The following is a 57,671-nucleotide window of genomic DNA, read 5'->3' as shown; positions in this document are numbered from 1 at the left end:
AGATCGCCAGTCAACTGTTGCAGGGTAACCACATCGGGTGCCGGCAGGGCACGGCCGAAGCCACCGCCTATGGTGGCGGGCAGGCGACTGGCCTGGCCGCTGTTGACCAGCAAGACGTCGAGGCGCGCTTGTACCTGGGCGTGGCAAAAGAGGCTGCCCTGGCAGGGCCACACCGCCTTGATCCGCTCGGCCTGACGGGCGGTCAGGTCATCGGTGATCAGCAGCAGGCGGGCCTGTTGGCCGGCGGGGATCTGCTTGAGCGCCAGCGCCACCGCACGATCGGGCGCGCTGCCTTGCCTTGGCATGATGGCCGGGCGCAGGTCGGGCAGCAGCAGGGCGAGGGCCTGGTGATCCCGGGTCGGCGGCATGGCGAGGTAGGCATCCCCGGCAAACAGGATGAGGGCGATGGGATGGGCCGCTTCCTGCTGCGCTCGGTCAGCCAATAAATCCTGCAGCAGCACCCGCACCCGGGTGGCCCGGTCTGGCAGCAGATCGGTGGCCAGCATGGAGCGGGAGAGATCCAGCAGCCAGATGTCGAGGGCCGGGCTGGGAGTGCTCTGACTCTGCTGGCGCAGGGCCGGGCCGCTCAAGGCCAGGATCAGCGGCAGGCAGGCCAGCCAGAGCCAGGGAAAGTGGCGCCGCTGCCCCGGCAGCAGATAGGCCTGCATGGCGGGGGTCAGCAGCGGGGCCTGGCGACGACGGCGCCATCCCTGCCACAGCCACGGCAGCAGGGCCAGCAACCAGAGCGGGCGCAGCAGGGTGAGCTCCATCATGAGGCGCCTCGGGACGGGCTGTCAGGCACAGTGGCTTTGCGGCTCAGCCGCAGCGGCCAGCGCAACCGGGCGGGCCAGCTCAGCAGCAGCCAGGCCAGCGCCAGCGGCCAGGGGTAGAGCTCCTGATTGGGGCGATAGCGGGTCTGCGCGGTGGCGACGGGCTCCAGGGTATCCAGCGCCTGATTGATGGCCTCGAGATCCCCCTGGGTGCGCGCCCGGAAGTAACGGCCATGGCCCACCTCGGCCAGTTGTTGCAAGAGGGCTTCGTCCAGCTCGGCGCTGGGATCGCTCTGGGCCGGGGCCTGTGCGGGGGTCATCGCCTCGGCAAAGGTATCCGGATCGGCGCCCACCCCCAGGGTATAGAGGCGAATACCTGCGGCGGCGGCCTGCTTGGCCTCGCTCAGGGGATCGGCGCTGCCGGCGGTGTTGCGCCCGTCGGTGACCAGCAACAGGGCGGTAGAGCGTTTGGGGGCCTTGTGCTGGCGCGCAAGCAGGATGGCCTCGCCGAGGGCGGTGGTGCGTCCCACCAGCTCGAAATCGAGCTCGCGGGTGAGACCGAGCAGGGCGTCGGTCTCCTGGGTCAGGGGCGAGAGCAGGTAGGCGTGATCGGCGAACACGATGAGGGCGATACGATCGCCGGGGCGGGCGGCGATGAGCCTGTCTATCTGCTGGCGCACCGCGCTGAGCCGGTCTTTTTGCTCCCCTTCATCCAGCATGTCCTGGGTGCGCATGCTGTCGGAAAGATCCACCGCCAGGATGAGATCCCGGCTGCTCTGATAGCTTACCTGAGGCGGCTCTTGCCACTGGGGGCGGCAGAGCGCCAGCACCAGGGCGCACCAGCACAGCGCCATCCGCCACAGGGGCTGGCCGGCATGGGGGCGCAGCAGGGGAAAACCGGCATGGGTCAACACGCCAGGGTCATGTGCGCCGCGGGGGCGGGGTGGCAGACCAAAGCGCACTAGCAGCGGCAGCACCAGCGCCAGGGCAAACCAGGGCCAGGCGAGGATCATGGCCGTCTCCCGGCGTGCGCGTCGCTCAGGCGGGTTCGCCGCCAGCGAGAGCGCAGTGCAAGCAACCAGGCTGGTAGGCAGATGCAGCTGCGTCCCCAGGCGAGGTAGGCCCGGCGCAGCGCCTGGCGCTGCTGCGCATCCGGAATTTGACCGCCGTAGAGCCAGGCAGACCAGTGCGGGGCCAGCTCGCGAAAGCGGCTGCCCCCCAGAGAATCAAGAAAGACGAGCCAGGGCGCGCCCTGCAATGCGGCTGCCTCGGGCCAGCGGGGCAGTACGGCCTCGCGCAACACGGCTTGCAGTTGGGGCACCAGATCGGGGGCCTGCCAGTCGAGCTGTCGCCGCCAGCGGTGATAACGCAGCAGGCTCTGTACGCCGAGGATGATCATGGCGCCGACCAGCAGCGCGATCAGCAGCCACCACCAGCCCAGCAGACGGGGATCAGAGGCCAGCTGCAGCGGCGGGCCGGGGTGAATGTCGCGCAGCTGGGCCGCCAGCGGGGAAGTGGGGACGCTGCTGCCCGGCACGGCGCTGGCGAGCCAGTTCAGAATTGGCGGCATGCTCCCTCCTGCCACTGGCGTTGCAGCGGCTGGCCGTTGTCGAGCCGGTAGAGGCGCTGCACCAGCGGCAGCAGTTGCTGATGGCTCTGGCGGGCCAGCTGTTCGGCAGCTTCTTGATAGCGCCAGGCGAACCCCGCTTCACCGGCCTCGAGCCAGCCGCTCTGCTGGCCGGCGCGCACCGCCAGGCGCCCCTGGGCGGGCAGGGCTGCCTCCAGCGGATCCCGAATTTGCCAGCAATGCAGGTCGTGGCGCCGGCCGAGCAGTTGCAACTGGCGGCAGAGCGCCTCGTCGAGAGGGCTGTGATCGGTGATCAGGGTCAGTCTGGCACCGTGGGGCAGGTTGAGCCGGGCCAGGGTATGGGCTAGGGCGTAGGGGGGCGGCGTGCGTGCCAGTCCCAGCCGGTAGTGGTGGCAGAGGGCCTCCAGCAAGGGCACCAGGGGACCGCGCTGGTGTTGCAGGTGCGGCTCCACGCCGTGGCAGATCAGGGTGTTGGCCTGCTTTTCCCCTTGCCAGAGCAGGGCGGCGGCCAGCTCGCAGCCCAGGCGCGCCTTGAGCTGGTGGCAAGAGCCAAAGTACATGGCCGGAGAGAGATCGAGCAGCAGCCAGTGGGCCTGATCCTGCTCCTCGCTGTAGAGCCGGGTATAGGGGCGACCAAGGCGGGCGGTCACCCGCCAGTCGATATGACGCACCTCGTCGCCGGCCTGATAGGCGCGCAGCTCGCGAAAGGTGAGCCCCGGCGTGCGGCCAAGCCGCCCCTGCGCCACCGGTTGAATACGGGAGCGCGGTCCCTGCCGGGCCCACAGCCTGATCGCCAGCAGTCTGGCGAGCGGCAGGGCGATATCGGGATGGGCGAGGGGATCGACGGCGCTCGTCATGGCAGCAGGGCCCGCACAGAGGAAACGAGCGGACTCAGGGACATGGGATCGCATCCAGCAGCAGGGTGATGAGCGCCTCGTTGTCGAGGTTGTCCGCTAGCGCCTGATAACTGGGGATGAGGCGATGGCGCAACACGGCCGGCGCCAGCTGTTGAATGTCTTCGGGCAGCACGAAATCCCGTCCGGCCAGCCAGGCCCTGGCGCGAGCCGCTCTGGCCAGACCTATGCTGGCCCTGGGGCTGGCACCCACCGCGACCAGGGGTTCGAGTTCCGGACACAGGCCGCTGCCCGGCCGGGTGGCACAGACCAGCTGCACCAGATAGTGCTCGAGGCGCCCCTGCATCTGCACCGCCTGCACCGCGCTGCGGGCCGCCAGCAGATCGGCCTGGCTCAGGGTGAGCGGTGGCGTCGGCAGGGTGTCGCCACGGGCGTTGAGCTGGAGGATGGCCAGCTCCATGGCGGGGCTCGGGTAGTCCACCAGCAGCTTGAGCAAGAAGCGATCGAGCTGGGCTTCCGGCAGGGGATAGGTCCCCTCCTGTTCTATCGGGTTTTGCGTGGCGGCCACCATAAAGAGCGGCGGCAGGCGCCAGCTCTTCTTGCCCACGGTGATCTGATGCTCGGCCATCGCCTCCAAGAGGGCGGACTGTACCTTGGCCGGCGCCCGGTTGATCTCGTCCGCCAGCACCAGGTGGTTGAAGAGGGGACCGGGCTGAAACACGAAGCTGGCATCCTGGGGATGAAACACCTCGCTGCCGGTGAGATCGGCAGGCAGCAGGTCGGGGGTGAACTGGATGCGGGCAAAGCGCCCCTCCACCGCGCCGGCCAGCGCCTTGACGGCCCGGGTCTTGGCAAGACCGGGGGCGCCTTCGATCAACACATGTCCTTCACATAACAGGGCGATCAGCAGCCCCTCGATGAGGGGGCCCTGTCCCAGAATTTGACTACCCAGATAGTCCGCAAGCTGTCTGAACTCGGCCGCTGCCATGCAATAAACCCGTTGTTTTCATAGAAGTTGATCTTTTTATACTCCAGTTGGCGCACAAGGGCGAGGGAGGGGGCCAAGATGGCGGCAATTTAGTTTCAATCAGCCGTATGAAATTTGTGAGTGGATTGTTAAGATGTGGCGCAATGAGGTCAGACCTCTCCCTTTAGTCTTCTCGTTTAACCAAGGAGCCAGGATGAAAGAGCCATTGAAACTGACGACTCGCCAGGGCGAACGGATTGCCGTCGTGGCGGGTTTGCGCACTCCCTTTGCCAAGCAGGCCACCGCTTTTCACGGCGTGCCTGCGGTGGATCTGGGCAAACTGGTGGTGAGCGAGATGCTCGCTCGCACCGATCTCGATCCCAAGCTCATCGACCAGCTGGTGTTCGGCCAGGTGGTACAGATGCCGGAAGCCCCCAACATCGCCCGCGAGATCGTGCTCGGCACCGGCATGAGTGTCAGCACCGATGCCTATAGCGTGTCGCGCGCCTGCGCCACCAGTTTCCAGGCCGTTGCCAACGTCACCGAATCCATCATGGCCGGCACGGTGGACATCGCCATCGCCGGCGGCGCCGACTCCTCCTCCGTGCTACCCATCGGGGTGAGCAAGAAGCTGGCTCGCGCCCTGGTTGATCTCAACAAGGCGCGCAATCTGCAGCAGCGTTTCAATATTCTGCGCCAGTTGCGGGTCAAGGATCTGCTGCCGGTGCCGCCCGCCGTGGCCGAGTACTCCACCGGTCTCTCCATGGGGCAGACCGCCGAGCAGATGGCCAAGAGCCACCAGATCAGCCGCGAGGCGCAAGATGCGCTGGCGCACCGCTCCCACACCCTGGCCGCGCAGGCCTGGGCCGATGGCAAGTTGAGTGGCGAGGTGTTTACCGCCCACGTGCCGCCCTACAAGGCACCGCTGGAGCGAGACAACAATATCCGCGAAAGCTCCGATCTGGCGAGCTACGCCAAGCTCAAGCCGGTGTTTGACCGGGTGCACGGCTCCGTCACCGCCGCCAACGCCACCCCGCTCACCGACGGCGCCGCCGCCGTGTTGCTGATGCGCGAAGGGCGGGCCCGCGAGCTTGGCCTTGAGCCGCTCGGTTATATCCGCAGTTTCGCATTTTCTGCCATCGACGTGTGGCAGGACATGCTGATGGGCCCCTCCTACGCCACCCCGCTGGCGCTGGATCGCGCCGGCATCACGCTGGCCGATCTCACCCTGATCGACATGCACGAGGCTTTTGCCGCCCAGACCCTGGCCAACCTCAAGATGTTTGCCAGCAAAGAGTTTGCCCAGAGCAAGCTGGGTCGCGATCAGGCCATCGGCGAGGTGGACATGGACAAATTCAACGTCCTCGGTGGCTCGCTGGCCTTTGGTCACCCCTTTGCCGCGACCGGTGCGCGGATGATCACCCAAACTTTGCACGAGCTGCGGCGCCGGGGTGGGGGATTGGGGCTTAACACCGCCTGTGCGGCGGGTGGTCTCGGCGTGGCCATGGTGTTGGAGGTAGAGTGATGAGCGAGAAGACTTTTTCCCTGGCGGTGCGCCAGGATGGCATCGGCATTCTCACCATGGATGTGCCGGGCGAGAGCATGAATACCCTCAAGGCCGCCTTCGTGGAAGAGATCCGCGCGGTGCTGGCCGAGGTGAAAGCCAATAAAGAGCTGATCGGCCTGGTGGTGGTCTCCGGCAAGAAGGACTCCTTCATCGCCGGCGCCGACATCAGCATGCTGGCGGCCTGTAGCAGCGCCAAGGATGCCGAGACGCTGTCGCGGGAAGGGCAGGTGATCTTCGCCGAGATCGAGTCGCTGCCGATCCCGGTGATCGCCGCCATTCACGGCCCCTGCCTCGGCGGCGGGCTGGAGCTGGCGCTGGCCTGTCATGGCCGGGTGGTCACCGATCACGGCAAGACGGTGCTCGGCCTGCCCGAGGTGCAACTGGGCTTGCTGCCGGGCTCCGGCGGGACCCAGCGTCTGCCGCGTCTCATCGGGGTGGCCAAGGCACTCGATCTGATGCTGACCGGCAAGCAGGTGCGGGCCAAGCAGGCCAAGAAACTGGGGCTGGTGGACGACGTGGTGCCGCCCTCCATCCTGCTGGAGGCCGCCATCAAGTTGGCCAAGAAGGGCAAGCCCCGTCACGAGCTCAAGCGGGATCTGCAGGGCAAGCTGCTGGAGACCAATGCGCTTGGCCGCAAGGTGCTGTTCGATCAGGCCCGCAAGGGGGTGAAGGCGAAGACCCGCGGCAACTACCCGGCCCCGGATCTGATCCTGGAAGTGGTGCGCATCGGGGTGGAAGAGGGGATGCAGGCCGGCCTTGCCGCCGAATCCCGCCACTTTGGCGAGCTGGTGATGACTGCTGAGTCCGCTGCCCTGCGCTCCATCTTCTTTGCCACCACCGAGATGAAGAAGGAGGTCACCTATCAGGGGGCCGAACCGCGCAAGGTGGGTCACGCCGCCGTGCTGGGCGGCGGTCTGATGGGGGGCGGCATCGCCTTCGTCACCGCCACCAAGGCGGGCGTGCCGGTACGGATCAAGGACGTGGCCAGCAGCGGCATCGGCAATGCCATGCGCTACAGCTATGACATCCTGGCCAAGAAGCTCAAGCGTCGCCAACTGCTGCGCAGCGAGCTTGAGAAGCAGATGAGCCTGCTCACCGGCACCCTCGACTACTCCGGTTTCCACCGGGTCGACATGGTGGTGGAAGCGGTGTTTGAAGATCTTTCCCTCAAGCACCAGATGGTGAAGGACGTGGAGCGTGAATGTGGCGAGCACACCGTGTTTGCCTCCAACACCTCCTCTCTGCCGATCCAGCAGATCGCCTCGGCGGCGGCGCACCCGGAGCGGGTGGTGGGGCTGCACTACTTCAGCCCGGTGGACAAGATGCCGCTGGCGGAAATCATCCCCCACGCCGGCACCAGTGCCGAAACGGTCGCCACCACCCTGGCGTTCGCTCGCGCTCAGGGCAAGACCCCCATCGTGGTCAAGGACGAGGCGGGCTTCTACGTCAACCGCATCCTGGCCCCTTACATGAACGAGGCGGCGCGCCTGGTGCTGGAAGGGGAGCCGGTGGAGGTGCTGGACGGCGCCCTGCTCGATTTCGGCTTCCCGGTCGGCCCCATCACCCTGCTGGACGAGGTGGGGATCGACGTGGGTGCCAAGATCTCCCCGATCCTCGAAAAAGAGCTGGGGGGCGAGCAGTTCCAGGCCCCGGCGGCCTTTGACAAGCTGCTGCAAAACGATCGCAAGGGGCGCAAGAACGGCAAGGGCTTCTACCTCTACGGCAAGGCGGCCCCGCGCAGCAAGCTCACCGGCAAAGAGGGCAAGAAGACGGTGGACGAGAGCGTCTACGGTGTGCTCGGCATCTCGCCCCAGGCCAAGCTGGCCAAGGCGGAGCTGGCCGAGCGCTGCGTGTTGATGATGCTCAACGAAGCGGCCATGGCGCTGGACAGCGGCGTGGTGGCCTCGGCTCGCGATGGCGACATCGGCGCCATCTTCGGCATCGGCTTCCCACCGTTCCTGGGCGGCCCGTTCCGCTACATGGACAGCCTCGGCATCGAGCACCTGGTGGGGCGCCTTGAGCACTACCAGAAGCGCTACGGTGACCGCTTCGCCCCCTGCGATCGCCTCAAGGCGATGGCCGCCGAGCAGCAGCGCTTCTATTGAGGGGGCGCCGCTCGCGGCAACAGGCCAACCGACAAGGAGGCGACCCCGGGGTCGCCTCCTTCTTTTTGGCGCCGAGATGGAAAATGCGGGGGCAGCAGGCTGACAACTGGTTGAATCCCGTCCATATTTTTCCTCGGCAAGGGATAAATTGTTGATCCAACTCAAACTAGCCCCCTATTTATTACTTTGGTGGCATAGGACTCAGGCGCTGGTTGGGGTCAAATAGCATCATCAGGAACGGGGGGATAACCCCGTCACGAAAGGGACACCCATTTCACTGGATGAAGGACACATAATGAGTCTGCTTGAACAAACCATCTGGACTGTATTGGGATACGGGGCCATGCCCTTTATCTTCCTGAGCGGGTTTGTGGCGGTGGCAGTGACCTGCTGCCTGCTGCTCAATGCCTTCGGGGTCAAGTCCGCCGAGAAGTGATCCGCTTCTTTCGTTCATACCGCCAAATGCCAGTCTTCGGACTGGCATTTGTTTTTTGAGCCTTGGCAGGCAGTTATCTGCGCTCCAGGGGCTAAATGTGTGCTGCTTGAGGTCGAACCGGCCGCCGATTTTGATTACACTGGCGCGCAGTTTTTCGTTTCGGCCCGCTTCCCAAGGTATTCAAGGTTTTCTATGGCTCTCAAGGCAACCGTATTCAAGGCTCAGCTCAGCCTGTCCGACATGGATCGCAATCTGTATCAGGACTTCTCTCTCACCCTGGCCCGTCACCCCTCCGAGACCGACGAGCGGATGATGATCCGGCTGGCCGCCTTCGCCTGGCATGCCGCCGAGCGGCTGGAGTTCACCAAGGGCCTCTCCGCCGATGACGAGCCGGAACTCTGGCGCAAGAACTATTCCGACGAGATTGAACTCTGGATCGAACTCGGCCAGCCTGACGAGCGCCGTCTCAAGAAGGCGTGCAACCGCTCCCGTCATGTGGTGCTCTACCTCTACGGCGGCCGTGGTACCAGCGTCTGGTGGAAGCAGAACCAGGGCAAACTCGGCCTGCACGACAACCTCACCGTGATTGAGCTCTCCGACAGCCAGACCCTGCCGCTGACCGAGATGGTGGAGCGCACCATGCAGCTCACCTGCACCATCTCCGATGGCCAGCTCTGGGTGAGCAACGGCCGCCAGGAAGTGACCCTGGATCCCGTGCTGCTGATGGGAATCCCCGCCCGCGAACTGTAAAGGACCTGCCCATGTTCAGCGCGCTGCTCAATATCGTCATTCCGGTGTTTGCGGTGGTGGGGCTTGGCGCCCTCTACGGCAGGTTGCGTCCGGGCGGCACGCTGGGTTACGTCAACCGGGCCAATATCGAGCTGTTTACCCCGGCGCTGGTGTTCTCGGCGCTGGTCAAATACCCGCTGGATCTGATGGCCCACCTCTCGCTCATCGCGGCGGGAGCCCTGGTGATCCTGCTGCCGGGGCTGCTGCTCTCCCTGCTCAGGCTTCGCAGCATCAGCCGACCGGCCCTGATCCTGCCCGCCATGTTTCGCAACACCGGCAACTTGGGCATTCCGCTGATGGTGCTGGCCTTTGGCGAGCAGCAGCTGGGCGCCATCATCATACTGTTCGTGCTCTCCAACCTGCTCCACTTCTCGGTGGGCATGTTCATCCTCTCGGCCAACACCTCCCGCTGGCTCTGGTTACGCAGCCCTGTGCTGTGGGCCGCCCTGGCCGGCCTGCTGGTGGCCAATCTGCACATCCCGCTGCCCGAATACCTGGTGACCAGCGCCTCCCTGCTCGGCCAGATCTCGGTACCGCTGATGCTGTTTGCCCTCGGCATCCGGTTGATGGAAGGGGAGCTGGATCACCTGGGGCTCGCCCTCAAGTGCAACCTGCTCTATCTGCTGGCCGGTGGCATCTCCCTGGGTCTGGCGGTCTGGCTGTTGCCGCTGCAACCAGCCTGGATCCCGCTGCTGATGCTGTCGGTGGCACTGCCGCCGGCGGTGCTCAACTACATGCTGTGCGAGCAGTACCAGTGCCAGCCCGAGAAGGTGGCCAGTATCGTGCTCGGCGGCAATGCGCTCTCGGTCCTGGTGATCCCGCTGGCGGTCTGGCTGGCCCTGCATCTGGGCAGTTGATCCGGCCCTTCTCACCGTTTTTGCGCACCCCAGATGATGTGGGTGGCCTGCTCCTTGGCTTTTCTCTTCCCCAGTCTGCGCCAGCTCTCACTCCGGGGAGTGGGGTGGGTGCAAGTTCCCTTTTCGTGATCCTCGGCGAAGTCGCTGCCATCGAATTGGCATAGTATCTGGCCAGCATGAATCCCACCCGGGGTGGGAGCCAGGGGATTTACAACATGATGTCCGTCAGTAACCAATGTTTGTTGATGCAGATCCAGCCCACCATTTTGCGCTTTGCCAAGATGCTGGCCAGCGTGCTGCAACTGGAAGTGGAAATCGTGGACGCCAACATGGTGCGGGTGGCGGGAACCGGCCCTTACGGCAAGTTCTTCGGTCGCCAGCTGGAGGGGGACTCCCGCCTGTTGCGCTACGTCATCGAGCATCAGCGCGAGAAGATCGTCACCCACACCAGCGAGGATCCGGTCTGCGAGGGGTGCAGCTGCAAGGAGAGCTGCCGGGAGCGGGCCTTTCTCGGGGTGCCCATCATGGTGGAGGAGAACTGCATCGGGGTGATCAGCCTGGTGGCCTTCAACCCGGAGCAGCAGGCCCGTCTCAACAACAATCTGCAGGAGGTGTGCGACTATGTGCAGCACATCTCCAGCATCTTCGTGGCCAAGCTGCTCGACTCGCGTGGCCTGTCGGACGGGGTCAACAAGGTCTTTCTGAGCCTGATGAACCACATGGATCAGGGCTGCCTGCTGCTCGATGAGAAGAGCCAGGTGCTCTACGCCAACGAGGTCGCGCTCAAGCAGCTCAACTGCCAGCAGGAGGCGCTGCTGGGCTGCGAGATAGGGCTGCGCCCGCTCACCTTTGCCCAGCAGGGGTTGACCGGCCACCTGCAACACATCGTCACCCTGGGGGATCGCCAGGAGCTGATCATCGGCCAGTTGCACCACGTGCAGGGCCAGCAGCTGTTTCTGATGGCGTTTCACCAGTCCCACGGCACGCCGAGTCAGCCGCTGGAGCCCGATGAGGGAGTCAGCATGCTGATCGGGGAGAGCAAGCCGATGCGGGCCTTGAAAAAGCTGCTCCATCGCATCGCTCTGAGCCCCTCCAGCGTGCTGGTGTGCGGCGAAAGCGGCACAGGCAAGGAGGTGGTGGCCCGCGCCATCCACCGACTCAGCCCGCGCCGCGACAAGCCCTTCATCGCCATCAACTGCGCCGCCATCCCCGAGCAGCTGCTTGAGAGCGAGCTGTTCGGCTACGTGAAGGGGGCCTTCACCGGGGCCTCCAGCACCGGCAAGCAGGGGCTGATCCAGGCCGCCCAGCAGGGCACCCTGTTTCTCGACGAGATAGGGGACATGCCGCTCACCATGCAGGCCAAGCTACTGCGGGTGCTGGAGCTGCGAGAGGTGACCCCCATCGGCGCCAGCCGGCCGGTGCCGGTGGACATTCGCATCATAGCCGCGACCCATCAGCATCTGGAGCAGTACATCGCCGAGGGCAAGTTTCGCGAGGATCTCTTCTATCGTCTCAACGTCATTCCCATCCACCTGCCGCCCCTGCGCGAGCGGGAGGGGGACGTGGCGCTGCTGACCCACTACTTCCTCAACCTGCACACCAGCCGCATCGGCCTGCTGTATCCGGGGCTCAGCCCGGAGGTGATGGCACTGCTCGAAGGCTACCGCTGGCCCGGCAACGTGCGCGAGCTCAGCAACCTCATCGAGTACCTGGTGAACGTAGTGCAGGCGGGGGAGGTGATCGAGAGCATACTGCTGCCCCCCAACATCCTGCGCAACCAGCGCAGTGGGGCGGACGAGCCGCCACGCAGCACGGCGCAAATCGCGCGCATGCCGCTCTCGCCCGACCCTTATTCCCATGGCGTGCTGGCCGACCCTGCGCTCAGCCCTGCCGCTGGCAACCCGGCATCGGTTACCGGGACGCCCTGGTCATCGCCAGAGGCAAGCCTGCCAGAGCCGGCTGCCGGCCAGGTCGAGCGCGGGTTGGCGCTGCCACTTGGCGAAAACGGGCTGGAGAACATGGAAAAGCAGATGATAGAGGAAACCCTGCTGCGCCTTGGCAACAAGAAGCTGGCCGCCCAGGCACTCGGGATCGGCATCGCCACCCTGTATCGCAAGATAAAGAAGTACGAGATAGCCGTGCAGGCCTGATCCCACTTCGGGTCGCCTGGCGGCCCCGCTTGACCGCGCCGCGACCGACAATCGCGGCGTTATCATTATGAGAATGTCGCCCCGCTTTCTATCAATTGGCAGGCTCTGGTGATAGCCGGACTGATAATTATCAAGGTCGGCTTGGCCTCCTCTCACCCTATTCTCGCGCTATTTCAGTAGTGCGCAGCCATCAGCTGGAAAATAAGCCGGCTCACCTGCCTTGGCGGGGCGCCATATAGCCTAAGGCTGTGCGCCGGCTCACATTCAAGACGCCTTTTCTGGTTATTCCCCGCTTATTTATGCGTTGGCACGCTTATTGATTGCCCTTATTTGACGCTGACCGATGAACTCACCCAATGGCCCTTGTTTCGGTGACCTGTGAGTGGAAGGGGAGCAATGCATTTCTCATCAACAGATTGGGGCTAACGATGAAAGCAGTGAACCAGTTAATCAAAGAGATCAATGAACTCAAGTCCAACCTGCATGAAAAAGACTTCCTGCTGACCTGGGAGCAGACCCCTCAGGAGCTGGCGCTGGTGCTCAAACTGGCCGAGGCCCTCAAGGGACTGCGCGCCGAAAATATCGCCACCAAGCTGTTCAATACCGGTCTTGGCATCTCGGTGTTTCGTGACAACTCCACCCGTACCCGTTTCTCCTACGCCTCCGCCCTCAACCTGCTCGGCCTGACCCAGCAGGATCTGGATGAAGGCAAGTCCCAGATTGCCCACGGCGAGACCGTCCGTGAAACCGCCAACATGATCTCCTTCTGCGCCGATGCCATCGGCATTCGCGACGACATGTACCTGGGGGCCGGCAACGCCTACATGCGTGAAGTGGGCGCCGCGCTTGACGAAGGGTTCGAGAAGGGAGTGCTGCCCCAGCGCCCGGCGCTGGTCAACCTGCAGTGCGACATTGATCACCCGACCCAGTCCATGGCTGATCTCGCCTGGTTGCAGGAGCACTTCGGCAGCCTGGAGAACCTCAAGGGCAAGAAGATTGCCATGACCTGGGCTTACTCGCCGAGCTACGGCAAACCGCTCTCCGTGCCGCAGGGCATCATCGGTCTGATGACCCGCTTTGGCATGGACGTGACCCTGGCCCACCCGGAAGGGTATGACCTGATCCCGGACGTGATCGAGGTGGCAAAGGAGAATGCCAAGGCCTCCGGTGGCAGCTTCCGTCAGGTTACTTCCATGGAAGAGGCGTTCAAGGATGCCGACATCGTCTATCCCAAGTCCTGGGCGCCCTATCAGGTGATGGAGCAGCGCACCGAGCTGCTGCGGGCCAACGATCACGCTGGCCTGAAAGAGCTGGAGCAGCATTGCCTGGCGCAGAACGCCAAGCACAAGGATTGGCACTGCACCGAAGAGATGATGGCCCTCACCAAGGGGGGCGAGGCGCTCTATATGCACTGCCTGCCGGCGGATATTTCCGGTGTCTCCTGCAAGGAAGGGGAAGTAACCGAAGGAGTATTCGAGAAATACCGGATCGCCACTTATAAAGAGGCGAGCTGGAAGCCCTATATTATTGCCGCCATGATTGTCGCCCGTAAATTCTCGGCACCGGGCGCCGCCCTCGAAGGCTTGATAAAAGAGGCGCAAAAACGCGTCAAATAATGGCCTGGCCGGGCGGGAAATAAGTCCCGCCCGGCCGTCGTCATCACGCAATTATTGTCACGGGTTCTCTCCCCGGGGCGCTTTTCACTCGATGATCCCCGGCGAGATGACTCTTTGCGAGGTATTCATGTCCCAATTTTCCCTGAAGATGGAGATTGCCGATAACCGTTTCTTTACCGGTGAGTCGCTGCCCCTGTTTTCCCGTGCAGAGGCGCAAAAGGCCCGCGCCTTTCATAAAAAACTGGCCGGTTATGAGCCCACCCCCCTGTGCGATCTGAAGGCGCTCGCTGGCTATATCGGGGTGAAGAACATCCTGGTGAAGGATGAGTCCAAACGTTTTGGCCTCAACGCCTTCAAGATGCTGGGGGGCGTCTACGCCATCGCCAACCTGCTCTGTGAAAAATACGGGGTGGCGGTAGAGGATTTCACCTTCGATCTCATCAAGCGCACCATCAAGGAGCCGATGACCTTCGCCACCACCACCGACGGCAACCACGGTCGCGGCGTCGCCTGGGCCGCCAAGCAGGTGGGCCAGCATGCGGTGGTCTACATGCCCAAGGGCTCTGCGCAAGAGCGGGTGGACCACATTCTGGCGCTGGGGGCCGAGTGCATCGTCACCGACATGAACTACGACGACACCGTGCGCCTGACCATGAAGATGGCCGAGGAGCGCGGCTGGTACATCGTGCAGGACACCGCCTGGGAGGGCTATACCAAGATCCCGACCTGGATCATGCAGGGCTACGCCACCCTGGCCGACGAAGCGGTCGAGCAGATGCAGGCCATGGGCATCAAGCAGCCCACCCACGTGCTGCTGCAGGCCGGGGTCGGGGCGCTGGCGGGCGGCGTGCTCGGTTATCTGGTGGACTGCTTCGGGGCGAAGAACCTGCACAGTATCGTGGTCGAGCCGGATCAGGCCGACTGCATCTACCGCTCCGGCGTGGCGGGGGAGATGGTCAACGTGGGGGGCGACATGCGTACCATCATGGCCGGTCTCGCCTGCGGCGAACCCAATCCCCTCGGCTGGCCGGTGCTTCGCGGCTGCACCACCCAGTTCATCTCCTGTCACGACAAGGTATCGGCGCTCGGCATGCGCGTGCTCGGCAACCCCCTTGGCGATGATCCCCGCATCATCTCCGGCGAATCCGGTTCGGTCGGCACCGGCGTGCTGGCGGCGGTGCGCCACCACCCGGATCGCGCGGCGCTGATGGCCCGGCTGGGGCTGGATGAGCAGTCGGTGGTGCTGGTGATCAACACCGAAGGAGACACCGACGTGGCCCATTACCGGGAAGTGGTGTGGGAAGGCAAGCACCCTGCCTGCGACTAGGCACGAATTGAAACAGGATGGTGCCCGGCGGGTGCCATGACGAGTAGCGGGCGGGAGGCGTACTCCCGCACCCCAGGTTGGTTATGGAGAGACACAATGAGCAAGCAAATTCCGTTTGAAATGGTGTTGGAGAAGGCCTACCAGTACAAGGCCGAGATGACTCAGTTCCTGCGCGACATGATCGCCATCCCGAGTGAGAGCTGCGATGAAGAGCGCGTCGTGCTGCGCATCAAGCAGGAAATGGAAAAAGTCGGCTTTGACAAGGTCGAGATCGACCCCATGGGCAACGTGCTGGGCTATATTGGCCACGGCCCGCACCTGATCGCCATGGATGCCCACATCGATACCGTGGGGGTCGGCAACATGGCCAACTGGACCTTCGACCCCTATGAGGGGATGGAAGATCACGAGATCATCGGCGGTCGCGGTGCCTCCGATCAGGAAGGGGGCATGGCCTCCATGGTCTACGCCGGCAAGATCATCAAGGATCTGGGACTGGAAGACGAGTACACCCTGCTGGTGACCGGCACCGTGCAGGAGGAGGATTGCGACGGCCTCTGCTGGCAGTACATCATCGAGCAGAGCAAGATCCGCCCCGAGTTCGTGGTCAGTACCGAACCGACCGACTGCCAGATCTACCGTGGCCAGCGTGGCCGCATGGAGATCCGCGTCGAGGTGCAGGGGGTCAGCTGCCACGGCTCCGCGCCGGAGCGCGGTGACAACGCCATCTTCAAGATGGGCCCGATCCTCGGCGAATTGCAGGAACTCAGCCACAACCTCGGCAACGACGACTTCCTCGGCAAGGGCACCCTGACCGTCTCCGAGATCTTCTTCACTTCGCCAAGCCGCTGCGCCGTGGCGGACAGCTGCGCCGTCTCCATCGACCGTCGTCTCACCTGGGGCGAGACCTGGCAAGGGGCGCTCGACGAGATCCGCGCCCTGCCTGCGGTGCAAGCCGCCGGCGCCGAGGTCTCCATGTACCAGTACGATCGTCCGGCCTACACCGGTCTGGTCTACCCGACCGAGTGCTACTTCCCGACCTGGAAGGTGGAAGAGGATCACATCACGGTCAAAACCCTCTCCAAGGCGTACACCCAGTTGTTCAACAAGGCGCCGGTGGTGGACAAGTGGACCTTCTCGACCAATGGGGTCTCCATCATGGGTCGTCACGGGATCCCGGTCATCGGCTTTGGCCCGGGCAAAGAGCCGGAAGCCCACGCGCCGAACGAGAAAACCTGGAAGGAGCATCTGGTCAAGTGTGCCGCCATGTACGCGGTGATCCCCATGCTCTATCTGGCCGAGCTGGACAAGTAAGGGGGCTGCCGAGCGGTGACTACCATCACCGCTCGGCTGTTGCATGTGAGGCAAGTGCCCCGTCTTTCGCAGGCGGGGCCTTGCTGTTTGACGCGATCGGATGTGCGAGGTGGTGGGGATGAAACGGCTGATCAAACACGGTGTGCTGGTCGATGCGCAGGGTGAATATCGTCAGGATCTGCTGATCGAGAACGGGGTGATCCTTGAGCGCGCCGCCGCTATCGAGCCCGATAGCGAGACCGAGCTGATCGATGCCAGCGGCTGCTACGTGATGCCGGGTGGCATCGACGTCCACACCCACTTCAACATCGATGTCGGGATTGCCCGCAGTTGCGATGATTTTTTCAGCGGAACCCGTGCCGCCGCCTGTGGTGGCACCACCACCATCGTCGATCACATGGGATTTGGCCCGGCGGGCTGCAACCTGCATCACCAGCTGACCCGCTATCACGACTACGCCGCCGATCAGGCCGTGGTCGATTACAGCTTTCACGGCGTTGTTCAGCATGTGGATGACGCCATCCTCCACGAAATGACCGCCATGGTGCAGGAGGAGGGGATCAGCAGCTTCAAGCTCTATCTCACCTACCAGTACAAGCTGGGTGATCACGACGTGCTGCGAGCCCTGGCTCGCCTCAAGGAGGTGGGGGCGCTTGCCACCGTCCACCCCGAGAACGACGCCGCCATCGCGGCGCGCCGGGCGGCTCTGCTCGCCGCCGGCCACTGTGAGCCCTGGTATCACCCGCAAAGCCGCCCATTGGAGTGCGAGGCCGAGGCGGTGGCCCGGATGATCAATCTGGCGGGGCTGGCTGGGAATGCGCCGCTCTATATCGTCCATCTCTCCAACGGCTTGGGGCTGGAGTATCTGAAACTGGCGCGCCGCCAGGGCCAGCCGGTCTGGGTAGAGACCTGTCCGCAATATCTGCTGCTCGATGAGCAGTGTTATTACAAGGAGAACGGGGTCGACTATCTGCTCAGTCCGCCGCTGCGTGGGCGTAGCGAGCAGGACAAGCTGTGGGTCGGCATCGCTGCGGGCGACATCGACACGGTGGCGACCGATCACTGCAACTTCTCCCACGCCCAGCGCATGACCCTGTCAGGCGGCGATTTCAGCCGCTGCCCCAACGGCTTGCCCGGGGTCGAAAACCGGATGCTGCTGCTGTTTGCGCACGGGGTGCTGGGGGGGCGCATCTCGCCGTCGCGCTTGGTGGCGCTCACCAGCGCCAACCCGGCGCGCCTGTTTGGCCTCTGGCCGCGCAAGGGCAACCTGCAACTTGGGTCTGACGCCGATCTGGTGCTGATGGATCCCCGTGGCGAGACCCTGATCCGTCACGCCGCGCTTCACGACAACGGCGACTACAGCCCCTACGAGGGGATGCATTGCCCCGGCCGGATCAGGATGACCCTGAGTCGCGGTGAGACAGTGGCCCGCGACGGCGAGTTTCTGGGGCGCCGTGGCTATGGCCGCTTTCTGGCCAGAGCGCCCTTTGACCCGGCGTTGGCGCCGGATCTGCACTCGCCTTGCCCCGTGGTGGCAGGCTGACAATCCGTTCGAAACAGGCTGACCCGCAAGCTTATGTGCACAACTAAAGGTGGGCCGGTATCGCGCCGGCTTGTCCCCTCACTGGAGATAACAAGATGAAACAGCGAATCGTACTGGCCCTTGGCGGCAATGCACTGGGCAACAACCTGCCCGAGCAGATGAAGGCGGTGCAGAGCACGGCGGGCACCATTGCTGACCTGATCGCCCAGGGACACGAGGTGGTGGTGACCCACGGCAACGGCCCGCAGGTGGGGATGATCCAGCAGGCGTTCGAGGTGGCGGCCCGCCACGACCCCAAGGCGCCTCATCTGCCCATGTCGGTCTGCGTGGCTCTGAGTCAGGGCTACATCGGCTATGACCTGCAAAACGCCCTGCGCGAGGCCCTGCTTGAGCGCGGCATTCACAAGCCGGTGGCTACCCTGGTGACCCAGGTTGAGGTGGATAAAAACGATCCCGCCTTCCTTGACCCGAGCAAGCCCATCGGCGGCTTCTTGAGCAAGGAGGAGGCCGAGGCGTTGATGGCCAAGGGCGAGCGGCTCAAAGAGGACGCCGGCCGCGGCTATCGCCGGGTGGTGGCATCCCCCAAACCCGTCGATATCATCGAGAAAGAGACCGTCTCTGCCATGCTGGCCGCCGGCCAGGTGGTGATCACCGTCGGGGGTGGCGGCATTCCGGTGCTGCGGGAGGGCAACCACCTGCGTGGTGCCAGCGCGGTGATCGACAAGGATTGGGCCAGTGCCAGGCTGGCGGAGCTCATCGATGCCGACATGCTGATCATCCTCACCGCGGTAGAGAAGGTTGCCATCAACTTCGGCAAGCCCGATGTGCAGTGGCTGGATCAGCTGAGCGTGGCCGATGCCAACAGCTTTATTGCACAGGGGCAGTTTGCCAAGGGTTCTATGCTGCCCAAGGTGGAGGCTGCGCTCTCGTTCGCGACGTCCATGGCGGGGCGCAAATCCCTGATCACCCTGCTGGAGAAGGCGGCTGACGGCATTGCCGGCAAGACCGGCACACTGATCAGCCTGTAGCCTCGCCTTTGATGGTTGCAAACAGGGGGGCCCAAGGCCCCCTTTTTGTTTGTCGGAGTCAGGGATTGGCAGAGGGAAAGCATGGGCCGGCCAGCTCTATCCGCGGTGGGCAGGGGAACGGCAGAGGAGTAAGATGGCGCCCCGAATGGCGGACGCACCGGCCGCCGCAGCAACAAGGCAGCACAATGAATAGCAAGTTGAACATGGCGGCGTTGGGGGGATTGGTCCTGCTCACCGCCATCTGGAGTTACAGCTGGATCGTGATGAAGCAGGTGATGCTCTACGCGGGGGCGTTCGAGTTTACCGCCCTGCGCTGCCTGTGCGGATCCCTGGTGTTGCTGCTGGTGCAGTGCCTGCGCGGACGCCAATACCTTACACCCACCCCGTTTCGCTATACCCTCGCCATCGCCCTGTTCCAGACCTGCGGCATGGTGGGGTTGGCCCAGTGGGCGCTGATCAGCGGCGGGGCGGGCAAGGTGGCCATTCTGAGCTATACCATGCCGTTCTGGGTGGTGATCTTCGCGGCGCTCTTTTTGGGTGAGCGGATGCGCAAGCTGCACTATCTGGCGGTCGGGGTGGCCGCCTGCGGCCTGCTGTTGGTGATCGAGCCCTGGCAACTGCACCTGGATTCCATGAAGAGCGCGCTGCTGGGCATTGCCTCCGGCATCTGCTGGGGGATCAGCGCCATCATCGCCAAGCGGATGTATGCCCGCCACCCCGGGGTGGATCTGATGTCCCTCACCACCTGGCAGATGATCTACGCCACCCTGGTGATGGCACTGGTGGCGGCGCTGGTGCCGGAGCGACCCATCGACTGGCAGCCCTATGTGTTTGGTGCGCTCGCCTACAGCGCCATCTTCGCCACGGCGCTGGCCTGGAGCCTCTGGCTGTTCGTGCTGAAAAAGCTGCCGGCGGGGATCGCCGGGCTCAGCACCCTGGCGGTGCCGGTGAGCGGCGTGCTGCTCTCCTGGTGGCTGCTCGGTGAAAACCCGGGGCCGGTGGAGGGCAGCGGCATCGGCCTGATCGTATTGGCGCTTATCGTCATCAGCCGCAAGGGCAAGCGTTCCGTGGTGTCGGTGGCGGGGGAGACCCGGGTCAAGCAGGGCTAAGCCGATTGCCGGCAAAGAGATAAAAAGGGCCCGCCATCAAGGCGGGCCCTTCTTGCTTCTGTGCTGGCTTATCTGCGCTGGGCCAGATGCATCATGGCCTCTAGCACGGCGCCGCCGATCGCCCGCGCCTTGTCAGAGACGGTAGTGGGATCGGCCCGCTCGCCTCTGGGGTCGATATCACCGATCTTGAAGCCGACGGTGACCTCGATGCCATCGCTGAGCAGCCCCCGCACCATGCCGGAGAGCGGCGCTATGATGGGGGCGTCCCCCACGTGGGCGATGACATCCCCCTCCTGCACCAGATCGCCGAGCTTGATCAGGCTCTTCATCACCCCGGCGACGGGGGCGCGCACCACCCGGCGGGCGGAGTGCCCCTCGATCACCCCGGGAATGCCGGTATTGGGCTGGGCAGGGCCCTGATAGATGACCCGCCCCAGATGGTGGCCACGATTGGTCTCAATGACCGCATCGCAGTCGCGCCCTGCCTCGAAACCCGGGCCAAGGGCCACCGTGATGGGGGCCATCTCCCTGTGAGTGCCGAGATTCTGCTTGGCGAGGATGGCATCCACCAGATAGCGGGGCTTAAGCTCGGCGAGGGTGGCGCACTCGGGGTCAACCAGTAGCGGTATGACGCCCCGATCCAGCTGCTCGAACGCCTGCTCGACGCTCTCGACCCGCTTGGCTCGCACTCCTTCGACGCTGGTCTCGTCGTCGAACATCCCCTGGGCGAAGGCGACGGTGCGGCGGATCACAGTGGGCTTGTCGAGATCCAGCATCACCACCTTGAAGCCGGCATGGTAGAGGCGCAGCGCCACCCCGGTGGCGATATCGCCGGAGCCGCGCATCACCACCAGCTGATCCCGCTTAAGGCGTACGTCATCCTGCATCAGGCCCCCCGCTTTACCGTTTTTCACCTGCAGCAGCTCGGCGAGGATGCTGATGGCGATCTCCTCGGGGGTTTCGGCACCTATGTTGTAGCCGATGGGGGCGTGCAGCCGCTGCAGTTGGGCCTGACTCACCCCTTGCTGGCGCAGGGCCTGGGTGAAGGTCTGTACCTTGCGCTTGCTGGCAAGCAGCCCCAGGTAGGCGAGGGGACGGTTGATGAGCCTCTCCAGCGCCTCCTTGTCCTGATGGTTGGTGGCGATGATGACGAAGTTGGCGGGCTCGATGGCAAGCGCCTCGATCACCGCGCTGATGGTGTCGGCCTGCTGCAGATGGGTGCCGGCCGGGAAGCGATCGGGGCTGAGGCTCCCCTCGAAGCAATCCCCTACATGGATATCAAAGCCGAGCGGCGCCGCAGCATGGGCCAGTGCCCGGTTGACGTGGCCGGCGCCGATCAATACCAGGCGGGGGCGCAGGCCGTACACGTCGATATAGACCGACATGGCACCGCCGCAATCCGAGCCCACCGCATGCTCACCGTTGCGGGCCATCCGGCCGTGGAAGATGCGCGGCTTGCGCTCGGCAATGGCGGCCACGGCTTCTTCGATCACCAGCCGCTCTATCATGCCGCCGCCTATGGTGCCGAGGATCCGGCCATCGGCCATCACCAGCATCTGGGCTTGATGGCGCGGGGTTGAGCCCCGACTCTCGATGATCTGGGCCATGGCAAAGGGGGTGTTCTCCTGCTCCAGTCGGGCAGCGTGTGCAAACAGATTCATAAGGTACCTCGTATCATCCTTAACGGGTCAGCGACTGCGCGGCTTCGGGGGCAGGCCGACAGCAAACATGGTGAATGGCGCCGGGTTCACGCACGGCCCCCTGCCAGATGGCGTGGAGCTCGGGGTGGCGTTGCAGCAGGTTTATCAGGGCGGGCAGCCACTGCTGCTCATTTTGATAATCGCCATTGATAAACCAGATCCGTCGCGCCCCGGGCGGGGTACCCTTGAACGCCCCCTCGGGGTGGGCGATGAGCCGGTCAAACAGGGCCCAGTCGAGCCGTTCACCGGCCGCAATCCCGCACAGGGCCTGGAACTCGGCCCAGCGGTGGATCTGCGCCGGGTCGGCGCTGGCTCCCACCATGGCGCCGCCCATCAGGGCGATCACCCAATCACTATGCTGAGGAATGCAAGGTTCGTGCAAAGCGGGCGCTTTCAATAACTTGTGATGGGCGCCGTCCGCCTCCACCAGGATGATGTCGAAGCGTTGCTGCCCCTTGAGCAGATCGATCTGCTGAGGGCTCGGCCCCACCGCCTTGCCGCTGGCCCGATCGAGGTAGCTGAACAGCACCAGCTGCATCGGCTCATCGGGCAGCGCCTGGCAGCGGGTCAGCTGCCGGATGGGGTCGGCCTCGATCAGCAGGGTACGCCGAGGGGAGGGGGCGGGCAGAAACATCCGGGTGCTGGTGGTGAGCAGCACCTTCTTGCCCTGTTGATGGAAATAGTCGGCCAGCCAGAAGAGGGTGCTGGTTTTCCCCCCGGCGCCGCAAAGACTAATTAAAGTGGTACGCCCATCAATATTTTCGGTGAGCGGGTTTAATACACTCTCGATATTTGGCGAGGTGAGCAGAATGGGAGATGAAATAGCCATGGCAACGACCGATGAAAATAGAGGCGCGGTCAGTGAGAAGCACTGGCATTCGCTCGAGCGGTGCGACTGCCTAATTACGGCGGCCGGGCTCTCATCACGAATGGGCGCGTGGAAATTGATGCTACCGTATCGCCAGAGCACGATTCTTGATGAGAGTCTCAAAAATGCCCTGGTGCTGTGTGACCGGGTCATTCTGGTGGTGGGGCATCGCGCCGATGAGCTGATCAGTCGCTACGCTAATCACCCCCGTATCCGGCTGGTGCACAACCATGATTATGCACAGGGGCTTGGCAGCTCCATCCGTGCGGGGCTCGCCGCCTGTAGCAGCGAACACCTCTTCGTGAGCCACGGCGATCTGCCCTGCATCCCCCCCGAGGTGTACCGCTCGCTCTGGCAGGCGCGGGGGGACGAGACCCTCTTTCCCTCTCATCAGGGGGAGGTGGGCCACCCCGTGCTGTTGCCCAGAACCCTTGCCACCGCGCTGGCGGCGGCACCGGCACAGGGTTCGGTGCGCCGTTGGCTGCTGGCGCACCCCCACCGATTCATCGAGGTGCAAAGCGCCGCCATCCTGCAGGATGTGGACACCCCGGAGCGCTATCAGGCGCTGCTGGCAAACGAAGCATTCGAGCGCTGAACGGGTCGGCTGGCAGGGGCTTGCCCGGCCTTGCTTTGCATATTTATCCCCTTGTCTAACCCGTTATCAGGGGCTGACAGCGGCCGTTATCATCCTGGCCGGCCTGATAATGGCGCTGGCCTCGCTCTTTATCAAACTGATAGCGCGCCGCGCCAAAGTGAGATCATTTTCAGCAACGAGGGCGGTGTTTCCATTATTTAAATTCGGTGTTGATAGCCACTCTCATTGTCGAAACTGGTATCGGCTTTCGATGTTTTATTAATTGGAGGTGCCTCACGTTTTTATGGCTGAAAAATAAAAAGATCCGGCGCTGGCCTGATTGTTGCTCTTGTCAGTTTCAAGGGGCTTTTTATGCGTGGTTGTGGATGGGCCCCATTTATTCACCCTGTCAATGAGCAGTGCCGCTGCAAGGAGATCAACATGGGCGATATTATGCGACCCGTTCCCTTCAAGAACCTTCTGGTCCGTATCTTCTCGGAATATAAAGCGAGTCAATCCATCTTCGGCATTCCCGCCGCGCAATTCTATCGCAAGCAGGACGAGCGCAAGATCAAGGTGTTCGGTGAAACCTGCGAGACTCCCATCGGCCCGGCAGCCGGCCCCCATACCCAGCTGGCCCAGAACATCGTCACCTCCTGGCTGACCGGCGGGCGCTTTATCGAGCTCAAGACGGTGCAGATCCTGGACCGTCTCGAACTGGAAAAGCCCTGCATCGATGCCGAAGACGAGTGCTTCAACACCGAGTGGTCCACCGAGTTCACCCTGCCCAAGGCGTTTGACGAGTACCTGAAAGCCTGGTTTGCCCTCTATCTGCTGGAGGAGGTGTTCGACCCGCGCCTCGACGGGGAGGCCAAGTCCTTCATCTTCAACATGAGCGTGGGGTACAACCTTGACGGCATCAAACAGCCGCCGATGCAGCAGTTCATCCACAGCCTGATGGATGCAAGTAGCAGTCCGAAATTTGCCGAATACCAGCAGGTGGTACGTGACCTCGTGGCCGACGAGCAGTTTATCGCCGAGTTGGGACTGGGGGCGCGCCGCGATCGCCTGCAACAGCTGGTGGAGCGCATTCCGGCCAATCTGGTGCACGGCGTCACCCTCTCCACCATGCACGGCTGCCCGCCCAACGAAATCGAGGCCATCTGCCGCTACATGCTGGAAGAGAAGGGACTCAACACCTTCGTCAAATTGAACCCGACCCTGCTGGGTTACCCGCGGGTGCGCGAGATCCTCGACACCTGTGGCTTTGATTACATTGGTCTGAGCGAAGCGTCGTTCGATCACGACCTCAAGCTGGATCAGGCCAAGGCGATGCTGACCCGCTTGATGGCGCTGGGGGCCGAGAAGGGGCTCACCTTTGGGGTGAAACTCACCAATACCCTCGGCACCATCAACCGCAAAGGGGCGCTGCCGGGGGATGAGATGTACATGTCCGGCCGGGCGCTGTTCCCGCTCTCCATCAACGTGGCGGCCGTGCTGTCCCGAGCCTTCGATGGCAAGCTGCCCATCTCCTACTCGGGCGGTGCCAGCAAGTTCAACATCAGCGATATCTTCGAGACCGGCATTCGTCCCATCACCATGGCCACCGACCTGCTCAAACCGGGCGGCTACCTGCGCCAGATCGAGTGCCTCAAGGAGATCGACGCTTCCGACAGTTGGGGCATGAGTCAGGTCGATGTCGAGAAGCTGGAGGCCCTGGCCGCCAAGGCGCTCACCATGGATTACACCCAGAAGGAGTGGAAGTCCGAGGATCGCATCGAAGTGGGGGGCGGCCTGCCGCTGACCGACTGCTACGTGGCGCCCTGCGTCACCGCCTGCGCCGTGCATCAGGATATTCCCGAGTATATTCGCCTGATGGGCGAGGGGGAGTATGTGGCAGCCCTTGAGCTGATTTATCAGCGCAACGCCTTGCCCGCCATCACCGGCCATATCTGTGATCACCAGTGTCAGTACAACTGTACCCGTCTCGACTACGACAGCCCGCTCAATATCCGTGAGCTCAAGAAGGTCGCACTGGAGCGTGGCTGGGAAGGGTACAAGGCACGCTGGCACAAGCCGGCAGGCAGCGGTGACAAGCATCCGGTGGCGGTGATTGGCGCCGGCCCGGCCGGTCTCTCCGCCGGTTACTTCCTGGCCCGCGCCGGCCACCCGGTCACCGTGTTCGAGCGCGAAGCGGATGCCGGTGGGGTGGTCAAACACATCATTCCCGAGTTCCGCATTCCGGCCGAGCTGATCCAGCACGACATCGACTTTGTCGCCGCTCACGGGGTCAAGTTCGAGTTCGGTTGCGATCCGGCGCTCACCGTCGACAAGCTGCATGCCCAGGGATTTACCTATGTCTTCGTCGGCATCGGCGCTGACAAGAATGGCGGTATGCGCCTCGAGGGGGGACACGAGCGGATTTACAAGTCTTTTAACTTCCTGCGCAGCTTCAATCAAGGCAAGCCGCTGCCGTTGGGCCGCCATGTGGCTGTGGTTGGTGCCGGCAACACCGCCATGGACTGCGCCCGCGCCGCCCTCAAGGTGCCCGGTGTCAGCGATGTGACCGTGATCTACCGTCGCAGCGAAAAAGAGATGCCCGCCTATCGCGAGGAGTATCTGGAAGCGGTGGAGGATGGGGTGCGTTTTTGCTTCCTCACCAATCCGGAGCGTTTTGACAAAGATGGCAAGCTTGTCGTGCGGATGATGGCGCTGGGGGATCCTGACGAGCAGGGCCGCCGTCGTCCGGTACCCACCGAGCAGACCGAAGTGATGCAGATGGATGCGCTGATCACCGCCATTGGCGAACAGCCTGATTGCGAGGTATTGAAAGCCATGGGCATTCCCCTTGGCAGCGATGGCTGGCCCGAGGTGGATGGCCAGACCGGCGAAACCAGCCGTCGCAACGTCTTCCTCATCGGTGACGTGCAAAGCGGCCCATCTTCCATCGTCGGTGCCATCGGTGGTGCCCGCCGCGCCGCGGATCTGGTGCTCTCTCGCGAGCATATCGCCAGCCAGCAGCGTGACGTGGCCACCCAACCGTCGGGCAAGGATGAGATCTACCGCCGCAAGGGAAACATCGCCGTCACCCTGGTCGACAAGGGCGAGCGGGAGGCCTTCGTGGCGCAAGAGGCGCACCGTTGCCTCGAGTGCAACTACCTCTGCAGCAAGTGCGTGGATGTCTGCCCCAACCGGGCCAACGTCGCCATCGCTGTGCCGGGCTTTAAAGACCAGTTCCAGACCCTGCACCTGGATGCCTACTGCAACGAATGTGGCAACTGCGCCCAGTTCTGCCCGTGGCAGGGCAAGCCCTATCAGGACAAGGTCACCATCTTCAGCCTGCCAGAGGACTTCGACAACAGCCGCAACCCCGGTTTCTATCTGGCTGACGGTGGCGAACTGCGGGTGCGTCAGGGTGGCGAGACCTATCGCCTGACCATAGACGCCCAGAGCCGGATCAAGGATGCGCCAGCAGCCCTTGGCGACATGTGCCGCATCATCAGCCATGTCCATGCCCATCACCACTACCTGCTGGGGGCCGTCGAGGCCTGAGCGAACCACGAATAAGCGAAGGAGCCAACCATGTTTATTCTGAAAAACGTCACCGCCGTCCAGCTGGAGCCAACGCTGGTGCTGGAGGGGGTGGATATCGCCATCGAAGGATCGCTTATCAAAGCGGTGGGGCCCAATCTGCGGGCCCTCTACCCGCAGGCCAACTATCGGGAGATGGGCGGCAAGCTGGTGATGCCGGGTATCGTCTGTGCCCACAACCACTTCTACTCCGGCCTGTCGCGGGGGATCATGGCCAACATCGCCCCCTGTCCGGACTTTATCTCCACCCTGAAAAACCTCTGGTGGCGGCTCGATCGGGCGCTTGATGAGGAGTCCCTCTACTACAGCGGCCTTATCTGCTCGCTGGAAGCGATCAAGAGCGGCTGCAGCGCGGTGATCGACCACCACGCCTCGCCCAACTTCATCAAGGGCTCGTTGAACGTGCTGCGCAAAGGGTTTATGGAGGCGGGGCTGCGCGGCATGACCTGCTTCGAGACCACGGATCGCAACGGCGGCCTCGCCGAGCTGCAGGCCGGGGTGGAGGAGAACATCCTGTTCGCCCAACAGATCGATGCGGCCAAAGCCAAGGGGAACGAACCCTATCTGATGGAGGCTCATATCGGCGCCCACGCCCCCTTCACCGTGCCCGACGAGGGGCTCGCCATGCTGCGCGAAGCGGTGCAGGTCACCGGTCGCGGGCTGCATATCCATGTGGCGGAAGACCGCTACGACATGGCCCACGGCCACCACCATCATGGCAAGGAGCCCATCGCCCGGCTGGACGAGTTTGGCATTGTCGACAGCAAGACTCTGATCGCCCACGGTATCTACCTGAGCCCGGCCGACATCGAGCTGCTCAACAGCCGCGATGCCTTCCTGGTGCACAACGCCCGCTCCAACATGAACAACCACGTGGGCTACAACCTGCACCTGCCGGAATACCGCAACCTGGCGCTCGGCACCGACGGTATCGGCTCCGACATGTTCGAAGAGCTCAAGTTCGCCTACTTCAAGCACAAGGATGCCGGCGGGGCGCTCTGGCCAGACAGCTTTGCCCGCTTCCTCTGGAACGGCAACCGTCTGCTGGAGCGCAACTTCGGCGCCAAATTTGGCCGCCTGGAGCCAGGTTACAAGGCCGATCTCACCATTTGCGACTACGCCGCACCGACCCCGCTGGCGCCGCGCAACCTCGGCGGCCATCTCGCCTTTGGCATGGGCTCATCCTCTGTCAACAGCGTGATGGTGGAGGGGCGCATGGTCTATCAGGATCGCGAGTTCGCCTTTGACGTCGAGCCCCTTTATGAGCAGGCCAGCAAGGTGGCGAGCCGCCTGTGGCAACGGATGGATCAGCTGGCCTGAGGCCACCCTCCGCACGTTTGGACTGGATTGCCCGCCCTGTGGACCTTCCCGGCGGCGGGCAGCAAGAGTAAGGACGACACATGATTGAGCAATTCTTCCGACCCGAGCAACTGGGTCAGGCGCTGGCCCTCAAGGCCCAGTTTGGCAACGACGCTGTCTACATGGGGGGCGGCAGCAAGCTCAACGCCGCCCCGACCCGCACCGACAAGAAGGTCGCCATCTCGCTGGCCAAGCTCGGACTTGGCCAGATTGAGCAGCAGCACGGTCAGCTCCACATCGGCGCCACCGTTACCCTGCAAGCCCTGAAAGATGACCCCCGTACCCCGGCCGCCCTGTGCGAGGCGCTGGGGTTTGTCTACTCCCGCCATCTGCGCAATCAGGCCACCATTGGCGGCGAAATTGCCTGCCAGCAGCAGGACTCCCCCCTGCTGCCGGTATTGCTGGTGCTCGAAGCGGTGGTGGTGCTGGAGAACAACCAGCTGCAACCCATCGATGCCTATCTGGCCGGCCAGCGCAAGGAGCTGGTGCTGGGGGTGGTGCTGCCGGAGCCCGAGCTGCGCTGCGCCACTCGCCGCATCAGCCGCAACGCCGACGGCCTGGCGGTGATGACGGCCGCCGTGGCCCTCGACGCCCTTGGCGAGATGCGGGTCGCCCTGGCGGGTGTCACGCCGCAACCGATGCGCCTGCGGGACGTGGAGCGTCATGAGCTGCGGGATGCGGCGCTGGAGGCGGCGGTGAGCGCGCTGATTGCGCCGCGCGCGGATCTCGGTGGCAGCGTGGCCTACAAGCGCTATATCAGCGGCGTGGTGGTGGCGGATCTGCTGGTGGAGTGCCAGCAGCAGGAGGTACAGGCATGATGGAACTCAACTTTACCCTGAACGGTGCCCTGCGCACCGTCATCGCCCCGGCGGGCGAAAATGCCCAGCGGGTGCTGTTCAACCAGTGCCGGATGCACTCGGTGCGCAACAGCGACGACGGCTTCGGCTTTGCCGGCTCCGACGCCATCCTGTTCAACGGCAAGGTGATCAACGCCTCCCTGCTGATCGCCGCCCAGCTGGATGGGGCACAGGTGCGCACCGCCGAGTCGCTCGGCAGCTGGAACCAGCTCAGTCTGGTGCAGCAGGCCATGGTGGATGTGGGCGTGGTGCAGTCCGGCTACAACGATCCGGCCGCGGCGCTCATCGTCACCGACCTGCTTGATCGCCATCCCGAGCCCAGCCGTGATCAAATCGACGATGCCCTCTCGGGTCTCTTCCACCGCGATGGCGGTTATCAGCAGTTCTATCAGGCCATCGAGCTTGCCAGCTCGCGCCTCAAGGATCCCGATTACCTGTGCCAGATTGCCCCCGAGTTTCGTGACGACTTGCGCCACATCGGCAAGAGCTGCCCCAAGGTTGACGCCGCCAAGATGGTACAGGCCAAGCCCTGCTACGTGGAGGATCGGGTCAGCGAGGATGCGCTGGTCATCAAGATGCTGCGAAGCCCCCATCCCCATGCGGTGATCACCAAACTCGACGTGAGCCGCGCCGAAGCCATGCCGGGGGTGGTGCACGTCATCACTCACCTCAACTGCCCGGATGTCTACTACACCCCGGGTGGTCAGAGCGCCCCCGAGCCGTCACCGCTCGATCGCCGCATGTTTGGCCGCAAGCTGCGCCACGTGGGGGATCGGGTGGCCGCCGTGGTGGCCGAGAGCGAAGCAGTCGCCTTGGCGGCGCTCAAACTCATCGAGGTCGAGTATCAGGTGCTGCCCGCAGTCATGAACATAGACGAGGCGATGGCCCCCAATGCGCCGCTGGTGCATGACGAGCCCATCGTCTACATGGCCGGTGCACCGGCGGATCTCGAGCAGCAGAACGCCTGCTCGGTGCGCCGTGGTGACGAGCACATGATCATCAACTTTCCCATCGGTTCCCGTCCGCACGAGAACCTGGCTGCCAGCGTCCATGGCCAGATCGGTGACGTGGCCAAAGGCTTTGCCGAGGCGGACGAGATTGTCGAGCGTACCTACGAATCGACCCAGGCCCAGCAGTGCCCGACCGAGCCGCACATCTGCTTCACCTACATGGATGGCGAGCGGCTGGTCATTCACGCCTCCACCCAGGTGCCGTGGCATGTGCGCCGTCAGGTGGCGCGCATCGTCGGCATGAAGCAGCACCAGGTGCATGTGATCAAGGAGCGGGTAGGGGGCGGCTTTGGCTCCAAGCAGGATATCCTGCTGGAAGAGGTGTGCGCCTGGGCGACCAGGGTCACCGGCCGTCCGGTCACCTTCCGCTACACCCGGGAAGAGGAGTTCATCAGCAACACCTCCCGCCATGTGGCCAAGGTGAAGGTGAAAGTGGGGGCCAAGAAAGATGGCACCATCACCGCCATCGAGATGGATTTTCGAGCCAACACCGGTCCTTACGGCAACCACTCTCTGACGGTGCCGAGCAACGGCCCGGCGCTCTCCCTGCCGCTCTATCCGTGCGACAACGTGCGCTTTACCGTCAACACCTACTACAGCAACATCTGTCCGACTGGCGCCTATCAGGGTTATGGCGCGCCCAAGGGCAACTTCGCGCTGACCATGGCCATTGCGGAGCTTGCCGAGAAACTGGGCATCGATCAGCTCGACATGGTGGAGCACAACCGGGTGCACGAGGGAGACATCCTCAAGGTGCTGGGGGCCATCGGCGAGGGCAAGATGCCGACTTCTGTGCCCCATGCGGCCAGCTGTGCCCTCGAACCCATCCTCAAGCAGGGCCGCGAGCTTATTGAGTGGGATAGCCCCAAAGCCGCCGACGGGGATTGGCGCAGCGGCCGTGGCGTCGCCATCATCATGCAAAAATCGGGGATCCCGGACATCGATCAGGCCAACTGCATGGTCAAGCTGGAATCGGACGGCACCTTTATCGTCCACTCCGGTGGTGCCGATATCGGTACCGGTCTCGATACCGTGGTGGCCAAGCTGACTGCCGAAGTGCTGCACTGTCCGCTCGGGGATGTGCACGTCATCTCCGGTGACACCGACCACGCCCTGTTTGACAAGGGGGCCTACGCCTCGTCAGGTACCTGCTTCTCCGGCAACGCGGCCAAGAAGGCGGCCGAGAACCTCAAGGAGAAGATCCTGTTTCACGGCGCCGCCATGCTGGGCGAGCCGGTAGCCGATGTTGAGCTGGCGTTTCCGGGTGTTGTGCGCGGCAAGCTGGGGGAGGTGAGCCTCGCCAAGCTGGCCCACAAGGCCGAGACCGGTACCGGCTTCGGTATCCTGGTGGGCACCGCCAGCTACATCACCTCTGAGCTTGCCTTCCCGTACGGCGCCAACTTCGCCGAGGTGGCGGTCAACGTCAGAACCGGCCAGATCCGGCTCGACAAGTTCTACGCCCTGCTCGACTGCGGCACCCCCATCAACCCGGAACTGGCGCTCGGCCAGATCTACGGGGCGACCATGCGGGCCATCGGCCACTCATTGACCGAGGAGATCTGCTACGACGGCAAAGGCATTCCGCTCACCCGGGATCTGAAGAGCTATGGCGCGCCCAAGATTGGCGACATTCCGCGCGATTTTCGGGCCTTCCTGGTACCGAGTGACGACAAGGTCGGCCCTTACGGCGCCAAGTCCATCTCGGAGATAGGGGTCAACGGCGCCGCACCTGCCATCGCCACCGCCATCCACGACGCCTGCGGTGTCTGGTTGCGCAAGTGGCACTTCACGCCGGAGCAGATCCTGCGCGAACTGGGCAAGCTGGAGCAACAAGCGTCGGCATAACAAAAGAAAAGGTGAGGGGCGGGCGCAGGCTTGCCCCCAGCACCTGACAGCGGAATGAGTACTCCGCCCATATTCTGTGTGATGGGACAATCAAGATGTCTAAAACAACACGCAAGCACTCGGACCTGATTTACGCGCTCGAAGACAAACCTCCCTTTTACCAAACCCTGATGGGGGCCGTGACCCACCTGCTGGCCATCTTCGTGCCCATGGTGACCCCGGCTCTGATCGTGGGCGGGGCTCTTGGCCTCTCCACCGAGACCACCGCCTACCTGGTCTCCATGGCGATGATCGCCTCCGGCATCGGCACCTGGCTGCAGGTGAACCGCTACGGCCCCATCGGTTCGGGGCTGCTCTCCATCCAGTCGGTCAATTTCTCCTTCGTCACCGTGATGATCGCGCTGGGCAGCGCCATGAAAAAAGATGGCCTGCACGAGGAGCTGATCGTCTCGACCCTGCTCGGGGTCTCCTTCGTCGGGGCCTTCCTGGTAATGGGCTCCTCCTTCGTGCTGCCCTATCTCAAGCGGGTGATCACCCCGACCGTGAGCGGGGTGGTGGTGCTGATGATTGGCCTGAGCCTCATCAAGGTGGGGATCATCGACTTTGGCGGCGGCTTCTCCGCCATGAGCAGCGGCACCTTCGGCAAATACGAGAACATCGGCCTGGGGCTTTTGGTGCTCTGCGTCATCGTCGCCTTCAACTGCAGCAAGAGCCCCTTGCTTCGCATGAGCGGCATCGCCATCGGCCTGCTGGTGGGTTATGCGGTGGCCCTGATGCTCGGCATGGTGGATTTCTCCGCCCTTGAGAACCTGCCGCTCATCACTGTGCCCATCCCGTTCAAGTACGGTTTTTCCTTCGATCTGCACGCCTTTGTGCTGGCCGGCACCATCTATCTGTTGAGCGTGCTGGAGGCGGTGGGGGACATCACCGCCACCGCCATGGTCTCCCACCGGCAGATCCAGGGGCCCGAGTTTCAAAAACGGCTCTCCGGCGGCGTGCTGGCGGACGGCCTGGTGTCGGTGATCGCCTCGGCGCTCGGCTCCCTGCCGCTCACCACCTTCGCCCAGAACAACGGCGTCATCCAGATGACCGGGGTGGCCTCGCGCCACGTGGGCAAGTTCATCGCCGTCATCCTGGTGCTGCTCGGCCTCTTCCCGGTGGTGGGGCGCTTCTTCACCACCATACCGTCGCCGGTGATGGGGGGCGCCATGGTCATCATGTTCTCCATGATCGCCATCGCTGGCGGGCGCATCATCATCAGCCACGGCTTCGATCGGCGCGAGACCCTGATCGTCGCCACCTCGCTCGGGCTGGGGCTCGGGGTCTCCTACGACCCGAACGTCTTCAAGGTGCTGCCGGCGGGGATCTACATGCTGGTGGAGAACCCCATCTGCGCCGGCGGCATCACCGCCATCATCATGAATCTGGTGCTGCCGCAAAGCCGCAGACGCCAGGCGGCCGCCAATGCCGCCGAGGCGGTGGAGCTGATCCAGCTGAGCGACAAACCCGACACCCGCTTTGCCACCCGGCCCGCTCCGTCGGCCACTGCCCGCCAACAGGGGCTGGCGACGGACGAGGCACAGGTGCGCGCCCCGCAAGTGGATCGCGGCTAACGAACAACAAGAGGGAATTGAGAGATGAAAAACGACAACTCCGTCAAGGCGGTGCGCGGCAGCTTCTTCGACATCACCCGGGTGGTGAGCCAGCCCGAGGAGATCGAGCCCAATGCCCGCCTCATCGAAGACGGCCTGCTGATCATCCGCAACGGCTGCATCGACTGGTTCGGCCAGTGGGAGGAAGGCAAGGATCGCATTCCGGCCCAGGTGCGGGTGCGCGACTATCGCGGCAAGATGATAGTGCCCGGCTTCGTCGACACCCACATCCACTACCCGCAAAGCGAGATGGTGGGGGCCTATGGTGAGCAGCTGCTGGAGTGGCTCAATCGCCACACCTTCCCGGCCGAGCGGCGCTACAACGATCTCGAGTACGCTCGCGAGATGTCCACCTTCTTCATCAAGCAGCTGCTGCGAAACGGCACCACCACGGCGCTGGTGTTCGGCACTGTCCACCCCGAGTCGGTGGATGCCCTGTTCGAGGCGGCCAGCCGCATCAACATGCGGATGATCGCCGGCAAGGTGATGATGGATCGCAACGCGCCAGATTATCTACTCGATACCGCCGAGAGCAGTTATGAACAGAGCAAGGCGCTCATCGAGCGCTGGCACGGCAATGGCCGCTTGCTCTACGCCATCACGCCGCGCTTTGCCCCCACCTCGACCCCGGCGCAGCTGGCGATGGCGAGACGACTGCGCGAAGAGTATCCGACCACCTATCTGCACACCCACCTGTGCGAGAACAAGGACGAAATAGCCTGGGTGAAATCCCTCTTCCCGGCGCATCAGGGCTATCTCGACGTCTATCACCAGCACGGCCTCACCGGCCACAACTGCGTGTTTGCCCACTGCGTCCATCTGGAAGAGCAGGAGTGGGATTGCCTGAAAGAGACCGGCTCCACCATCGCGTTTTGTCCCACCTCCAACCTCTATCTCGGCAGTGGGCTGTTCAAGCTGCACAAGGCGTGGCACAAGCAGGTGAAGGTGGGGATGGGCACCGACATCGGCGCCGGCACCACCTTCAACATGTTGCAGACCCTCAACGAGGCCTACAAGGTGATGCAGTTGCAGGGCGAGCGCCTCTCGGCCTATCAGGCCTTCTATCTAGCCACCCTGGGCGGCGCCCATGCGCTGGGGCTGGACGAGCAGATCGGCAGCTTCGCGGTGGGCAAGGAGGCGGACTTCGTGGTGCTCGACCCGGTCGCCACCCCGCTGCAGCAGCTGCGCTACGACAACTCCACCACCCTGCGCGACAAGCTGTTCGTGCTGCTGACCTTGGGGGATGACAGATCCATCTACCGCACCTACGTGGATGGTCAGCTGGTACACGAGCGGGGCTGATCCGGTTTTCAAAGCAGAGGGGCGGGCATGCTCGCCCCGGGAACACGGCAGCAGGGGCCAGCGTGGCGCCTGCGCCGCACGACAGGCGGGGCGTTTGCCCCGCCACAGCAGGTGAAATGGCCCGGTTTTTTTAGATGGCAAGTCAAACGTTTGCCTTGCCTGCCAACCCCATGATGCCGGCGACCGTGGCAGCAGAGATCCGCGGCACCGACCGCCATTTCGTCACGACACATTCAGGGATGCAGGAAGGAGTCGGCCATGAGCCAGACAAACAGGATAAACGAGATGGACGGGGCAGTTGCGGACAAGGGGGCGGCGGCGGGACGACAGCCCGCCGGCGGCGCGCTCGATCGCTACTTCATGATCAGCGAGCGGGGCAGCAACGTGCGCCAGGAGGTGCTGGCGGGGCTCACCACCTTCCTCGCCATGGTCTATTCGGTGATCGTGGTGCCCAGCATGCTCGGCAAGGCGGGCTTTCCCCCCGGCGCCGTGTTCGTGGCTACCTGTCTGGTGGCGGGCTTTGGTTCGCTGCTGATGGGGCTCTGGGCCAAGCTGCCGATGGCCATCGGCTGCGCCATCTCGCTCACCGCCTTTACCGCCTTCAGCCTGGTGCTGGGGCAGCAGATCTCCATCCCGGTGGCGCTCGGCGCCGTCTTTCTGATGGGGGTGCTGTTTACCGCCATCTCGGTGACCGGGGTGCGCAGCTGGATCCTCGACAACCTGCCGATGGGGATAGCCCACGGCACCGGCATCGGCATCGGGCTCTTCCTGCTGCTGATCGCCGCCAACGGGGTGGGGCTGGTGATCAAGAACCCGCTGGAGGGGCTGCCGGTGGCGCTGGGGGCCTTTACCTCCATGCCGGTCATCATGTCCCTCATCGGGCTGGCGGTCATCGTCGGGCTGGAGAAGCTTAAAGTTCCGGGCGGGATCTTGCTGGTGATCGTTGCCATCTCCATTTTCGGCCTCATCTTCGATCCGGCGGTCAAGTACCAGGGACTGTTCGCCATGCCGAGCCTCGCCGACGAGCAGGGCAAGTCCCTCATCTTCAGCCTGGACGTTGTGGGGGCGCTCTCGCCGCTGGTGCTGCCAAGCGTGCTGGCGCTGGTGATGACGGCGGTGTTTGATGCCACCGGTACCATTCGCGCCGTGGCGGGGCAGGCCAATCTGCTGGACAAGGATGGCCACATCATCAATAGCGGCAAGGCGCTCAGCGCCGACTCCATCAGCAGCATCTTCTCCGGTCTGGTGGGGGCCGCGCCGGCCGCCGTCTACATCGAATCGGCGGCGGGCACGGCGGCAGGGGGCAAGACCGGCCTTACCGCCACTGTGGTGGGGGTCTTGTTCTTGCTGATGTTGTTCCTCTCGCCGCTCTCCTACCTGGTGCCGGCCTATGCCACGGCGCCGGCCCTGATGTACGTGGGACTCTTGATGCTGAGCAACGTCGCCCGGCTCGACTTCGATGACTTCGTCGGGGCCATGTCCGGCCTGCTGTGCGCCGTCTTCATCGTGCTCACCTGCAACATCGTCACCGGCATCATGCTGGGCTTCAGCGCCCTGGTGATCGGCCGCATCTGCTCGAAGGAGTGGCGCAAGCTCAACGTCGGCACCGTCATCATTGCCCTGGCGCTGGTGCTCTTCTATGCCGGCGGCTGGGCCATCTAGTCCGCATCGCATTCTTCTTTATCGCGGGGCCAGCCTCTCTTGGCCGGCCCCGCCCTTCAAACCGCACTCATACCATTTTGATAACGGGGCTTACCAGATTGATAACGCCGCCCGATCACTGGCACCGCCGAGTCCTCCATGGGCTGCAGCTGCGGGGCTGGCCACGGCCATGACGGAGAGCCTGATGGGCGCCGGATGGGATCTTCTTCACACTTCTTCCCTTTGCTCGCCGCCTTTGCCCCCCGGTTGGCCCGACGTGCCGGAAACGGGCGCATATCTTGCTGTTTTTTATACCGGTTCTGATTTTTCTGCCTGACAAAGGACTTGCATATGTCCATAGGATTACCGCTCAAGCGGGTGGATGCCGAGGCCAAGGTGACCGGCAGCGCCCGCTACACCGACGACAACATCATGCTTGGCATGCGCCACGCCAAATACGTGCGAAGCTCCATCGCCCACGGCAAGGTGCTCACCATCGATGCCAGCGAAGCGCTGGCCCTGCACGGGGTCGAAGCCGTGTTCACCCATGAAGATGTGCCCACCACCTGCTTTCGCACCGCCGGTCACGCCTGGTCCCTTGATGAGACCAAACGGGACGTGAAAGACCGCCGTCTGCTCACCGACCATGTGCGTCACTTCGGCGATGGGGTCGCCATCGTGGTGGCGCGCGATCCCCTGGTTGCCGAGAAGGCCGCCGCCCTGGTCAAGGTGACCTACGAGCCGCTGCCGGTGATGACGGATGCGGCCAGCGCCCTGGCCGAGGGGGCCTGTCCCATCCACCCAACCGGCAACCTGCTGCGCCAGAGCCAGATCCGGGCGGGAGAGCCGGAGCAGGCCATCGCCGCGGCCGATTTGCAGTTCAAGGGGCACTACCAGACGCCGGTGGTGCAGCACTGCCATCTGGAGACGGTGACCTGCTACGCCTACATGGATCAGCCGGACCACATCATCGTGGTCACCAGCACCCAGATCCCCCAGATTGTGCGCAGCCGGGTGGCCAAATCCCTCGGCCTGCCCTGGTCCAGCGTGAGGGTGATCAAGCCCTACATGGGCGGCGGTTTTGGCAACAAGCAGGATGTGCTGGAAGAGCCGATGGCGGCGTTTCTGAGTTACCAGCTCGGCGGCGTGCCGGTCAAGGTGACCCTGAGCCGGGAGGAGTGCTTCTTTGCCTCCCGCACCCGCCACGGCTTTGCCATCGATGGCACCCTCGGCATCAACCGGGATGGCACCCTCAAGGGCTATCAGCTGGACGTGCTCTCCAACACCGGCGGCTATGCCTCCCACGGCCACTCCATCGCCAGTGCCGGCGCCAACAAGATAAGCTACCTCTATCCGCGCAGCGCCTTCGGTTATGACGCCAAAACCTTCTACAGCAACCTGCCCACCGCCGGTGCCATGCGCGGCTACGGCGCGCCGCAGGTGGTGTTTGCCCTCGAATGCATGCTGGACGATGCCTGCGCCGAGCTGGGACTCGACCCGCTTGCGGTGCGCATCGCCAACGTGGCCCGCGAAGGGGACGTCAATCAGGTCAACCAGAAAACCATCTACAGCGCAGGGCTCCCTGAGTGTCTGCGCCGGGGCGGCGAGCAGTTTGAGTGGGAGCGGCTCAAGGCCGAGTGTCTGGCACAGGATCCTACGAGCCGGGTACGACGCGGCATCGGGGTGGCCTGCTTTAGCTACGGCTCCAACACCTATCCGGTAGGGGTGGAGATCGCCGGCGCCCGCATGCTGCTCAACCAGGATGGCACCGTCAATCTGCAGATAGGTGCCACCGAGATAGGGCAGGGCTCGGATACCGTCTTTGCCCAGATGGCGGCCCAGACCTTGGGCATTCCGTTTGAGCAGATCCGGGTCATCTCGACCCAGGATACCGACATCACCGCCTATGATCCGGGTTCGTTCGCCTCGCGCCAGAGCTATGTGGCGGCCCCCGCCATCCATCAGGCGGCGCTGCAGTTGCGGGCCCGCATCCTGTCGCTGGCGGCTCAGCTCTGCCATCAGGATGTGGGATCGCTGACCCTGATCGATGGCTATGTAGTGTTGGCCGGCGCGCCGGACAAGGTGCTCATCAGCGTCGCCGAGGTGTCGGTCAACGCCTATTACCACCTCACCATCGGCGGCCAGATCACCTCGGAGGTCTCCCACAAGACCACCACCAACCCGCCCAGTTTTGGCTGCACCTTCGTCGATCTCAGCGTCGACATCGATCTCTGCAAGGTGACCATCAACCGCATCCTCAACCTGCACGATGCGGGCAAGATCCTCAACCCGCAGCTGGCGGAGGGGCAGGTGCACGGCGGCATGGGGATGGGGATCGGCTGGTCGCTGTTCGAGGAGATGATCATTGACGCCAAGACCGGCGTGGTGCGCAACCCCAACCTGCTTGACTACAAGTTCCCCACCATGCTGGATTTGCCCGAACTTGAGTGCGACTTCGTGCAGACCTACGAGCCCCAGTCGGTCTATGGTCACAAATCCCTGGGGGAACCGCCCATCATCTCGCCGGGCCCGGCGATCCGTAATGCCATTCGCATGGCGACCGGGGTCGCCATCAACGAGCTGCCCATCACCCCCAAGACCCTGTTTCGGGAGTTTGTCGCGGCGGGTCTGATTGGCGAGGGAGCAGGGGAGGAGCAACACCATGTTTGATATTGCCCGTTACTACAAGGCCCACAGCGTGGCCGAGGCGGTTGCCCTGCGCCAGGCCGACCCCGAGGCTCGCCTGTTGGCTGGCGGCACCGATGTGATGATCCAGCTCCATCACCTCAACGCCGCCTATCGCCATATCGTCGATATTCACGACTTGCCCGAATTGAAGGGGGTGAGCGAGCTGGCCGACGGCGCTATTCGCATCGGCTCTGGCACCACCTTTACCGAGCTCATCGAAAACGAACTGGTGCAGCGCCGCCTGCCGATGCTGGCGGAAGCCGCAGCCACCATCGCCGGCCCGCAGATCCGCAACGTCGCTACCTATGGCGGCAACATCTGCAACGGCGCTACCAGTGCCGACTCGGCGGCGCCGACTGTCGCGCTGGAGGCCGAGCTGGAAATTGCCGGCCCCGATGGCACGCGCCGCATCCCCATCGCCGGCTTTCACACCGGCCCGGGCAAGGTGGCGCTGCAACCGGCGGAAATCCTGGTGGCGTTTCACTTTGCCCCGGACGCGCACCCCCAGGTGGGCTCCCACTACTTCAAGTACGCCATGCGGGGCGCCATGGACATCGCCACCATCGGCTGCGCCGCCTACTGCCAGATTGAGGATGGCTACTTCAAGCGTCTGCGGCTGGCCTACGGGGTGGCGGCACCGACGCCGGTGCGCACCCCGCACGCGGAAGCTGCAGCCGAGGGGCAACCCCTGACTCGCGCCACACTGGCCGCGATTGCCGAGGCGGTGGTGGCCGACGTGGCGCCGCGCTCCTCCTGGCGGGCAGAAAAGGAATTTCGCCTGCACCTGATCAAAACTCTGGCGCAGCGGGTGATCACCTGCGCCGTCGAACGTGCCGGAGGCAAGATCCTATGATGCAACCGCAAAGCTGTCCCACTGTTGCGATCCAGTGCGAGATCAACGGCAAACCCTACTCCTACGCGGTGTCGCCCACCATGTCGCTGCTTCACTTCCTGCGCGGACAGGGGCTTATCAGCGTGAAAGAGGGATGCAGTGTCGGTGAGTGCGGCGCCTGTACCGTGCGGGTGGATGGCACGGCCATCGACAGCTGCCTCTATCTGGCGGTGTGGGCCGATGGCAAATCCATTCGTACCGTTGAGGGGGAGCGGCAGGGCAACGAGCTCTCCGACGTGCAACAGGCCTTTATCGACGAGGGGGCGGTGCAGTGCGGCTTTTGCACCCCGGGCCTCGTGATGGCGAGCGCCGCCCTGCTCGACAAGACAGAGCGCCGTCCCTTGAGCGAGGCGGAGATCCGCCGCGGCCTGTCGGGGAATCTGTGCCGCTGCACCGGTTATCAGAACGTGGTGCGGGCGGTGAAGAAGTGCTGCAAGGGGTGACGGGCTCGCCCCTCGATTAGTCTTTCAAACCGTCGTTCGGCAGCGAGGTGACTGCGCCTGAAATAGGCCGGGAGGTTATTTTCACCCCGCCGCTCAAGCGCGCATCCCGTTATTTCTGGCGGGCAGTGGGGGGAACTAATCCCGTGCCACTCACTTGTCAGGCTAAATAATAAACAATCGGCTGCGTGCGACCGCCGGTGGGTGGCAAGCGACTGTTTTTACGCGATATGTCAGCTTGTGTCGCCATCTTGTGCGCCGCCTTTGCCTATTGGCGGCAGCAAATACCGGCGGGCGGGAAATAACGGAAAATAATGGCAAGGGGTCTGAAAAAAGCCCCTTTTTTGTCACCTGGTCGCAACATTTTTCTGTAATTGTTAGCCAGCTCGCGGCGACCCTTCGCGCAAACGGGCAGAGTAGGCGCCATGGTCGGCGAAGGCCGCCATGATACGTAATCAGGGTTGTAATCAGGTGCTGCGGCCCGCTTGGCGGGGCGCAAAACATAACATCAAAAAGAAAAAGGAAACTGGCATGTCAGGAAGACACTCTCTGGTAGCGCTGGCCGTCGGGCTGGCGCTGGCGGGACCGGCACAGGCACAGCTGCTCATCAGCGAATACCTGGAAGGCTCGGGTAACAACAAGGCGGTGGAGCTGAGCAACCTCGGCAGCGACCTCGTCGATCTCTCCCAATACCGATTGGCGCTCTACGCCAACGGCAAACCCATCAGCGAATCCCCCACCAACAGCCTGGCGCTGCAAGGCACGCTGGCCCCGGGCGCCACTCTGGTGCTGGCCAACCCCTCCGCCAGCAGCGAGATCCTGGCCAAGGCCAACCGCACCAGCGGCAACCTGGTGTTCAACGGTGACGACGCCCTGGTGCTCTATCGCGGCAGCGAGATAGTGGACAGCTTCGGCCAGGTGGGGGTGGATCCGGGCACGGCCTGGGTGTCGGGCAACGTCTCTACCCTGGACATGACCCTGCGCCGCAAGGCCACCGTCACCACTGGTCGGACGGATGCAACCGCCCTCTTCGATCCGGCGCAGGAATACGTGGCGGCCCCGAAAGATGACGCCAGCGGCCTGGGCTGCAGTGGCGATGGTCCCTGCGATGGCACTCAGCCGCCCGCCTTCGTCTGCCCGGTGGACAGCCTGGTGCCGGTGCCCGCCATTCAGGGCCCCGGCACCAGCAGCCCGCTGGTGCCGGCCGGCAAGTTTGAATCGGAACAGGCCTATGCCACCCGTGGCGTGGTGACCCAGGTGGTCAGCGGCCTCTACAAGGGCTTCTTCATTCAAGATGAGCAGGGGGACGGCGATCCGGCCACCTCCGACGGCCTCTTTGTCTACAGCACCAAGGCCAACGCAGCCATCGTGCCGGGGGCAGAAGTGTGCGTCTCTGGCAAGGTGAAGGAGTATTTCAACCAGACCCAGCTCAACGCCGACGAGCTGGTGGTGACCCGGCCGCTGGGGGCCATCCCGGCTGCGGTGGATCTGCTGCCGGTGGCAGGCGAGAGCCTGAGCCAGCTGCTGGAGCGTCACGAGGGGATGCAGGTACGGTTGGTGCCGGGCTCCAGCCTGGTGGTGACCCGCAATTTCAGCTTCGATTACGACGGCAAGCGCAACAACCTGGTGCTTTCTTATGGCGCTCCGCTCATCAAGTCGACCCAGAAATTTGCCGCCCTGAGCCAGGAGGCGAGCCAGTGGGCCCTGCGCAACCAGCAGAACCAGCTGGTGGTGGAGACCGACGCCAAGGCGCCGGATGGCGTGCTGCCCTGGTTCCCCGGCTTCAACGCCGAGGACGGTTACCTGCGCATCGGCGACAAGCTCAACGGGCTGGAGGGGGCGCTTGGCTACTCCTACAACCTGTTCCGACTGGTGGCCAGCAACCGCATTGATGCCAGCCAGATTGATCACAGCGGCTGGGATCGGGTGGAAACGCCGGAACTTGCCGAGGCGGGGGATCTGCGGGTCGCCAGCTTCAACGTGCTCAACTTCTTCACCACTGTGGTGGGGGGCGATGCCAACCCCACCGGCAGCAACCGGGGCGCCTTGACGGTAGCGGAGTTCGAGCTGCAGCGCACCAAGATAGTCAGCGCCATCACCCGCCTCAATGCCGACGTGGTGGGGCTGATGGAGATCGAGAACAACGGCTACGGCGACAACTCCGCCATCGTCAACCTGGTGGCGGCCCTCAACGCCGCCCAGCCGGATGAGGCGGATCACTACCGCTGGATTGCCTCGCCGGATGGCAAGCCCATTGGTACCGACGCCATCACGGTGGGGCTCATCTACCGACCCGCCAAGGTGACCCCGGAGGGGGCTGCCAGCCTCATCGCGCTGCCGGTGCAGCAGGCCGAGGCGGTGGACGCCAGCGGCAAGCCGGTGACCATCAACCAGGGGATGCGCGAGTCACTGGTGCAGCGCTTCAGCTCGCCCAAGGGGGATGCGCCGCTGACCCTGGTGGTCAACCACCTCAAGTCCAAGGGCTCCGCCTGCTTTGAGGATTACCCCGACTACGCCACCGCCGATCCGCTGGATGGTCAGGGCCACTGCAACGCGCTGCGGGTCTCTGCCGCCAAGGTGCTGGGAGAACAGCTCAAGGATTTGGCCGGGGATCTGCTGCTCATCGGCGACATGAACGCCTACGGCATGGAGGATCCCATTCGGGTGCTGACCGACTATGATCCGGCCGCCCAATCGCGCCAGATCATGAGCGCCTCCTTCACCACATTGGCGGGTCAGCCCTTCGAGGAGGGCGGCAGCGCCCTTGGCAAGGGGTATGGCCTTATCAACCTCAACACCCGCTTCCACGGCACCGACACCTACTCCTACAGCTACGAAGGGGAGCTCGGTAACCTGGATCACGCCCTGGCAAACCCGAGCCTCGCGGCCAAGGTGATCGGCATCGAGGATTGGCACATCAACTCCGCAGAGAGCAACTTCTTCGAGTACGGCAGCAAGTACAGCGGCCAGCTGGCGAAATCCGAAGGGCCCTTCAGCGCCTCGGATCACGATCCGGTGCTGGTGGCCATCCAGTATCCGCTGCCGCCCGCCGGGGTATTGAGCCTCGAGAGCGCCGCTGCGAACGTGGAGGAGGGCAACACCCTGGCCTTGAGCGTGGCGCGCCGCGACGGCACCTATGGTGAGGCCAGCGTGAGCTACCGCATTGCCTACGGCAGCGCCGATGCCAACGACGTGGCACCGCTCACCGGCACCCTGCACTGGGCCGCCGGGCAGAGCGACAGCCAGACCATCAGCATCCCGGTGAAGAGCGACACCCTGCGCGAAGGGGACGAGACCTTTACCCTGGAGCTGTTTGACCCGAGTGGCGCGACCCTGGGCGAACAGCACCAGACCCTGGTGACCATCAAGGACAAGCTGGCGCCGTCCACCATCTCGCTGGCACGTGCCAGCATGACGGTGAACGAGGGGCAGTGGTTTGCCGAGATCCCGCTGGTGCGAAGCGGCGATCTCAGCAAGCCAGCCCGGGCCCGGGTGGCCCTTGACGGGGTCACGGCGCGCTGGGGACTGGATTTCCTGCCCTGGTTTGGTCAGTCGGTGAGCTGGGCCGCGGGCGAGGGGGGCAGCAAGTCGGTCAAGGTGCTGATCATCGATGACTGGTTTGTCGAGCCCACCGAGCAGTTCAAGATGAGTCTGGCTGCATTGCAAGGTGGTCAGCCGGGTAACCTGCAGGAGACCCGGGTCGACATTCTGGACAACGACAAGTCCTGGTGGCCCTTCGGTCGCCACTGAGGATGATTGAGCAATAAGAAAGGGGCCTGCGGGCCCCTTTCTGTTGTTTCTGTTGTCGGCCAAGAGCGCCGAAAACAGCGAGGCCCATCACCAGGATGGGCCTCTGAGCGGGACACGCCGACGGGATCAGCTGCCGCTCTGGGGGGCGTCAATCACCAGCTTGCCATCCTTGACCGGGATGGTGGCGCCGGGGGCCTTGTTCATGCGGATCACCCCTTCCTGACCGGCGAGGCGGTAGGTGACGTCATAGCCCAGGGTACGGGTGCTGCTCTCCTGCACCGTCTTGCAGCGCTGCTCGGTGGTGGTATAGGTATCACCGGCCTGCATGTTGCCCTGCACCTGGTTGCCGGCATAGCCACCGGCCACGGCGCCCGCAGCAGTCGCCACCTTCTTGCCGTTGCCGCCACCAAACTGGTTGCCAAGCACCCCGCCCAGCGCCGCGCCGACCACGGTACCCAGGATCTTGTGCTCGTCCTGCACCGGCTTGCGGTGGGTCACGCTGACGTTGCGACACTCCTGACGGGGGGTCTTGATGGTCTCGGTCACCGCTTTGCTGGCCAGCACTTCGGCGAACTGAGGCTGTGATGAAAACAGGGATCCGCTGGCGGCGGCTGACAAGGCCAGCGCAGAGGCCACACCGATCCCGACTCCTGCCAACATGGATTTGTTCATTTTCTCTTCTCCTCAAATGCATCACGGGATGCGTCTCTTGCTTGCGGTCATCTTGGCACAAGGGCAAGGAGGCACAAGGCAAAGCCGGTGCGGGCACGACAGCCCCTGACTGCACCGAAAAGTGCCTCGTCAAAAAGGTGTCGGGCTTTGGCGACAAAGGTGGGGGAAAGGCAGCAAAAGCGATCTGCGAGTGGCATTTTGCGATTCAGCTGGACCTATTTTCCCATTTTGCGCCAAGCTTCTGCCGCCGCCGGCTGGCGCAGTGGCAAACAAGGGGGGCCTAGTCGTCAACAAGGGCCAGTCAAGGCGCGCCAACCGCTTGATAAATCACTGTTGCCAGGATGGCTGGCGGCCGATAACAGATCACGGCAAGCATTATGCTTGCTCTGTTGGCAGAGAGGATCAATCGAGCGTCTCTGGCGGCCAGCAGCAATGTGAGCCGGCAGGCGCCACCCGCAGCCAGGCCAGTTCGGCTGCGGTCATCCGGTCAGCAAGGGGGTTCATATGTCGATGCTGCCAAGATGGATACAACCGGCCGTGCAGGCCGGCATCATCACCCGGGAACAAGCCCAGCGGCTGCTGGACTCCCTCTATCAACCCCTCTGTGAGACGGCGCAGGAGCTGCCCGCCGACCTTGCCGACATCAGCCTCAAGCTCTTCTGTTTTCGCCAGCAGCACAGGGTGCGCCACTAGTTCCCCCGGATCTGGCCCTGGATAAGGCATGACCCCCGCCTAGGCGGGGGCCATGTGCCCTAGATCATCATCACCTGCGCCACCAGCATCAGGGCGCCGAAGCCCAGCACGAAGCCCACCATGGGCAGCACGAACCTGACCCACTGGTTGAACTGGATGCCGAGCATCTGCAGGGTGACCAGCACCAGCCCGGTGGGGGCCAGGAACAGCATGGCGTATTGCCCCCAGTTGTAGGCCGACACCACTATGTAGCGCGGGATCATCACGGTATCCGCCAGCGGCGCCATGATGGGCATGGAGAGCACCGCCAGCCCCGAGGAGGAGGGCACCACCAGCCCCAGCAGGGTGAACACCAGCATCTGGGCCACCGCAAACACGGCGCCGTGCATGCCGGCCACCAGACTGGAGGCATAGGCCAGGATGGTGTCCGAGATCATCCCCTGATCCAGCACCAGGTTGACCCCCCGCGCCAGCCCGATGATGAGCGACACCGCCACCAGCTCGGACGCGCCCTGGGTGAAAGCCTCGACAGCCTCTTTCTCCTTGAGCCCGGAGATGAAGATGATGACGATGGCGACGGCAAGGAAGGAGGCCGCCATCTGCGGGAACCACCAGCCAGCCATGGAGACGCCCCACACCATCAGGGGGAAGGCGAGGATGAACAGGGTCAGGATGATCTTGCGGCGCAGGGTGAAGGGGACCCCTTTGTCGAGGGAGCCCTCTTTCAGAAAGCGGGCCCGAAAGCTCTCTCTGTCCTCATAGGTGTAGGAGAAGGCCGGGTTGGCCTTGATCTTCTTGCAGTACCAGTAGAGATAACCGATCACCACCAGGGTGCCTACCAGACAGCCGACGGCGCGAAAGCTCAGCCCCTCGGTAAAGGGGATGCCGGCGGCGTTGGAGGCGATCACCACCGAGAAGGGATTGATGGTGGAGAAGGTGGTACCCATGGAGGCGGCAAGGAAGATGGCCCCCACGCAGACGATGGCGTCATAGCCGAGCGCCAGAAAAATGGGCACCAGGATGGGATAGAAGGCGACGGCCTCTTCCTCCAGTCCGCAGGTGGTGCCCCCCAGCGCCATCACAAAGCAGACCAGCGCCACAAACAGGAACTCGTTGCCGCGGGTCTTGCGCGACAGCGCCACCAGCCCGGCGTTGAAGGCCCCCGTCTTGTTGATGACGCCGATAAGTCCCCCCAGCACCAGGATGAAGACGATGATGTCGGCCCCCTCTATGGTGCCCTTGACCATGCTCACCGCCACGTCGGAGAGCCCCTTCGGCGCCTGGGCCAGCCGCTCATAGGTGCCGGGGATGGCGATGGGCTTGCGGATGGTGCCGTTGACGAACTGCTCCACCCCGATATTGATGTCGAGTCTGGTCAGCTCATCCTGAGTGGCGGGCACTCGCCGGGTTTCCCCTTGGGGCGTATTGATGGTCAGCATATGGCTGGCGGCATTATAAGAGAGCTTGGCATAGGCGCCCGCCGGAATTATCCAGGTCAGCCCGATGGCCAACAACATGATCAAAAACAAAATGGTAAACGCGGTGGGAAATTGTCTGCGGGTCTGGGTATTCGGCTCGGCACACATAAAATGCTCCTCGATAAAGCAGGTTCGGGCTCGGCGGAATATCGGGTCGATAGGGTTCCTTCGTCATGCAGCGGGAGTGCGCAAACTCACTGGTTATGGCGCATCGTATGGCGAGAAATCTGGCCTGATATTGAACATCCGGTAGATTGTTTCACCAAGAAACCATAACCCGCCGAGGGGAAGCATGAACAGCACTGCGGGCCTGCTTTATGGAAGCCGTCACAAAATATATTTAATGAGTGATTTGCCATTAATTTATTGGCAATAAGCCGATGCGCTTGCTTATGCCATAAATATCCAGCTGGCGATGTTTGTAAATATATCGATATCGGTAATCCTGCAACCAGCTATGGCCAGCTCGCATGCAAGCATCAGCATATTCATTATTTGCCGGGTTTTATGCCGAGGATATTGGCCATCGACATTTGTCGCTGAAAAAACAGGCATCAGCATGCAGCTTGGTCAGACTAGCGGCGCCAGCACGGCGCCTCTAAGACGTTTTGCTAATACCTGCGACCATCACCTCGCGCTAGGCTGTGATCCCCGATACGAGCACCCTCTGGCAGGACGCCAGAGGGTGGTTGCCGGCGCTCCCGGGAGCGCACCGCTTTTGCTACCTGCGAGGAAGGAACCCGATGACAGAGCAGAACATCTATCAGCGCGATCTGGAAAAAAATCCCGCCAATTACCAGGCGCTGACCCCCATCAGCTTTCTGGGACGGGCCGCCCGGGTCTACCCCGACTATCCGGCGCTGATCCACGGCCCCCTGCGCCAGAGCTGGGCCCAGACCGAGCGACGTTGTCGCCAGCTGGCCTCGGCCCTTCGCCGCCGCGGCATCGGCGAGGGGGATACCGTCTCCATCGTTGCTCCCAATACCCCGGCCATGTTCGAGGCCCACTTCGGGGTGCCCATGAGCGGCGCCGTGCTCAACACCATCAACACCCGGCTCGATGCCGAGTCGATGGCCTTTATCTTCCAGCATGCCCAGAGCAAGGTGGTGCTGGTAGACCGGGAATTCGGCGCCGTGGTGCGCAAGGCGCTGACATTGATTGAACACTCGCCGCTGTTCATCGCCATCGACGATCCCCTCTACCGAGAGGGGGAGCTGGTCAGTGACCTCGACTATGAGGCGTTTCTTGCAGAGGGGAATGGGGATGAGCCCGGCTGGCTGCCGCAAGATGAGTGGCAGGCGATTTCCCTGAACTACACCTCCGGCACCACCGGCAACCCCAAGGGGGTGGTCTATCACCATCGCGGCGCCCACCTCAATGCGGTCAACAACGTGCTCTCCTGGGAGCTGCCCAAGCACAGCGTTTATCTCTGGACCCTGCCAATGTTTCACTGCAACGGCTGGTGCTTCCCCTGGACCCTGGCAGCGACGGCCGGGGTCAGCGTCTGCCTGCGCCATGTGCAGGCGGTGGCCATCTATGAGGCGCTGCACGAGCACAAGGTGACCCATTTTTGCGCTGCCCCCATCGTGCTCAACATGCTCAACAACGCCGATCCGGCCCTCAAACGCGGGCTCGATCACCCCATCAAGGCGATGACGGCAGGGGCGGCGCCACCCGCCACCGTGATCGCCGGCATGGAGGCGATGGGGATCGCCGTGACCCACGTCTACGGCCTCACCGAAACCTATGGCCCCTGCGTGCTGTGCGAACCGCAAAGAAGCTGGCAAGGGCAGGATGCCACCACGCTGTCGCGTCTGAAAGCACGCCAGGGGGTGGCCTCACCGCTGCAGGGAGAGATGCGGGTCATCAACCCGGTCAGCGGCGAGTCGGTCCCCCGGGATGGCAAGACCATGGGCGAAATCGTGCTGCGCGGCAATGTGGTGATGAAGGGCTATCTCAAGAACCCTTCCGCCAGCGCCGAGGCGATGGCGGAGGGGTGGTTTCGCAGCGGCGATCTGGCGGTATGGCACCCGGACGGTTATGTGGAGATCAAGGACAGATCCAAGGACATCATCATCTCCGGCGGGGAGAACATCTCCAGTCTGGAGGTGGAGGACGTGCTCTATCGCCATCCCGATGTGGACGAGGTGGCGGTGATAGCCATGCCGGATGAGAAGTGGGGGGAGGTGCCCTGCGCCTTCGTCAAGCTCAAGGAGGGGCGCGAACTCACCCAGGCCGAGTTGATTGCGTTTTGCCGCGAGCAGATGGCCCACTTCAAGGCCCCCAAGCGCGTCATCTTCACCCCGCTGCCGAAAACCTCCACCGGCAAGGTGCAGAAATTTATGCTGCGCCAGCAGCTGGGCAGTTGAGGTTGCGACAGCCGTAAAACAAAACGGGCCTGATGGCCCGTTTTGTCGATATGAGTTCAACGATTATTTGTTGTGGCGCTCATACAGCCGCTGCACCACATCCTTCAATGCCAGCCCTTCGTTTTGCAGCAGCACCGTCAGGTGGTAGAGCAGGTCAGCGGATTCGTTGATGAGCTCCTCCCGATCCTTGGCCATGGCGGCCAGTGCCACTTCGACACCTTCTTCACCCACCTTCTGGGCAATGCGCTTGGTGCCCTTGGCATAGAGGCTGGCGGTGTAGCTGGTGGCCGGATCCGCGCCTTTGCGTGCTGCCAGGATCTGCTCGAGCTCGGCCAGGAAGCCAAGCGGCGGCACGGGGTGGCCGTCGAAGCAGGAGGGGTTGCCCAGATGGCAGGTGGGGCCGACGGGGTTGGCGGCGATCAGCAGGGAGTCCTGATCACAGTCGGTGGTGATGGCGACCAGCTGGAGCACATGGCCCGAGCTCTCCCCCTTGGTCCAGAGGCGCTGCTTGCTGCGACTGAATAAGGTGACCTGGCCGCTGGCCTGGGTCTTTGCCAGTGCTTCCCGGGTCATAAAACCCTGCATCAGCACTTCGCCGCTGGCGGCATGCTGGACGATGGCGGGGATCATGCCGTCACATTTCGCCCAGTCCAGGCGTTCGGCGAGCGACTGCTCGTTGTTTACTGCTTGATTATTCACGGATGGCGACTCCTTCGGTTTTCAGCCAGCGTTTCAGTTCGGGAATGGGGATAAGGCCTTTGTGGAACACGGAGGCGGCGAGCGCTCCGTCCACGTCGGCAAGGGTGAAGGCATCGCGAAAGTGCTCCATGGCACCGGCGCCGCCGGAGGCGATGAGCGGCACCTTGCAGACGGCCCGCACCAGCTTGAGTTGCTCGAGATCATAGCCCTGGCGCATGCCGTCCTGGTTCATCACGTTCAGCACGATTTCACCGGCGCCACGTTTTTGCGCCTCCTGCACCCAATCCCGGGTATGCCAGGCGGTGGTGCGGGTGCGGCTCTCGTCGCCGGTAAACTGTTTGACCTGATAGTGACCGCTCTGCGCATCAAAATAGGAGTCGATGCCCACCACCACGCACTGCACGCCGAAGCGCTCGGCCAGTCGGGTGATGAGGGTGGGATCGGCCAGCGCCGGTGAGTTGATGGAGACCTTGTCGGCCCCGAATTCCAGGATCTGACGGGCATCCTCCACGCTTTTGATGCCGCCGGCGACGCAGAAGGGGATGTCGATGACCTCGGCCACCCGGCTTACCCAGCTCTTGTCCACCACCCGCTCATCGCTCGAGGCGGTGATGTCGTAGAACACCAGCTCGTCGGCCCCTTCGCTGGCGTAGCGGCGGGCGAGCTCGACGATGCCGCCCATCACCTCGTGATTACGAAACTGCACTCCCTTGACCACCACGCCATCTTTGACGTCGAGGCAGGGGATAATACGCTTTGACAACATGCTCGTTGCTCCATGTAAAGCACTGTTAAAACTAACGTTGTTGCCAACGGGCCCGAGGGCCCGGCGGCGAGTGAAAAAGGTGGCCTGCATGCTTTAACAGCGGATTCCTGAGCGGGAAAAAGAGACCCGAAACGGGCGGCGTCTTCACTCGGGGGAGTACCACTATATGCACGACTTTATTCAGTGATTCAACCCTTTATCCAGCTTGCTCGCGCCCTGATGCCGTCTGGTGCCAGCCGGCGCCTGGCCGCTCAAGCCTGGCTGAGAGCCATCTGCTGCCAGCAGCTCACGAAGGGTGAGCAGGGCACCATCAAAATCAAACACTTTCAGCTGGCGAGCCAGGATCTCGCCTGGCGTCCCCAAGGCGAGCAGCAGGGGGGCCGCGTACTGCTCAAACAGCGGGATCACGGCGGTGTCGCTCTGCACCAGCAACTCCTCAATCTGGCGCAGCAGCTGTTGCTGCCAGTGGCTGCCAAGCGGCGCGGCGTTCGCGGCGGGGCTGGGTTCTTCTTCCCCCAGCAGACCCGGCAGTTCGCTGAGGAGGCGATCGATCGGTGCCATCCGCTCGGCCAGGGTCTGGCTGTTGTTGGCCAGATCCTGCTCCAGTTGTTGGCTCTGGGCGGCAAGTTCAACCAGCCCAAGGGTGCTGGCCACCCCGCGCAGGGTGTGGATCAACCGGCTGGCGGCTGGCCTGTCGCCGGCATGCAGATGGCTCTCCAGCTGCTGCATGTCCTGACTGTGCTCGCTGGCGAAGTGGCGCAGCAGGGCCACGTATTTGCTCTGGTTGCCCTGCAGCGCCGCCAGCCCCTGTTGCAGATCCAGCCCGGGCAGATTTTGCAGGCGGGTGAGGGGGCCAGTTAGCAGGTCGGTCGTTCGCCGCTGGTATTTGGGGGCAGCGGCTGTGCTGTGGGGCAGCCACTGCTGCAGCGCCTCGAACAGCTTGGCGGGGGTCACCGGTTTGGCGATGAAGTCGTTCATGCCGGCGGATTCGCAGGCCTTTCTGTCCTCTTCGAAGGCACTGGCGGTCAGCGCCAGAATGGGGACCTGCTCCCAGCCCGGCAGGGCACGGATGGCACGAGTGGCGCTGTAGCCATCCATCAGCGGCATCTGTATGTCCATCAGGATGAGATCGAACGCATGCTGGCTGACGCGCTCCAGCGCCTCCTGGCCATTGACCGCCGTCTCGATGACGAGGCCGCTGTTGTTGAGCAGCTCCAGCACCACCTCGCGGTTGATGGCGTTGTCCTCCACCAGCAGTACCCTGGCGTGGTTGGCAAAGAAGAGGGCCTGCTGCACCGTCTGCTCGAGCGCTGCCGGTTGCTGCGGTTCACCCTGACCCACCGCGAGGCGTGCGGTAAACCAGAAACAGCTGCCTTTGCCAAGGGTGCTGGTGACCCCGACCTCCCCGCCCATCAGGGTGGCAAGCCGGCTGGTGATGGCCAGCCCAAGGCCGGTGCCGCCGTATTTGCGGGTGGTGGAGACATCCGCCTGCTCGAAAGCCTGGAACAGCTTCTCGCTCTGCTCCGGGCTGATGCCGATGCCGGTATCCTCCACCTCGAAGCGCAGCAGATAGCCGCCGGCAAGCGGGTGATCCACCCTGACTCGCAGGGTGACCGAGCCCTGTTCGGTGAATTTGATGGCGTTGGCCGCGTAGTTGAGCAGCGCCTGACGCAGGCGGGTGATGTCGCCGTGCACCCAGGCCGGGGTATCGCCGATGTCGACTATGATGGTGAGCCCCTTGGCGCGCGCCTGCTCGCTCATCAGGGCGCTGACGTTGTCCAGCATGGCGGTAAGGGAGAAGTCGCTCTGCTCCAGCGCCATCTTGCCTGCGTCGATCTTGGAGAGATCCAGGATGTCGTTGATGATGGTGAGCAGGTGCTGGGCGGCGTTGTCTATCTTCTCCAGTCGATCCTGTTGGGTGTGATCCGACGTGTCGCGCTTGAGCAGGTAGGTGAGCCCCAAAATGGCGTTCATCGGGGTGCGGATCTCGTGGCTCATGTTGGCCAGGAAGGCACTCTTGGCGCGGTTGGCACTCTCCGCCCGTTGATGGGCCTGAGCCAGCTGCAGGGTGCGCTCGTTGACCATCTCCTCCAGGTGGTAGCGGTACTGATCGAGCTCCTCGCCGAGCTGCTTCTTCTCGGTGATGTCAGCCTGCACTGTCACGTAGTGGGTGACGGCCCCGTTCTCCTGGCGAATGGGGGAGACGGTGGCGAGCACCTGATAGTGAGAGCCGTCCTTGCGCCGGTTGATGAACTCGCCGTGCCAGCGCTGGCCGCGCTTGATGGCATCCCACAGGGCGATGTAGGTGGCCTTGGGGGTGAGGCCTGAGCGCAGCAGGGAAGGGGTCTGCCCTATCACCTCGCTCTGCTGGTAGCCGCTGGCGGCCAGGAAGGCGACGTTGACATATTCGATGCGGGCCTGGGTATCTGTGATGAAGACGCCATCCGGGCTCTGCTCCAGCGCGAGCGAAAGCTGGCGCAACTGCTGCTCGGCCTGCTTGCGCTCGGTGATGTCGAGGTGGATGCCGAGCAGGCGCAGCGGGCGCTGCTGGGCATCCCGATAGATGCTGCCCTTGCTGCTGAGCCAGCGCACGTCGCCGTTTGGCAAGAGGATGCGAAATTCAATTTCGATGGGTTTGCCGCTTGCCGGCAGCTCGGCCAGCAACTTGTCGAGGCGGGGCTTGTCGTCCGGGTGCAGGCAGCTGTGCCACTGCTTGAACTCGCTGAGCTGTTCGGCGCTGCGACCATAGAGGCGGGCGCATTCGGGGGAGAAGAAGAGCCGGCCGCCCTGCATGTTCCACTCCCAGATCCCGACGTGGGCTCCCTCCTGGGCCATCAGCAACCGCTGCTCGCTCTCGCGCAGGGCACTGCTGGTGGTTTCGGCGCGGATGCGGGCGCTGATGGCGTCGTCCATCAGGTTGAGCGCCGCCAGCCTGGCGCGGCGCTGGGTATCGAGGGCCACTTGCTGGTTGTGCAGCAGTTGCTGCTCGGCCAGCTTGCGTTCGGTAATGTCCTGCACCGTGCCATACAGCTCGACGATGGTGCCGTCGTTGGCGCGCAGGGCGGCGCCGCGGGCGATGATCCAGATGGGTTCACCCTGCTCGTGGATCACTTCGGCATCGCACTCGTAGGGCAGGCCATCCTGCAGACAACGCTCGACCGACTGTGCGATGGCGCGCCAGCCATCCTGGGTGAAGTACTTCCTCACCTCGGGGTAGATGGCGGGGGGCAGGGAAGGATCGCGGCCATAGATGCGGTAGATCTCCGGCGACCAGAAGTGGCTGTCATCGGCGATGTTCCAGCGCCAGTTGCCAATCTTGGCCAGGTGCTGGGATTCGCGCAGGATCCCCTCGTTGCGGCGCAGCGCCTCTTCGGTCTCCTTGCGCTGCTGGTGATCCTCGATGACCGAGATGAAATAATCCGGTTTTCCCTTGAGATCCTTGACCAGCGCCACCGTCAGGGTGATCCAGAGTACCTCGCCGCCCTTGCGCAGATAACGCTTCTCCAGGGTGTAGTGCTGACGTTCGTCTGCCAGCATCTGGGCCACGTAGGTCTGATCGATGAAGAGATCATCCGGGTGGGTGATCTGCTGGAAGGTCATGCCCATCAGCTCGTCGGCCTGGTAGCCCAGCATGTCGCACAACCGCCGATTGACCCGCAGCCACTTGCCATCCGGGGAGACCAGGGCGATGCCGACTGCGGCCTGCTCGAAGGTAGCCTGGAAGCGGGTCTCGCTTTGTTGCAGGCGGGACTGGATGCTGCTGAGCTCCTGCCAGCGCTGGGTTTCCCGGGCGCGGGAGCGGTGCACGGCTGCGCTGAGCAGGCTGATGAGAACGCCGTTGGCGATCAGAATGCCCCACTGCACCAGATCCTGCCCGGCGCCGATGCGCAGCTCATGAAGCGGGGCGAGCAGAAAGTAGGTAGTGAGCAGACCGCTCACCAGGGTACAGAGCAGGCCGGGCAGCAGGCCGCCGAGCAGCGCGCAGACGGTGATGGGCAGCATGAACAGCACCAGCAGCGGCCGCTCGCCAAAGGCGATGGGCAGCTGGACCCGGATCTGCAGCATCAGTACGGGCAGCAGCACGGCCAGCAGGCAGACTCCCCAGCGCTGTCTGGGTTGGCGAGGGTGCCACAGTGAAGACCAGCGCGTCATAGGGACTCCTCCGGCGGGGTGGGGGCCTGCGGATAGGGGGGCTGTTGCCCGAGCTGAAGTGACAGCTCGTTGATCTTGTGCTTGAGGGCCAGCATGGCCAGCTCCCGGTCCACCATCACCTTGTTGAACCGCTCCAGTTCATTGTTTTGCTGGCGAAGCTCGCTGGCTTGACGGGTCAGGGCCTGCTCGACCTGTTCGCGCTCGGTGACATCCAGCAGCAGGCCAAGCACGGCAGGCTGGCCGCGATAGTCGACGCGGCGCCCATAGAGCTCCATCTCGATGTTCTGGTGGTCGTGGTGCAGGGCGGTGAAGCGGGTGTGGATCTCGCTGTCTTCCTGTTCGCAGCGCTGCAGCTGCTCAGCCACCCTGGCGCTGTCTTTCGGACTGGCGAGGGCATGCAGGGTGCCAATTTTGAGCAGGGTTGCGGTCGAGGCGTAGCCGAACAGGCGGGCAAATCCTGGGTTGATGTAACAGAGCTGGCCCTGCTGGATGATGTAGATGCCGGCCAGTGACTGTTCCACCAGGGCGCGAAACAGCCCCTCCCGCTCGCGCAGGCCCGCTTCGGCCCGCTTGAAATCCGTGATGTCGCGAGAGATGCCGAAGATGCCTATCACCTGGCCGTCGCTGTCCTGCAGCGGCCCCTTGGTGGCGAGAAACACCCGCTCGCCGCCTGGCAGGGTCAGGTACTCCTCCTGGGTCTGTACCCGGTTGTTGGCGATCACCTGTTCACCCAGCGCCATCAGCATGCGGGCCTGATCGGGGGGAAAGATGGCCATGTCGTCCTGACCCAGCATCTCGCTGGCCGATTTGCCGACGAACTGGCTGGCGGCGCGGTTGAACAGGATGTATTTGCCCTCTCTGTCCTTGGCGAAGATGGCATCTTCCGAGCTGTCGGCGATGGCGGAGAGCAACTGCAGCGCCTGCAGGCGGCCGGCCTGGGACTGGCGAACCTGCTCGGCCATCTGCAACCGGGTGTGCTGGCGCAGCAGCACGATGCCGGTGTTGGCGATAAGCAGCACCAGCAGGCCAATGAGCCCGATCCAGATGCTCTCTTTGAGCTCCGCCCGGGTGAGTTCGGCTTTGTCTATCTTGGCCAGCAGATACCAGTCGGTGCCCATGACCGGCTGTACGGCGCCAAATACCGGCGTGTTGCGGTAATCCTTGCCAAAGAAGAGCGCCTTGCCCTCTTCATTGCGACTCTGCTGCAGGAACTGGACTGCCAGCAACTCCTTGCTGCTGACAGGCAAATGCAGGGTGAGAGCCGAACCGGGGCGATAGCGCACATCGTTGAGAAACTGGATCTGATCGCCGCTGCGGCGAAACAGCAGGGCCTCCCCGCTGCTGTCCGGCACCGGCCAGGATTTGAGAATGTTGTTGAGCCAGTCACTGCGGCTTATCTGCAGCACGATGAAAGGCGACTTGTCGCCCGCCATGGGGAGCGGGGCGATAAAGTCGAGGCGGGATTGACCCTGTTCGTCCAGATAGGGGCCGACCCGGGTGATGCTGCCGCTTTTTGCGTCCTTCAACGCCGCGCGCAACTGGGCGCTCAGGCCGCTGGCATCCGGGGTGTGCCACAGCAGGTTGCCCTCTGGCGAGAGCACGCTGGCAGCACTGAAGCGGCGAATGGAGATAAATTCGTCCAATTTGGTCATCAGGTTGGCATGACCGGCCCGGGTGGCCTGGGCTTCGCGATAGAGCGCGGCATATAGCGGGTTTTCAAACAGGATGTGGGCGTCAAATTCCCGGGCGCTGAGCCATTCGGTGATGCGCTTGCTCTTGAGATCGGCAATGGTCTCGAGCCGGGCGGCCTCTTTGTCCTGGGTCAGGTTGATGTTCTGGGCGATGGCCATGGCGGTCAGGGCCAGGATCAGGCTGTTGAGCAGCACGAACGGCAGCAGCTGGCGCCGGGAAGGGGTGGTGGTCACCGTCGGCTGGTCGATGCGCCGGCGCAGCATGGTATAGAGCATGGTGGCGGTGATGAGGATGAACAGCCACCCCTTGATGGTGCTGGCCAGCGCGAACTGGGCCGGGGTGCTGAACAGCCACTCCACCGCCTTGTCGGAGAGCAGGATCCACAGGCTCGCCACCGCGGCATAGGTGAGCACGACATTGAGCACATGGGCCCGGGTCAACGAGGGCTGCTCAGCCATGTCTGGCCTCATTGTCATCCTGGTAGCGCTCGGCGATGGCGACGAACTGCTCGAAATGGTTGTCAAACGCCGTCACCACATCCGGGTCGAAATGCTGGCCGCTGCCGGAGAGGATCAGGGCGCGGGCCTCCTCATAGGGCATGGCTGCCTTGTAGACCCGCACATTGATGAGCGCATCGAATACGTCTGCCAGTGCCATCAGGCGGGCCGAGAGCGGAATGGCGTCCCCTTGCAGGCCATCGGGATAGCCGCTGCCATCCCATCTTTCGTGGTGCCAGTGGGCTATCTCCTTGGCCAGGGTGAGAAACGCCAGCGGCTGTTCGATGTCCCGTTCGGCCTCTTCGATGGCGTCGCTGCCGAGCTTGGCGTGGGTGCGCATGATCTGCCACTCCGCCGGGGTCAGCTTGTCCGGCTTGAGCAGGATCTGATCCGGAATGCCCACCTTGCCGATGTCGTGCAGCGGCGCCGAGCGGCTGAGCAGATCGATGTAGCGGGGGGTCAGG

General features: G+C 63.5%; 40 protein-coding genes (2 of these 40 running past the window's edge). 26 read left to right on the top strand and 14 right to left on the bottom strand.

The genetic code is table 11. From position 1 onward, the window contains the following. The 5 genes in view from OKC29_RS02995 to OKC29_RS02975 are tightly spaced (at most 34 nt apart) and all read right to left on the bottom strand, a layout consistent with a single transcriptional unit that may run on beyond the window. Positions 1-770, bottom strand: the 5' portion of a protein-coding gene (locus tag OKC29_RS02995; protein ID WP_073350430.1) for a tetratricopeptide repeat protein. Its footprint begins 730 nt before the window's first position; 770 of the gene's 1,500 nt are visible here — the first part of the coding sequence; it begins with the start codon at positions 768-770; its stop codon lies off the left edge, out of view. Continuing rightward, complete coding sequence (locus OKC29_RS02990) at positions 770-1,783, bottom strand: VWA domain-containing protein (protein WP_073350429.1); 1,014 nt, start codon at positions 1,781-1,783, stop codon at positions 770-772. Before OKC29_RS02990 ends, OKC29_RS02995 begins: the two co-directional genes overlap by 1 nt. Continuing rightward, on the bottom strand, positions 1,780-2,340 hold the full coding sequence (locus tag OKC29_RS02985; RefSeq protein ID WP_073350427.1) for a DUF4381 domain-containing protein: 561 nt from the start codon (positions 2,338-2,340) through the stop codon (positions 1,780-1,782). The genes OKC29_RS02990 and OKC29_RS02985 overlap by 4 nt, the downstream gene beginning before the upstream one ends. Then, positions 2,325-3,215 carry a DUF58 domain-containing protein gene (locus OKC29_RS02980; RefSeq protein WP_162275692.1) on the bottom strand — a complete coding sequence of 297 codons (891 nt, stop codon included), beginning with the start codon at positions 3,213-3,215 and terminating at the stop codon, positions 2,325-2,327. The genes OKC29_RS02985 and OKC29_RS02980 overlap by 16 nt, the downstream gene beginning before the upstream one ends. A gap of 34 nt (positions 3,216-3,249) precedes the next feature. Further along, positions 3,250-4,200: an AAA family ATPase gene (locus tag OKC29_RS02975; RefSeq protein WP_073350424.1), complete on the bottom strand. Its 951-nt coding sequence runs from the start codon at positions 4,198-4,200 to the stop codon at positions 3,250-3,252. Positions 4,201-4,393: 193 nt separating this feature from the next. Between OKC29_RS02975 and fadI the strand changes: the two genes are divergently transcribed. From fadI to OKC29_RS02915, 12 genes are all read left to right on the top strand, one after another. Then, the gene (gene fadI / locus OKC29_RS02970) at positions 4,394-5,704 is read left to right on the top strand and encodes an acetyl-CoA C-acyltransferase FadI (protein ID WP_024945337.1); all 1,311 of its coding nucleotides are present in this window, start codon (positions 4,394-4,396) and stop codon (positions 5,702-5,704) included. After that, positions 5,704-7,851 (top strand): fatty acid oxidation complex subunit alpha FadJ, encoded by a 2,148-nt coding sequence (gene fadJ, locus OKC29_RS02965; RefSeq protein ID WP_073350422.1) that lies wholly within the window; start codon positions 5,704-5,706, stop codon positions 7,849-7,851. Before fadI ends, fadJ begins: the two co-directional genes overlap by 1 nt. A gap of 295 nt (positions 7,852-8,146) precedes the next feature. Continuing rightward, entirely contained in the window at positions 8,147-8,287 is a 141-nt protein-coding gene (locus OKC29_RS02960; RefSeq protein ID WP_005301193.1) for a TIGR02808 family protein, read from the top strand. Between the two features lie 192 nt (positions 8,288-8,479). After that, a complete protein-coding gene (locus OKC29_RS02955) occupies positions 8,480-9,037 on the top strand; it encodes a YaeQ family protein (protein WP_162275691.1) in 558 nt (185 codons plus the stop codon). Between the two features lie 11 nt (positions 9,038-9,048). Continuing rightward, positions 9,049-9,933: an AEC family transporter gene (locus OKC29_RS02950; RefSeq protein ID WP_073350418.1), complete on the top strand. Its 885-nt coding sequence runs from the start codon at positions 9,049-9,051 to the stop codon at positions 9,931-9,933. Positions 9,934-10,148: 215 nt separating this feature from the next. After that, positions 10,149-12,083: a sigma 54-interacting transcriptional regulator gene (locus tag OKC29_RS02945; RefSeq protein WP_073350417.1), complete on the top strand. Its 1,935-nt coding sequence runs from the start codon at positions 10,149-10,151 to the stop codon at positions 12,081-12,083. 428 nt (positions 12,084-12,511) lie between these two features. After that, complete coding sequence (ygeW, locus tag OKC29_RS02940) at positions 12,512-13,699, top strand: knotted carbamoyltransferase YgeW (protein ID WP_073350415.1); 1,188 nt, start codon at positions 12,512-12,514, stop codon at positions 13,697-13,699. 127 nt (positions 13,700-13,826) lie between these two features. Beyond that, positions 13,827-15,026: a diaminopropionate ammonia-lyase gene (dpaL, locus tag OKC29_RS02935; RefSeq protein ID WP_073350413.1), complete on the top strand. Its 1,200-nt coding sequence runs from the start codon at positions 13,827-13,829 to the stop codon at positions 15,024-15,026. Positions 15,027-15,122: 96 nt separating this feature from the next. Continuing rightward, the gene (locus OKC29_RS02930) at positions 15,123-16,340 is read left to right on the top strand and encodes a YgeY family selenium metabolism-linked hydrolase (protein WP_005301172.1); all 1,218 of its coding nucleotides are present in this window, start codon (positions 15,123-15,125) and stop codon (positions 16,338-16,340) included. 118 nt (positions 16,341-16,458) lie between these two features. Continuing rightward, positions 16,459-17,883, top strand: coding sequence for a dihydropyrimidinase (gene hydA, locus OKC29_RS02925; RefSeq protein ID WP_043123142.1), 1,425 nt, complete (start codon positions 16,459-16,461; stop codon positions 17,881-17,883). A gap of 95 nt (positions 17,884-17,978) precedes the next feature. Then, complete coding sequence (gene arcC / locus OKC29_RS02920; RefSeq protein WP_043123139.1) at positions 17,979-18,911, top strand: carbamate kinase; 933 nt, start codon at positions 17,979-17,981, stop codon at positions 18,909-18,911. Between the two features lie 185 nt (positions 18,912-19,096). Next, positions 19,097-20,020 (top strand): DMT family transporter, encoded by a 924-nt coding sequence (locus OKC29_RS02915; RefSeq protein ID WP_043123135.1) that lies wholly within the window; start codon positions 19,097-19,099, stop codon positions 20,018-20,020. Positions 20,021-20,088: 68 nt separating this feature from the next. Here OKC29_RS02915 and yqeB read toward each other — a convergent pair whose 3' ends face one another. Together yqeB and yqeC are read right to left on the bottom strand one after the other, a co-directional pair. Continuing rightward, positions 20,089-21,681: a selenium-dependent molybdenum cofactor biosynthesis protein YqeB gene (gene yqeB, locus OKC29_RS02910; RefSeq protein ID WP_073350412.1), complete on the bottom strand. Its 1,593-nt coding sequence runs from the start codon at positions 21,679-21,681 to the stop codon at positions 20,089-20,091. A gap of 19 nt (positions 21,682-21,700) precedes the next feature. Next, positions 21,701-22,549 carry a selenium cofactor biosynthesis protein YqeC gene (yqeC, locus tag OKC29_RS02905; RefSeq protein ID WP_073350410.1) on the bottom strand — a complete coding sequence of 283 codons (849 nt, stop codon included), beginning with the start codon at positions 22,547-22,549 and terminating at the stop codon, positions 21,701-21,703. Between yqeC and mocA the strand changes: the two genes are divergently transcribed. The 12 genes from mocA to OKC29_RS02845 all read left to right on the top strand — a co-directional run bounded on the left by mocA (position 22,530) and on the right by OKC29_RS02845 (position 44,189). Beyond that, positions 22,530-23,183, top strand: a complete 654-nt coding sequence (mocA, locus tag OKC29_RS02900) for a molybdenum cofactor cytidylyltransferase (protein WP_073350408.1) — start codon at positions 22,530-22,532, stop codon at positions 23,181-23,183. The two genes, yqeC and mocA, sit on opposite strands and share 20 nt — an antisense overlap. Before the next feature lie 420 nt (positions 23,184-23,603). Then, positions 23,604-26,714, top strand: coding sequence for a putative selenate reductase subunit YgfK (gene ygfK, locus OKC29_RS02895; RefSeq protein WP_073350406.1), 3,111 nt, complete (start codon positions 23,604-23,606; stop codon positions 26,712-26,714). A 30-nt stretch (positions 26,715-26,744) separates the two neighbouring features. Next, positions 26,745-28,073, top strand: coding sequence for a putative aminohydrolase SsnA (gene ssnA / locus OKC29_RS02890; RefSeq protein WP_073350404.1), 1,329 nt, complete (start codon positions 26,745-26,747; stop codon positions 28,071-28,073). A gap of 80 nt (positions 28,074-28,153) precedes the next feature. Further along, positions 28,154-28,930: a molybdopterin-dependent oxidoreductase FAD-binding subunit gene (gene ygfM, locus OKC29_RS02885; protein WP_073350402.1), complete on the top strand. Its 777-nt coding sequence runs from the start codon at positions 28,154-28,156 to the stop codon at positions 28,928-28,930. Further along, entirely contained in the window at positions 28,927-31,824 is a 2,898-nt protein-coding gene (locus OKC29_RS02880; RefSeq protein ID WP_199287695.1) for a molybdopterin-dependent oxidoreductase Mo/Fe-S-binding subunit, read from the top strand. The genes ygfM and OKC29_RS02880 overlap by 4 nt, the downstream gene beginning before the upstream one ends. A 95-nt stretch (positions 31,825-31,919) precedes the next feature. Next, positions 31,920-33,437 (top strand): nucleobase:cation symporter-2 family protein, encoded by a 1,518-nt coding sequence (locus OKC29_RS02875; RefSeq protein WP_073350400.1) that lies wholly within the window; start codon positions 31,920-31,922, stop codon positions 33,435-33,437. A gap of 24 nt (positions 33,438-33,461) precedes the next feature. Next, entirely contained in the window at positions 33,462-34,778 is a 1,317-nt protein-coding gene (gene guaD / locus OKC29_RS02870) for a guanine deaminase (RefSeq protein ID WP_073350398.1), read from the top strand. Positions 34,779-35,063: 285 nt separating this feature from the next. Next, entirely contained in the window at positions 35,064-36,440 is a 1,377-nt protein-coding gene (locus tag OKC29_RS02865; protein WP_073350396.1) for an NCS2 family permease, read from the top strand. Between the two features lie 330 nt (positions 36,441-36,770). Then, entirely contained in the window at positions 36,771-39,089 is a 2,319-nt protein-coding gene (gene xdhA / locus OKC29_RS02860) for a xanthine dehydrogenase molybdenum-binding subunit XdhA (protein WP_073350394.1), read from the top strand. Further along, on the top strand, positions 39,082-39,960 hold the full coding sequence (gene xdhB, locus OKC29_RS02855; RefSeq protein ID WP_073350392.1) for a xanthine dehydrogenase FAD-binding subunit XdhB: 879 nt from the start codon (positions 39,082-39,084) through the stop codon (positions 39,958-39,960). Before xdhA ends, xdhB begins: the two co-directional genes overlap by 8 nt. Then, complete coding sequence (gene xdhC / locus OKC29_RS02850) at positions 39,957-40,442, top strand: xanthine dehydrogenase iron sulfur-binding subunit XdhC (protein WP_073350390.1); 486 nt, start codon at positions 39,957-39,959, stop codon at positions 40,440-40,442. The genes xdhB and xdhC overlap by 4 nt, the downstream gene beginning before the upstream one ends. 528 nt (positions 40,443-40,970) lie before the next feature. Next, complete coding sequence (locus tag OKC29_RS02845; protein WP_073350388.1) at positions 40,971-44,189, top strand: ExeM/NucH family extracellular endonuclease; 3,219 nt, start codon at positions 40,971-40,973, stop codon at positions 44,187-44,189. Between the two features lie 126 nt (positions 44,190-44,315). On the opposite strand, the gene OKC29_RS02840 is transcribed toward OKC29_RS02845, so the two are convergent. Continuing rightward, positions 44,316-44,861 carry a glycine zipper 2TM domain-containing protein gene (locus OKC29_RS02840; protein ID WP_073350386.1) on the bottom strand — a complete coding sequence of 182 codons (546 nt, stop codon included), beginning with the start codon at positions 44,859-44,861 and terminating at the stop codon, positions 44,316-44,318. A gap of 504 nt (positions 44,862-45,365) precedes the next feature. On the opposite strand from OKC29_RS02840, the gene OKC29_RS02835 reads away from it, so the two are divergent. After that, a complete protein-coding gene (locus OKC29_RS02835; RefSeq protein ID WP_017764436.1) occupies positions 45,366-45,554 on the top strand; it encodes a hypothetical protein in 189 nt (62 codons plus the stop codon). A 59-nt stretch (positions 45,555-45,613) separates the two neighbouring features. Here the strand turns inward: OKC29_RS02835 and OKC29_RS02830 are convergent, their stop codons facing one another. Next, positions 45,614-47,140 carry a YfcC family protein gene (locus tag OKC29_RS02830; RefSeq protein ID WP_073350384.1) on the bottom strand — a complete coding sequence of 509 codons (1,527 nt, stop codon included), beginning with the start codon at positions 47,138-47,140 and terminating at the stop codon, positions 45,614-45,616. A 635-nt stretch (positions 47,141-47,775) separates the two neighbouring features. Between OKC29_RS02830 and OKC29_RS02825 the strand changes: the two genes are divergently transcribed. Further along, positions 47,776-49,401 carry an acyl-CoA synthetase gene (locus OKC29_RS02825; RefSeq protein ID WP_073350382.1) on the top strand — a complete coding sequence of 542 codons (1,626 nt, stop codon included), beginning with the start codon at positions 47,776-47,778 and terminating at the stop codon, positions 49,399-49,401. A gap of 63 nt (positions 49,402-49,464) precedes the next feature. Here the strand turns inward: OKC29_RS02825 and hisIE are convergent, their stop codons facing one another. The 5 genes from hisIE to OKC29_RS02800 form a co-directional block, all read right to left on the bottom strand. Beyond that, positions 49,465-50,100, bottom strand: coding sequence for a bifunctional phosphoribosyl-AMP cyclohydrolase/phosphoribosyl-ATP diphosphatase HisIE (gene hisIE / locus OKC29_RS02820; protein WP_073350380.1), 636 nt, complete (start codon positions 50,098-50,100; stop codon positions 49,465-49,467). After that, a complete protein-coding gene (hisF, locus tag OKC29_RS02815; RefSeq protein WP_073350378.1) occupies positions 50,093-50,866 on the bottom strand; it encodes an imidazole glycerol phosphate synthase subunit HisF in 774 nt (257 codons plus the stop codon). The genes hisIE and hisF overlap by 8 nt, the downstream gene beginning before the upstream one ends. Positions 50,867-51,046: 180 nt before the next feature. Next, the gene (locus OKC29_RS02810; RefSeq protein ID WP_073350376.1) at positions 51,047-55,018 is read right to left on the bottom strand and encodes a PAS domain S-box protein; all 3,972 of its coding nucleotides are present in this window, start codon (positions 55,016-55,018) and stop codon (positions 51,047-51,049) included. Further along, positions 55,015-57,168 (bottom strand): PAS domain-containing protein, encoded by a 2,154-nt coding sequence (locus OKC29_RS02805; RefSeq protein WP_073350374.1) that lies wholly within the window; start codon positions 57,166-57,168, stop codon positions 55,015-55,017. Before OKC29_RS02805 ends, OKC29_RS02810 begins: the two co-directional genes overlap by 4 nt. After that, positions 57,161-57,671 carry the end of a response regulator gene (locus OKC29_RS02800; protein WP_073350372.1) on the bottom strand. 599 nt of this gene lie beyond the right edge of the window, so only the last 511 of its 1,110 coding nucleotides appear in the window; its start codon lies beyond the right edge, outside the window; the stop codon is at positions 57,161-57,163. The genes OKC29_RS02805 and OKC29_RS02800 overlap by 8 nt, the downstream gene beginning before the upstream one ends.

Origin of the sequence: Aeromonas sp. QDB34 (assembly GCF_027705405.1) — a bacterium.
In the GTDB taxonomy this organism is placed as follows: Bacteria; Pseudomonadota; Gammaproteobacteria; order Enterobacterales; family Aeromonadaceae; genus Aeromonas; species Aeromonas hydrophila.
This window is presented reverse-complemented; position numbering and strand designations above follow the sequence as displayed.

Coding starts and splice junctions, on each gene's coding strand:
- OKC29_RS02990 (WP_073350429.1), bottom strand. CDS start 1,783: ATGATCCTCGCCTGGCCCTGGTTTGCCCTGGCGCTGGTGCTGCCGCTG.
- OKC29_RS02985 (WP_073350427.1), bottom strand. CDS start 2,340: ATGCCGCCAATTCTGAACTGGCTCGCCAGCGCCGTGCCGGGCAGCAGC.
- OKC29_RS02980 (WP_162275692.1), bottom strand. CDS start 3,215: ATGACGAGCGCCGTCGATCCCCTCGCCCATCCCGATATCGCCCTGCCG.
- OKC29_RS02975 (WP_073350424.1), bottom strand. CDS start 4,200: ATGGCAGCGGCCGAGTTCAGACAGCTTGCGGACTATCTGGGTAGTCAA.
- fadI (WP_024945337.1), top strand. CDS start 4,394: ATGAAAGAGCCATTGAAACTGACGACTCGCCAGGGCGAACGGATTGCC.
- fadJ (WP_073350422.1), top strand. CDS start 5,704: ATGAGCGAGAAGACTTTTTCCCTGGCGGTGCGCCAGGATGGCATCGGC.
- OKC29_RS02960 (WP_005301193.1), top strand. CDS start 8,147: ATGAGTCTGCTTGAACAAACCATCTGGACTGTATTGGGATACGGGGCC.
- OKC29_RS02955 (WP_162275691.1), top strand. CDS start 8,480: ATGGCTCTCAAGGCAACCGTATTCAAGGCTCAGCTCAGCCTGTCCGAC.
- OKC29_RS02950 (WP_073350418.1), top strand. CDS start 9,049: ATGTTCAGCGCGCTGCTCAATATCGTCATTCCGGTGTTTGCGGTGGTG.
- OKC29_RS02945 (WP_073350417.1), top strand. CDS start 10,149: ATGATGTCCGTCAGTAACCAATGTTTGTTGATGCAGATCCAGCCCACC.
- ygeW (WP_073350415.1), top strand. CDS start 12,512: ATGAAAGCAGTGAACCAGTTAATCAAAGAGATCAATGAACTCAAGTCC.
- dpaL (WP_073350413.1), top strand. CDS start 13,827: ATGTCCCAATTTTCCCTGAAGATGGAGATTGCCGATAACCGTTTCTTT.
- OKC29_RS02930 (WP_005301172.1), top strand. CDS start 15,123: ATGAGCAAGCAAATTCCGTTTGAAATGGTGTTGGAGAAGGCCTACCAG.
- hydA (WP_043123142.1), top strand. CDS start 16,459: ATGAAACGGCTGATCAAACACGGTGTGCTGGTCGATGCGCAGGGTGAA.
- arcC (WP_043123139.1), top strand. CDS start 17,979: ATGAAACAGCGAATCGTACTGGCCCTTGGCGGCAATGCACTGGGCAAC.
- OKC29_RS02915 (WP_043123135.1), top strand. CDS start 19,097: ATGAATAGCAAGTTGAACATGGCGGCGTTGGGGGGATTGGTCCTGCTC.
- yqeB (WP_073350412.1), bottom strand. CDS start 21,681: ATGAATCTGTTTGCACACGCTGCCCGACTGGAGCAGGAGAACACCCCC.
- mocA (WP_073350408.1), top strand. CDS start 22,530: ATGGGAGATGAAATAGCCATGGCAACGACCGATGAAAATAGAGGCGCG.
- yqeC (WP_073350410.1), bottom strand. CDS start 22,549: ATGGCTATTTCATCTCCCATTCTGCTCACCTCGCCAAATATCGAGAGT.
- ygfK (WP_073350406.1), top strand. CDS start 23,604: ATGGGCGATATTATGCGACCCGTTCCCTTCAAGAACCTTCTGGTCCGT.
- ssnA (WP_073350404.1), top strand. CDS start 26,745: ATGTTTATTCTGAAAAACGTCACCGCCGTCCAGCTGGAGCCAACGCTG.
- ygfM (WP_073350402.1), top strand. CDS start 28,154: ATGATTGAGCAATTCTTCCGACCCGAGCAACTGGGTCAGGCGCTGGCC.
- OKC29_RS02880 (WP_199287695.1), top strand. CDS start 28,927: ATGATGGAACTCAACTTTACCCTGAACGGTGCCCTGCGCACCGTCATC.
- OKC29_RS02875 (WP_073350400.1), top strand. CDS start 31,920: ATGTCTAAAACAACACGCAAGCACTCGGACCTGATTTACGCGCTCGAA.
- guaD (WP_073350398.1), top strand. CDS start 33,462: ATGAAAAACGACAACTCCGTCAAGGCGGTGCGCGGCAGCTTCTTCGAC.
- OKC29_RS02865 (WP_073350396.1), top strand. CDS start 35,064: ATGGACGGGGCAGTTGCGGACAAGGGGGCGGCGGCGGGACGACAGCCC.
- xdhA (WP_073350394.1), top strand. CDS start 36,771: ATGTCCATAGGATTACCGCTCAAGCGGGTGGATGCCGAGGCCAAGGTG.
- xdhB (WP_073350392.1), top strand. CDS start 39,082: ATGTTTGATATTGCCCGTTACTACAAGGCCCACAGCGTGGCCGAGGCG.
- xdhC (WP_073350390.1), top strand. CDS start 39,957: ATGATGCAACCGCAAAGCTGTCCCACTGTTGCGATCCAGTGCGAGATC.
- OKC29_RS02845 (WP_073350388.1), top strand. CDS start 40,971: ATGTCAGGAAGACACTCTCTGGTAGCGCTGGCCGTCGGGCTGGCGCTG.
- OKC29_RS02840 (WP_073350386.1), bottom strand. CDS start 44,861: ATGAACAAATCCATGTTGGCAGGAGTCGGGATCGGTGTGGCCTCTGCG.
- OKC29_RS02835 (WP_017764436.1), top strand. CDS start 45,366: ATGTCGATGCTGCCAAGATGGATACAACCGGCCGTGCAGGCCGGCATC.
- OKC29_RS02830 (WP_073350384.1), bottom strand. CDS start 47,140: ATGTGTGCCGAGCCGAATACCCAGACCCGCAGACAATTTCCCACCGCG.
- OKC29_RS02825 (WP_073350382.1), top strand. CDS start 47,776: ATGACAGAGCAGAACATCTATCAGCGCGATCTGGAAAAAAATCCCGCC.
- hisF (WP_073350378.1), bottom strand. CDS start 50,866: ATGTTGTCAAAGCGTATTATCCCCTGCCTCGACGTCAAAGATGGCGTG.
- OKC29_RS02810 (WP_073350376.1), bottom strand. CDS start 55,018: ATGACGCGCTGGTCTTCACTGTGGCACCCTCGCCAACCCAGACAGCGC.
- OKC29_RS02805 (WP_073350374.1), bottom strand. CDS start 57,168: ATGGCTGAGCAGCCCTCGTTGACCCGGGCCCATGTGCTCAATGTCGTG.